Origin of the sequence: Pseudoduganella umbonata (assembly GCF_014192225.1) — a bacterium.
Classification (GTDB): Bacteria; Pseudomonadota; Gammaproteobacteria; order Burkholderiales; family Burkholderiaceae_D; genus Rugamonas; species Rugamonas umbonata.
In genome coordinates this window covers 173015-229235 of record NZ_JACHXS010000004.1, presented here as the reverse complement: position 1 = coordinate 229235, position 56221 = coordinate 173015, and the positions used below count along the sequence as shown (strand labels likewise).

54 protein-coding genes and 5 tRNA genes (2 of these 59 cut by a window edge) are annotated in these 56221 nt (G+C 64.7%); 40 read left to right on the top strand and 19 right to left on the bottom strand.

Annotation, left to right across the window (positions count from 1 at the left end; all coding sequences use genetic code 11):
- Window positions 1-744 carry the 5' portion of an MFS transporter gene (locus FHS02_RS12915; protein ID WP_137317158.1) on the bottom strand. 438 nt of this gene lie to the left of the window's left edge, so only the first 744 of its 1182 coding nucleotides appear in the window; it begins with the start codon at window positions 742-744; the stop codon falls past the left edge of the window.
- Window positions 745-830: 86 nt separating this feature from the next.
- Between FHS02_RS12915 and FHS02_RS12910 the strand changes: the two genes are divergently transcribed.
- Window positions 831-1331, top strand: a complete 501-nt coding sequence (locus tag FHS02_RS12910) for a winged helix-turn-helix transcriptional regulator (protein WP_137317159.1) — start codon at window positions 831-833, stop codon at window positions 1329-1331.
- A gap of 13 nt (window positions 1332-1344) precedes the next feature.
- Here the strand turns inward: FHS02_RS12910 and FHS02_RS12905 are convergent, their stop codons facing one another.
- Window positions 1345-1767 carry a thioredoxin family protein gene (locus FHS02_RS12905; protein ID WP_137317160.1) on the bottom strand — a complete coding sequence of 141 codons (423 nt, stop codon included), beginning with the start codon at window positions 1765-1767 and terminating at the stop codon, window positions 1345-1347.
- Between the two features lie 84 nt (window positions 1768-1851).
- Here FHS02_RS12905 and tsaB point away from each other — a divergent pair, with 84 nt between their 5' ends.
- Genes tsaB through FHS02_RS12885 form a run of 4 tightly spaced genes read left to right on the top strand, consistent with a single transcriptional unit; the run spans window position 1852 to window position 5228 of the window.
- Window positions 1852-2619 carry a tRNA (adenosine(37)-N6)-threonylcarbamoyltransferase complex dimerization subunit type 1 TsaB gene (gene tsaB / locus FHS02_RS12900; protein ID WP_137317161.1) on the top strand — a complete coding sequence of 256 codons (768 nt, stop codon included), beginning with the start codon at window positions 1852-1854 and terminating at the stop codon, window positions 2617-2619.
- Window positions 2616-3092, top strand: a complete 477-nt coding sequence (gene rimI, locus FHS02_RS12895; RefSeq protein ID WP_137317162.1) for a ribosomal protein S18-alanine N-acetyltransferase — start codon at window positions 2616-2618, stop codon at window positions 3090-3092. Before tsaB ends, rimI begins: the two co-directional genes overlap by 4 nt.
- Window positions 3089-4171, top strand: coding sequence for a uracil-DNA glycosylase (locus FHS02_RS12890; RefSeq protein ID WP_137317163.1), 1083 nt, complete (start codon window positions 3089-3091; stop codon window positions 4169-4171). Before rimI ends, FHS02_RS12890 begins: the two co-directional genes overlap by 4 nt.
- On the top strand, window positions 4155-5228 hold the full coding sequence (locus FHS02_RS12885) for a DUF1853 family protein (RefSeq protein WP_137317164.1): 1074 nt from the start codon (window positions 4155-4157) through the stop codon (window positions 5226-5228). The genes FHS02_RS12890 and FHS02_RS12885 overlap by 17 nt, the downstream gene beginning before the upstream one ends.
- Before the next feature lie 32 nt (window positions 5229-5260).
- Here the strand turns inward: FHS02_RS12885 and lplT are convergent, their stop codons facing one another.
- Window positions 5261-6508: a lysophospholipid transporter LplT gene (gene lplT, locus FHS02_RS12880; protein ID WP_137317165.1), complete on the bottom strand. Its 1248-nt coding sequence runs from the start codon at window positions 6506-6508 to the stop codon at window positions 5261-5263.
- A gap of 222 nt (window positions 6509-6730) precedes the next feature.
- On the opposite strand from lplT, the gene alr reads away from it, so the two are divergent.
- The 4 genes from alr to fliD all read left to right on the top strand — a co-directional run bounded on the left by alr (window position 6731) and on the right by fliD (window position 11127).
- A complete protein-coding gene (gene alr, locus FHS02_RS12875; RefSeq protein WP_137317166.1) occupies window positions 6731-7819 on the top strand; it encodes an alanine racemase in 1089 nt (362 codons plus the stop codon).
- Window positions 7819-9192 carry a DNA repair protein RadA gene (gene radA, locus FHS02_RS12870; RefSeq protein ID WP_137311886.1) on the top strand — a complete coding sequence of 458 codons (1374 nt, stop codon included), beginning with the start codon at window positions 7819-7821 and terminating at the stop codon, window positions 9190-9192. The genes alr and radA overlap by 1 nt, the downstream gene beginning before the upstream one ends.
- 104 nt (window positions 9193-9296) lie before the next feature.
- A complete protein-coding gene (locus FHS02_RS12865; protein ID WP_137311887.1) occupies window positions 9297-9617 on the top strand; it encodes a PilZ domain-containing protein in 321 nt (106 codons plus the stop codon).
- Window positions 9618-9723: 106 nt separating this feature from the next.
- Window positions 9724-11127, top strand: a complete 1404-nt coding sequence (gene fliD, locus FHS02_RS12860; RefSeq protein WP_137311888.1) for a flagellar filament capping protein FliD — start codon at window positions 9724-9726, stop codon at window positions 11125-11127.
- A gap of 358 nt (window positions 11128-11485) precedes the next feature.
- On the opposite strand, the gene sixA is transcribed toward fliD, so the two are convergent.
- Together sixA and ppk1 are read right to left on the bottom strand one after the other, a co-directional pair.
- Window positions 11486-11953 (bottom strand): phosphohistidine phosphatase SixA, encoded by a 468-nt coding sequence (gene sixA / locus FHS02_RS12855; RefSeq protein ID WP_137311889.1) that lies wholly within the window; start codon window positions 11951-11953, stop codon window positions 11486-11488.
- A 57-nt stretch (window positions 11954-12010) separates the two neighbouring features.
- Window positions 12011-14101, bottom strand: coding sequence for a polyphosphate kinase 1 (ppk1, locus tag FHS02_RS12850; RefSeq protein WP_137311890.1), 2091 nt, complete (start codon window positions 14099-14101; stop codon window positions 12011-12013).
- 330 nt (window positions 14102-14431) lie between these two features.
- Between ppk1 and pstS the strand changes: the two genes are divergently transcribed.
- The 14 genes from pstS (at window position 14432) to FHS02_RS12780 (ending at window position 29237) form a co-directional block, all read left to right on the top strand.
- Entirely contained in the window at window positions 14432-15457 is a 1026-nt protein-coding gene (gene pstS, locus FHS02_RS12845) for a phosphate ABC transporter substrate-binding protein PstS (RefSeq protein ID WP_371861444.1), read from the top strand.
- A 186-nt stretch (window positions 15458-15643) separates the two neighbouring features.
- Complete coding sequence (gene pstC / locus FHS02_RS12840; protein WP_371861493.1) at window positions 15644-16588, top strand: phosphate ABC transporter permease subunit PstC; 945 nt, start codon at window positions 15644-15646, stop codon at window positions 16586-16588.
- Window positions 16588-17460, top strand: a complete 873-nt coding sequence (pstA, locus tag FHS02_RS12835) for a phosphate ABC transporter permease PstA (protein WP_137311893.1) — start codon at window positions 16588-16590, stop codon at window positions 17458-17460. Before pstC ends, pstA begins: the two co-directional genes overlap by 1 nt.
- 56 nt (window positions 17461-17516) lie before the next feature.
- Window positions 17517-18305, top strand: coding sequence for a phosphate ABC transporter ATP-binding protein PstB (gene pstB / locus FHS02_RS12830; protein WP_137311894.1), 789 nt, complete (start codon window positions 17517-17519; stop codon window positions 18303-18305).
- 20 nt (window positions 18306-18325) lie between these two features.
- Window positions 18326-19036 carry a phosphate signaling complex protein PhoU gene (gene phoU / locus FHS02_RS12825; RefSeq protein ID WP_137311895.1) on the top strand — a complete coding sequence of 237 codons (711 nt, stop codon included), beginning with the start codon at window positions 18326-18328 and terminating at the stop codon, window positions 19034-19036.
- A 7-nt stretch (window positions 19037-19043) separates the two neighbouring features.
- Window positions 19044-19736 carry a response regulator gene (locus tag FHS02_RS12820; protein ID WP_137311896.1) on the top strand — a complete coding sequence of 231 codons (693 nt, stop codon included), beginning with the start codon at window positions 19044-19046 and terminating at the stop codon, window positions 19734-19736.
- Window positions 19733-21064, top strand: a complete 1332-nt coding sequence (gene phoR / locus FHS02_RS12815) for a phosphate regulon sensor histidine kinase PhoR (protein ID WP_137311897.1) — start codon at window positions 19733-19735, stop codon at window positions 21062-21064. Before FHS02_RS12820 ends, phoR begins: the two co-directional genes overlap by 4 nt.
- Window positions 21065-21150: 86 nt before the next feature.
- The gene (locus tag FHS02_RS12810; RefSeq protein ID WP_137311898.1) at window positions 21151-22170 is read left to right on the top strand and encodes a patatin-like phospholipase family protein; all 1020 of its coding nucleotides are present in this window, start codon (window positions 21151-21153) and stop codon (window positions 22168-22170) included.
- Window positions 22171-22208: 38 nt separating this feature from the next.
- The gene (locus tag FHS02_RS12805; RefSeq protein WP_137311899.1) at window positions 22209-22613 is read left to right on the top strand and encodes a GlcG/HbpS family heme-binding protein; all 405 of its coding nucleotides are present in this window, start codon (window positions 22209-22211) and stop codon (window positions 22611-22613) included.
- A 128-nt stretch (window positions 22614-22741) separates the two neighbouring features.
- Window positions 22742-23464, top strand: coding sequence for a PEP-CTERM sorting domain-containing protein (locus FHS02_RS12800; protein ID WP_137311900.1), 723 nt, complete (start codon window positions 22742-22744; stop codon window positions 23462-23464).
- 319 nt (window positions 23465-23783) lie between these two features.
- Window positions 23784-24947, top strand: a complete 1164-nt coding sequence (carA, locus tag FHS02_RS12795; protein WP_137311901.1) for a glutamine-hydrolyzing carbamoyl-phosphate synthase small subunit — start codon at window positions 23784-23786, stop codon at window positions 24945-24947.
- A gap of 2 nt (window positions 24948-24949) precedes the next feature.
- Window positions 24950-28180 carry a carbamoyl-phosphate synthase large subunit gene (gene carB / locus FHS02_RS12790; protein ID WP_137311902.1) on the top strand — a complete coding sequence of 1077 codons (3231 nt, stop codon included), beginning with the start codon at window positions 24950-24952 and terminating at the stop codon, window positions 28178-28180.
- A gap of 137 nt (window positions 28181-28317) precedes the next feature.
- Entirely contained in the window at window positions 28318-28794 is a 477-nt protein-coding gene (greA, locus tag FHS02_RS12785) for a transcription elongation factor GreA (protein ID WP_130185134.1), read from the top strand.
- Window positions 28791-29237: a DUF4149 domain-containing protein gene (locus FHS02_RS12780; protein ID WP_137311903.1), complete on the top strand. Its 447-nt coding sequence runs from the start codon at window positions 28791-28793 to the stop codon at window positions 29235-29237. The genes greA and FHS02_RS12780 overlap by 4 nt, the downstream gene beginning before the upstream one ends.
- A gap of 152 nt (window positions 29238-29389) precedes the next feature.
- Here FHS02_RS12780 and yhbY read toward each other — a convergent pair whose 3' ends face one another.
- Window positions 29390-29854, bottom strand: a complete 465-nt coding sequence (gene yhbY / locus FHS02_RS12775) for a ribosome assembly RNA-binding protein YhbY (protein WP_137311904.1) — start codon at window positions 29852-29854, stop codon at window positions 29390-29392.
- A 43-nt stretch (window positions 29855-29897) separates the two neighbouring features.
- On the opposite strand from yhbY, the gene FHS02_RS12770 reads away from it, so the two are divergent.
- The 7 genes from FHS02_RS12770 to FHS02_RS12740 all read left to right on the top strand — a co-directional run bounded on the left by FHS02_RS12770 (window position 29898) and on the right by FHS02_RS12740 (window position 36417).
- The gene (locus tag FHS02_RS12770) at window positions 29898-30548 is read left to right on the top strand and encodes an RlmE family RNA methyltransferase (protein ID WP_137311905.1); all 651 of its coding nucleotides are present in this window, start codon (window positions 29898-29900) and stop codon (window positions 30546-30548) included.
- Window positions 30549-30859: 311 nt separating this feature from the next.
- Window positions 30860-32743 carry an ATP-dependent zinc metalloprotease FtsH gene (gene ftsH, locus FHS02_RS12765; RefSeq protein ID WP_137311906.1) on the top strand — a complete coding sequence of 628 codons (1884 nt, stop codon included), beginning with the start codon at window positions 30860-30862 and terminating at the stop codon, window positions 32741-32743.
- A gap of 183 nt (window positions 32744-32926) precedes the next feature.
- Entirely contained in the window at window positions 32927-33757 is an 831-nt protein-coding gene (folP, locus tag FHS02_RS12760) for a dihydropteroate synthase (protein WP_221403853.1), read from the top strand.
- A 25-nt stretch (window positions 33758-33782) separates the two neighbouring features.
- Window positions 33783-35141 carry a phosphoglucosamine mutase gene (glmM, locus tag FHS02_RS12755; protein WP_137311907.1) on the top strand — a complete coding sequence of 453 codons (1359 nt, stop codon included), beginning with the start codon at window positions 33783-33785 and terminating at the stop codon, window positions 35139-35141.
- Between the two features lie 128 nt (window positions 35142-35269).
- A tRNA-Arg gene (locus tag FHS02_RS12750) sits at window positions 35270-35346 on the top strand.
- 144 nt (window positions 35347-35490) lie between these two features.
- Window positions 35491-35679: a hypothetical protein gene (locus FHS02_RS12745; RefSeq protein ID WP_137311908.1), complete on the top strand. Its 189-nt coding sequence runs from the start codon at window positions 35491-35493 to the stop codon at window positions 35677-35679.
- Between the two features lie 81 nt (window positions 35680-35760).
- A complete protein-coding gene (locus FHS02_RS12740; RefSeq protein ID WP_137311909.1) occupies window positions 35761-36417 on the top strand; it encodes a zinc ribbon domain-containing protein in 657 nt (218 codons plus the stop codon).
- A gap of 90 nt (window positions 36418-36507) precedes the next feature.
- On the opposite strand, the gene FHS02_RS12735 is transcribed toward FHS02_RS12740, so the two are convergent.
- On the bottom strand, window positions 36508-37131 hold the full coding sequence (locus FHS02_RS12735) for a LysE/ArgO family amino acid transporter (protein WP_229422444.1): 624 nt from the start codon (window positions 37129-37131) through the stop codon (window positions 36508-36510).
- Window positions 37132-37227: 96 nt separating this feature from the next.
- Here FHS02_RS12735 and FHS02_RS12730 point away from each other — a divergent pair, with 96 nt between their 5' ends.
- Window positions 37228-38124: a LysR family transcriptional regulator ArgP gene (locus tag FHS02_RS12730; RefSeq protein ID WP_137311910.1), complete on the top strand. Its 897-nt coding sequence runs from the start codon at window positions 37228-37230 to the stop codon at window positions 38122-38124.
- On the opposite strand, the gene FHS02_RS12725 is transcribed toward FHS02_RS12730, so the two are convergent.
- The gene (locus tag FHS02_RS12725; protein WP_137311911.1) at window positions 38118-39197 is read right to left on the bottom strand and encodes a type II asparaginase; all 1080 of its coding nucleotides are present in this window, start codon (window positions 39195-39197) and stop codon (window positions 38118-38120) included. The two genes, FHS02_RS12730 and FHS02_RS12725, sit on opposite strands and share 7 nt — an antisense overlap.
- A gap of 249 nt (window positions 39198-39446) precedes the next feature.
- Entirely contained in the window at window positions 39447-39995 is a 549-nt protein-coding gene (locus tag FHS02_RS12720) for an FxDxF family PEP-CTERM protein (RefSeq protein ID WP_137311912.1), read from the bottom strand.
- A 299-nt stretch (window positions 39996-40294) separates the two neighbouring features.
- Between FHS02_RS12720 and FHS02_RS12715 the strand changes: the two genes are divergently transcribed.
- The 7 genes from FHS02_RS12715 (at window position 40295) to FHS02_RS12685 (ending at window position 45078) form a co-directional block, all read left to right on the top strand.
- Entirely contained in the window at window positions 40295-41176 is an 882-nt protein-coding gene (locus FHS02_RS12715) for a LysR family transcriptional regulator (RefSeq protein ID WP_137311913.1), read from the top strand.
- 307 nt (window positions 41177-41483) lie between these two features.
- On the top strand, window positions 41484-41645 hold the full coding sequence (locus FHS02_RS12710; RefSeq protein WP_175424633.1) for a hypothetical protein: 162 nt from the start codon (window positions 41484-41486) through the stop codon (window positions 41643-41645).
- A 22-nt stretch (window positions 41646-41667) separates the two neighbouring features.
- On the top strand, window positions 41668-41829 hold the full coding sequence (locus FHS02_RS12705; RefSeq protein ID WP_165390736.1) for a hypothetical protein: 162 nt from the start codon (window positions 41668-41670) through the stop codon (window positions 41827-41829).
- Window positions 41830-42150: 321 nt separating this feature from the next.
- Window positions 42151-42528 (top strand): LiaF transmembrane domain-containing protein, encoded by a 378-nt coding sequence (locus FHS02_RS12700; RefSeq protein ID WP_137311914.1) that lies wholly within the window; start codon window positions 42151-42153, stop codon window positions 42526-42528.
- Window positions 42525-43229, top strand: a complete 705-nt coding sequence (locus FHS02_RS12695; protein ID WP_137311915.1) for a LiaF transmembrane domain-containing protein — start codon at window positions 42525-42527, stop codon at window positions 43227-43229. The genes FHS02_RS12700 and FHS02_RS12695 overlap by 4 nt, the downstream gene beginning before the upstream one ends.
- A 13-nt stretch (window positions 43230-43242) precedes the next feature.
- Entirely contained in the window at window positions 43243-44331 is a 1089-nt protein-coding gene (locus tag FHS02_RS12690; RefSeq protein WP_137311916.1) for a sensor histidine kinase, read from the top strand.
- A gap of 12 nt (window positions 44332-44343) precedes the next feature.
- Window positions 44344-45078 (top strand): LytR/AlgR family response regulator transcription factor, encoded by a 735-nt coding sequence (locus FHS02_RS12685; protein ID WP_137311917.1) that lies wholly within the window; start codon window positions 44344-44346, stop codon window positions 45076-45078.
- 12 nt (window positions 45079-45090) lie between these two features.
- Here the strand turns inward: FHS02_RS12685 and FHS02_RS12680 are convergent, their stop codons facing one another.
- The 9 genes from FHS02_RS12680 to FHS02_RS12640 all read right to left on the bottom strand — a co-directional run bounded on the left by FHS02_RS12680 (window position 45091) and on the right by FHS02_RS12640 (window position 54348).
- The gene (locus tag FHS02_RS12680; protein ID WP_229422445.1) at window positions 45091-47403 is read right to left on the bottom strand and encodes an ATP-dependent DNA helicase; all 2313 of its coding nucleotides are present in this window, start codon (window positions 47401-47403) and stop codon (window positions 45091-45093) included.
- On the bottom strand, window positions 47400-49049 hold the full coding sequence (locus FHS02_RS12675) for a VRR-NUC domain-containing protein (RefSeq protein ID WP_137311918.1): 1650 nt from the start codon (window positions 49047-49049) through the stop codon (window positions 47400-47402). Before FHS02_RS12675 ends, FHS02_RS12680 begins: the two co-directional genes overlap by 4 nt.
- Window positions 49050-49265: 216 nt before the next feature.
- Complete coding sequence (locus tag FHS02_RS12670) at window positions 49266-49817, bottom strand: phasin family protein (protein ID WP_137311919.1); 552 nt, start codon at window positions 49815-49817, stop codon at window positions 49266-49268.
- Between the two features lie 37 nt (window positions 49818-49854).
- Window positions 49855-50073 (bottom strand): hypothetical protein, encoded by a 219-nt coding sequence (locus FHS02_RS12665; protein ID WP_137311920.1) that lies wholly within the window; start codon window positions 50071-50073, stop codon window positions 49855-49857.
- 97 nt (window positions 50074-50170) lie between these two features.
- Window positions 50171-52354 carry an ATP-binding protein gene (locus FHS02_RS12660; RefSeq protein WP_229422446.1) on the bottom strand — a complete coding sequence of 728 codons (2184 nt, stop codon included), beginning with the start codon at window positions 52352-52354 and terminating at the stop codon, window positions 50171-50173.
- Window positions 52355-52473: 119 nt separating this feature from the next.
- Window positions 52474-52558, bottom strand: a tRNA-Leu gene (locus FHS02_RS12655).
- 84 nt (window positions 52559-52642) lie between these two features.
- A tRNA-Leu gene (locus FHS02_RS12650) sits at window positions 52643-52727 on the bottom strand.
- A 78-nt stretch (window positions 52728-52805) separates the two neighbouring features.
- Window positions 52806-53912, bottom strand: coding sequence for an NF038122 family metalloprotease (locus tag FHS02_RS12645; protein ID WP_137311922.1), 1107 nt, complete (start codon window positions 53910-53912; stop codon window positions 52806-52808).
- 351 nt (window positions 53913-54263) lie between these two features.
- A tRNA-Leu gene (locus FHS02_RS12640) sits at window positions 54264-54348 on the bottom strand.
- Between the two features lie 89 nt (window positions 54349-54437).
- Here FHS02_RS12640 and FHS02_RS12635 point away from each other — a divergent pair.
- On the top strand, window positions 54438-54662 hold the full coding sequence (locus FHS02_RS12635; protein WP_137311923.1) for a hypothetical protein: 225 nt from the start codon (window positions 54438-54440) through the stop codon (window positions 54660-54662).
- 85 nt (window positions 54663-54747) lie between these two features.
- On the opposite strand, the gene FHS02_RS12630 is transcribed toward FHS02_RS12635, so the two are convergent.
- Window positions 54748-54832: transfer RNA gene (locus FHS02_RS12630), tRNA-Leu, on the bottom strand.
- 392 nt (window positions 54833-55224) lie between these two features.
- Between FHS02_RS12630 and rnr the strand changes: the two genes are divergently transcribed.
- On the top strand, window positions 55225-56221 hold the beginning of the coding sequence (rnr, locus tag FHS02_RS12625; RefSeq protein ID WP_137311924.1) for a ribonuclease R. 1655 nt of this gene lie beyond the right edge of the window; the window shows 997 of its 2652 coding nt (coding positions 1-997); the start codon lies at window positions 55225-55227; its stop codon lies off the right edge, out of view.

Below are 56221 nucleotides of genomic sequence, written 5' to 3'. Positions count from 1 at the left end.
GCCGATCGCCGTGTGCGGCATCGCACGGGGCGGCCCGGCCAGTTCCAGCGCGAGCGCGCTCCAGAAGATGTTGAACACGGCGAACATCAGCAGCGCGATGATGCCCCGTTCGCGCAGCACGCGATCGGTGCGCAGCAGCGTCAGCATCGAACCGGTCAGCTCACGGTACGGCAGGGGCCGCGCCGGCGCCGGCAGCGGCGGAAGGGCGCGCCATAACAGTACCCCGATCGCCACCGTCAACCCGGCCGATACCGCATACACGGCACGCCAGCCGCCCAGGTCGGCGATCGTACCGGCCACCACGCGCGCCGCCAGCAAGCCGAATACCACGCCGCCCTGCACGGCCCCCACCACTCGTCCCCGCTCGCCCTCATCCGCGGCGGCTGCCACGCCGGCGATCAGACCCTGCGTCATCGCAGTGCCCAGCAGGCCGGTCAGCAGCATCGCGCCCAGCAGCGGTACGGTGGTTTGCGCCGCCCATACGCCCACCAGTGCGAGCGCCAGCGCGGCCAGTTGCGCGAGCAGCAGGCGGCGCCGGTCCAACCGGTCGCCCAGCGGTACCACGAACAGCAGCGCAAGCACGCTGCCCAGTTGCGTGGCGGTGACGATGCCGCCGGCCGCCGCGCGGTCCAGCGCCAGGTCGGCCGCGATCAGGTCGAGCAGCGGTTGTGCGTAATACACGTTAGCGACGCACAAGGCCGCGGATACGGCGAGCAGCGCAAGACGGGCGGTTGAAAAATGCATGGCTTCTCCCAACTGGTTGCAAATCGAAACTACTTGTAGCGTAGCTGTTGTAGTTTTAAAATGCAACTACTTGCAAGGAGGCTTGGATGGCGGGCAGGAAAAACAGTCGGAAAGAGCCGTGTCCGGTGGCGCGGGGCGTGGACCTGGTCGGCGAGCGCTGGGCACTGCTGATCGTGCGGGATGCGTTCGATGGCGTGCGCCGTTTCGGCGAATTCCAGCGCAGCCTCGGCGTGGCGCGCAATATCCTGGCCGACCGGCTGCGCCTGCTGGTGGAAGCCGGGATCCTGGCCAGCCAGCCGGCGTCGGACGGTTCGGCCTACCAGGAATACGTGCTGACGGCCAAGGGAGAGGACCTGTTCCCGGTGATCGTCGCGTTGCGCCGCTGGGGCGAACGCCACCTGTTCGCGCCCGGCGAGCCGCATTCGGTGCTGGTGTTGCGTGATACGGGAGGAGTGCTGACCGGAGAAGTGCTCGGGGACGAAAGACATGGTGCGCAGGCACTGGCGCTGCGCACCGCCGACGGACGGGAACTGTCGGCGGCGGATGTCTATGTGAAGAAAGTACCGGCCGATCCGGACCGGCAGTGATGCAGGCAGCGGGTCAGGCCGTGCCCATCAACTGACGCAAGTTGCATTGCTGCTGCCACTGGCGGCGTTCGGCGGTGCTGCCGGCCTGGCGGTCCAGCTCTGCCTCGCCGGTGGCGGCGATCGTGTCGATCAGGCGGCTGGCCACGTTCGGATCCGGCAGCATCGTGCCGAAGAAGGCCACGGTTTCATGCCGCTGGATCAGCAGGGTGGGAAAGTTTTCCACGTCCAGGTCGCCCACCAGGTCGGCATGGTCCTCGATGTCGACCCACAGGAAATATTTGTCCGGATGGCGCGCGGCGAGTTCCTCGAAGGCGGCGCGGTAGCTGGAACAGGTGCCGCACCAGGCTGCGCACAGGCAGGCCACGACCAGGCGGTCCTGCGCCAGCGCGGCGGCCACTTCGGCGCGGTTGTCGGCGTGTAGGGTTGTGCTGTGCATTGCCGCATTGTACAGCGTGGCGCGGCGGCCTGCGCCGCCAGCGATGGCTGGGCCGTCGCCGCCGCGCAAGGTAAAATACGGCCTATGCCTACGTATTCGCCGACCATTCTTGCCCTGGAAACATCCTCCGAACTGGCCTCCTGTGCGCTGCTGCACGCCGGCCGCCTGAGCTCGCGCAGCGCCGACGGCGTGCGCACGCATTCGGCCTCGCTGCTGCCGATGGTGCAGGAACTGCTGGCCGGGGCGGGCATCGCGCTGGCCGATTGCGACGCGATCGCCTACGGTGCCGGGCCCGGTTCGTTTACCGGCGTGCGCACGGCCTGCGGCATTGCCCAGGGGCTGGGCTTCGGCGCCGGCCTGCCACTGGTGCCGGTGGTGACGCTCGATGCGATGGCACTGGCCTGCCGCGAGCGCCATGGCGCCGCCCACGTACTGGCCGTGCTCGATGCGCGGATGAACGAGGTGTACTGGGCGCAGTACCGTTTCGATGAGGATGCAGGCGACGCTGCGGACGGGTTGCCGACGGGCTTGCCGATACCTGTGTTGCCGGCCGCGCTGTCGGCCCCGGCCGACGTGCACCCGCAAGGCGCGCCGCTTGCTTGCGGCAATGGCCTGGCGGCCTATCCGGAGGCGTTCGCGGGCAAGCCGTTCGTCGCCGGCGCGGATACGGCCGTGCTGCCGCACGCCGAGCAGATCGCCCGGCTGGGCGCCGCGGCGTTCGCGGCCGGGCAGGGCGTTCCGCCTGCCGCCGCCCAGCCGCTCTACCTGCGCAACAAGGTGGCGTATACGAAGGCCGAGCGGGCAGTGATCAACGCGGCGCAGGGCGCGCTTCAGTCCGGAGGCAAGGCATGACGCAGCGGCCCACCTGGGACCTGGCGCGCCTGGTCTACGAACCGATGCAGCTGGCCGACCTGGATGAAGTGGTGGCGGTCGAGCATGCCGTGTATCCGCATCCGTGGACGCGTACCAATTTCTCCGACTCGCTGAAAAACGGCTATCACGGCTGGGTGCTGCGCGATCCGTCGCGCGAGCTGATCGGCTACTTCCTCGTGATGGCCGTCGTCGACGAGGCGCACCTGCTGAACGTGGCGGTGGCGGCGCGCTGGCAGGGCAAGGGCCTGGGACGCTTCCTGCTGAACCAGTCCGCCGCCTGCGCGCGCGGCCTCGGCATGGAATCGATGCTGCTGGAGGTGCGCCCGTCGAACGTGCGCGCGCTCGGCATCTACCGCCGCTTCGGTTTCGCCGAGATCGGCCGGCGCAAGGGCTATTACCCGGCCGCCGGCGGCCAGCGCGAGGATGCCATCGTGATGCGGATCGTGCTATGAGCCTGACGCAGCGCAGCAGCGCATTCCTGCAGGAGATGGGCGTCGGGCCGCGGTGGCTGTTGCGCGACCGGGTGCATGCGGTCGTCGAAGAGCATGTGTCAGTCAACCAGCAGGCCGCGGTCGAAGAGCCGGTCGTGGTCGCCGAGCATGCCGTGCCCGTGCCGGCCGTCGGACGGGCGACTGCCTTCGAGCAGGCCGCAACGGTCGTGACGCTGCCGGCCCGGCCTGCGCCGGCAGTGGCCGAGCCGGCTGTACCGGTGCCGCCTCCGGCCGCATTGGTTCCACCGCCGGCCGCTGCACCGGCCCCGGCTTCCGCCGGCGAGGATACCGCCTGGTTCGACGATGCCCCGGCACCGCCGCCGAAGGCGCCCACGCTGAAGCAGCCGGCGCCGCCGCGCACCAGGGCGGAGGCGGCGCCGCCCACGGAAGACACGTCGTGGTTCGACGCCGTACCGGCCGCGCCGGTGCCGCGCGCCCCCGGACGCACCGCCGCCACCGACGAGGAAATCGCGGCAATGGACTGGCCGGAACTGCAGGCGGCGGTGCGCAGTTGCACGCGTTGCCGGCTGTGCGAAACGCGCCGTGCCGCCGTGCCGGGCGCGGGCGACGAGAAGGCGCGCTGGCTCGTGCTGGGTCTTGCGCCCACGCGCGCCGACGAGAAGGCAGAGCAGCCGTTCGCCGGCCCGCCCGGCCAGCTGCTGCAGAACATGCTTCGCGCGGTGGCTTTGTCGACGGAGCGGGGCGCCTATGTCACCACGCTGGTGAAATGCCGGCCGGCGGCGGACGATGGTGCCGATCGCCTCCCCGCGGCCGACGAACTGGCGGCCTGCCGCCCGTACCTGCAGCGCGAGCTGGCGCTGACGGGCGCCGGCCTGGGGTTGACGCTGGGCGGCGTCACCGCCAAGGGCCTGCTCGGCATGGCCGCGCGCGGCAAGGTCCTGCGCCTGGATCACGCCGGTGGCGGCCTGCCCGTCGTCGCCACGTTCCATCCGGCCGACCTGCTGAAGAAGCCCGAAGACAAGGCCAGGGCCTGGGCCGACCTGTGCCTGGCGCGCTCCGCCGATGCCGCCCGCTGCTGACACCGGCATCGAATCCACTTGCCAGGCGCGTTTCGAGCGCCGCTGGCGGCACCTGACGCGCCCCCATGTGCGGGCGCTGGCGTGGCTGCTCGACGCACCCGGCCTCCTCGACCCGAACGCGCCGTACTGGCAGGGCAGCATCGCCACCGAGGGCCCGGCCGCGCCGGATGTCGAGGCATGGCTGGCGGCACTCGAGGCCGACCCGGCGCCGCTCGACGCCGCGCTGGGCGGCCGTTTCTATTCCCGCCTCGGCCTGTATGCCGAAAAGCTGATGGCGTTCTACTACGCGCAGCAGGGCACGCTGGCCGCCCACGGTCTGCAGGTGCGCACCGCCCACCAGGGCGGCAGGGCCGGCAGGGAAACCGTGGGCGAATTCGACTTCCTGCTCGATGAACCGGGCGGCGGCCTGCGCCACATCGAATTCGCCACCAAGTTCTACCTGCTGGACAGCGGCGCCGCCACCGGCGACCACGACCTGCTGGTGGGCCCCAACCTGGGCGATACGCTGGGCCGCAAGATGCGCAAGATCTTCGAGCAGCAGCTGGTGCTGGCGGAACATCCCTCCGCCCGGGAAGTGCTGCCGCGGCCCGTGACCGCGGCCCAGGCGCTCGTCAAGGGCTGGCTGTTCCATCCGGCCGCCGGGGTGGCGGGCGCAGGAAACAATGAGGTGTCCGATGAGGTATCCAATGAGGTATCCAATGCGGTGCCGCGCATTCCCGGCATCGCGCCGGATCACTGCCGCGGGCGGTGGCTGACGCTGGCCGGCCTTGCCGGCGAGGGAGGGCACCCGGACGAACGCTTCGTGGTGATGCCGCGCTTGCAGTGGCTCGCGCCGCTGAAGGCGCGTACCGCCGATGCACCGCAGCCGTCGAGCCGTGGCGGCCTTGCGGCAATGCTGGCGGAAAAGTTCGCGGCCGATCCGTCGCCGGCGATGGTGGCCACGGTGCGGGAAGAGGATGGCTGGCTGCTGGAACAGGCGCGGGCATTCATCGTGCGCGACGACTGGCCGGCGCGGGCGGCGCTCAGGCGGGAGACGGGGCAGAAGCCGCCGGCGTAGAAAAAACCCGGTGCCTGGCACCGGGTTTTTTCTTAGTGCTTGTGCTCGCCGATCAGCGCCAGCGAATCGTGCTCGCGCTGGTTGGCCGCATGCAGCCGCTTGATGGCGATCATGGTGCCCGACAGGAACAGGCCGAACAGCACGATGATCGTGTTCAGGTCCAGGTCCATGCGCAGCATCAGCGAGTACATCGCCAGCATCGTCAGGATCGACAGGTTCTCGTTGAAGTTCTGCACGGCGATCGAGTGGCCGGCGCTCATCAGCACGTGGCCCCGGTGCTGCAGCAGGGCGTTCATCGGTACCACGAAGAAGCCGGCCAGCGCACCGATCACGATCAGCATCGGATAGGCGATCACCGGCGTGTTGATGAAGGCCATCGTCATCACCATGAAGCCCATGGCGACGCCGAGCGGGATCACGGTGAGCGACTTGCGCAGCGTGATCATCCTGGCCGACATGATCGCGCCGACGGTCACGCCCAGGCCCACCAGCCCCACCATCGTGGTGGCCTTTTCATAGCTCATGCCCAGCGCCTGCTTGGCCCACTCCAGAACGATGAACTGCAAGGTGGCGCCGGTGCCCCAGAACAGCGTGGTGACGGCCAGCGAAATCTGGCCCAGCTTGTCGCGCCACAGGATCATGCAGCAGTTGGCGAAGTCCTCGATCAGGCGCACCGGATTGCGCTCCTGGTGCGGATATACGCAGCCGGTCAGCGGAATACGCAGGTTGAACAGCGCGGCGCAGACATACAGGACGCCGACGATCATCAGCGCGCCGTAGGCGGGGTTGGCGATGCCGATGTCCCAACTCAGGATGATCGTTTCGGCGCGGTCGCTGACCAGGGCGCCGCCCATCACGGTGCCCAGGATGATCGACGAAATGGTCAGGCCTTCGATCCAGCCGTTGGCGGCCACCAGCTTTTCCGGCGGCAGCAGTTCGGTCAGGATGCCGTACTTGGCCGGCGAATAGATGGCCGCGCCGATGCCCACGATCGCATACGCGGCAAGCGGATGCACTTCGTAGAACAGCAATGCGCAGCCGAAGATCTTGACCAGGTTCGCGATGAACATCACCCGGCCTTTCGGCAACGCGTCGGCAAAGGCTCCCACGAATGCGGCCAGCAGCACATAGAACAGCACGAAGAGGAATTTCAGCAGCGGCGTGATCCATGCCGGCGACTTCATCGTGATCAGCAGGTCGATCGCGACGAACAGCAACGCATTGTCCGCCAGCGACGAAAAGAACTGCGCCGCCATGATGGTGTAGAAACCACGATTCATTGTGGAAGGGCCTTAAAACCGATATCGGCTTGCTTTATACCATGAAAGATATGCTTTCCAAAGAAAACGGCAGGGCAAACCGAATGGTCGTTCGATTGACAGTAAGCCGCGCCCGCAGTGGCCATCGTGGCCGCCGCACACGCTCGCTTAAGCTCCGCCTAAGAGTGCGTGTGCGGTAAAATGCCCGCTTCCCATTTCGCGCGTATTTCGCCTAATCCTGCCATGCCAAGGCCGATCGTAGCCACCATCCACGTCGCTGCAATGCAGCATAACCTGGCACGCGCGCGCGCCTGCGCGCCTGGCGCGAAGGCATGGGCCGTCGTCAAGGCCAACGCCTATGGCCATGGGCTGCAGCGCGCGCTGCGCGGCTTCGCCGACGCCGACGGGCTTGCGCTGATCGAATTCGACAACGCGGTGCGCCTGCGCGAGATGGGCTGGAGCAAGCCGATCCTGCTGCTCGAGGGCTGGTTCGACGCCGCCGACCTGCACGCGATGGCGGAGCACGGCCTGGCCGGCACGGCCCACTGCGCGGAGCAGATCGCGCTGCTGGAGCGCACGCCGCTGGCCCGGCCGGTCGACGTGCACCTGAAAATGAACACCGGCATGAACCGCCTCGGCTTCAAGCCCGCCGACTATGCCGCGGCGCATGCAAGGCTGCGCGCCATTCCGCACGTGGGGTACATCACGCTGATGACGCACTTTGCCAATGCCGACGAGGCGGCGCACGAGTGCCTGCCGATCCGCGAGCAGATCCGGCGCTTCGATGCCGGCGCGGCGGGGCTGGATGCGCCGCGCAGCCTGGCCAATTCGGCCGGCGTGCTGCGCATGCAGGAACTGGGCGGGGAACTGGTCAGCGACTGGATCCGGCCCGGCATCATGCTGTATGGCGGCACGCCGGGCGGCGGCAGCGCGGCCGACTACGGGTTACGGCCGGCGATGACACTGGAAAGTGAACTGATCGGCATCCAGGAAATCGCGGCCGGCGATTTCGTCGGCTACGGCAGCCGCTTCGAAGCCGACCGCGCGATGCGCATCGGTACCGTCGCCTGCGGTTATGCCGATGGCTACCCGCGCCACGCGCCGACCGGCACACCGGTGATGGTGGATGGCTGCCGCACCCGTACCGTGGGCCGCGTATCGATGGACATGATGGCGGTGGACCTTACCGGCATCGATTCGGCGCGCGTGGGCAGCCGCGTGGTGCTGTGGGGCGAGGACCTGGCCGTAGACGACGTCGCCGCGTCCGCCGACACGATCGGCTATGAACTGATGTGCGCGGTGGCGCAGCGCGTGCAGGTGAGGGAAGACTGATGGCCAAGGCAAAGACCCAGTATGTGTGCAGCGAATGCGGCGGCACCAGCAGCAAGTGGACCGGCCAGTGCCCGGCCTGCCGGCAGTGGAACACGATGGTGGAATCGGTGATCGAGACCGGCGGCGTGAACCGCATGTCGCAATCGCACCAGGCGCTGGCGCAGACCGCGCCGGTGCTGTCGCTGAGCGAGATCGAGGCGCTCGACGTGCCGCGCTTCGGCACCGGCATCGAGGAATTCGACCGCGTGCTGGGCGGCGGCCTGGTGGCCGGCGGCGTGGTGCTGATCGGCGGCGATCCCGGCATCGGCAAGTCGACATTGCTATTGCAGGCGCTGGCCAACCTGTCGCTGTTGAAGAGCGTGCTGTACGTATCGGGCGAGGAGTCCGGCGCGCAGATCGCCTTGCGCGCCAAGCGGCTGGCGATCGACGCGAAGGACTTCAAGCTGCAGGCCGAGATCCAGCTGGAAAAGATCCTGCAGACGCTGGACACCGTCAAGCCGCAGGTGGCCGTGATCGACTCGATCCAGACGCTGTATTCGGATGCGCTCACGTCCGCGCCCGGTTCGGTGGCGCAGGTGCGCGAATGCGCGGCCCAGCTGACGCGCGTGGCCAAGCAGACCGGCGTGACGATCATCCTGGTGGGCCACGTGACGAAGGAAGGTGCGCTGGCCGGCCCACGCGTGCTCGAACACATCGTCGATTCGGTACTGTATTTCGAGGGCGACACCCATTCCAGTTTCCGGCTGGTGCGGGCGATCAAGAACCGCTTTGGCGCCGTCAACGAGCTGGGCGTGTTCGCGATGACGGAAAAGGGCCTGAAAGGGGTGTCGAATCCTTCCGCGCTGTTCCTGTCGCAGCACGACAACCAGGTGCCCGGTTCGTGCGTGATGGTGACGCAGGAAGGCACGCGGCCGCTGCTGGTGGAAATCCAGGCGCTGGTCGATGCGAGCCACCTGCCCAATGCGCGCCGCCTGTCGGTGGGCCTGGAACAGAACCGCCTGGCCATGCTGCTGGCGGTGCTGCACCGGCATGCCGGCATTGCCGCGTTCGACCAGGACGTGTTCATCAACGCGGTCGGCGGTGTGAAGATCACCGAACCGGCGGCCGACCTGGCCGTGCTGCTGGCGATTAATTCGTCGATGCGCAACAAGCCGCTGCCGCGCGGTTTCGTGGTGTTCGGCGAAGTGGGCCTGGCCGGCGAGATCCGTCCCGCGCCGCGCGGGCAGGAGCGCTTGCGCGAAGCGGCCAAGCTGGGCTTTTCGATCGCCATGATCCCCAAGGCCAACGCGCCGAAACAGCCGATCGAGGGCATGACGATCATCGGCGTGGACCGCATCGACGATGCGTTTACGCGCCTGCGCGAGCTGCAGTGAACGTGGGCGCCCGTGCGCGGTGACGCCGATGCAAGATTGCTCGTTGCGCAGTAGAATAACGGTCGGCCTTGCCGGCCGTTGTCATTTTTAACGAGGATTCACAAGTGTTAGTCGATCAAAGGCAGGGCGTTCGCAAGATCTTGCGCGTGAGGGCAATGGTGGTCATCGATGGCGCGGCGCCCACTCCCGCGCGCACCTTCGATCTTGGCCTGGCGGGCATGTCGGTGACGAGCGGTACCAAGGTGGAGCCTGGCCAGGCGGGGCAGGTGGTATTCGAAATGCTGGTCGATGGCAAGCCGCAGATCATCACGTGCCGCGCCAAGGTCAGCCATTGCATCTTTTCCGGCGACGAGTTCAAGGTGGGCTTCGTGTTCCAGCCGCTGAATCCGGAAGCCACGGCGGCCATCACCAAGTTCATGCGCTGACTTGCCGAAGTCGTAACGGGAAGACAACGGGGCATGTCCCGCTCTGTTCGCTTCTTTTGATTCCTGGCCCCGATGGGACCATAATAATCCGACATCGGAGGTCACCATGGTTACAAACGCCAGCGCCATCCTTGCCGCGCAATACGGCACCAACCCGTTTGCCACGGTGTTCGGTACGAATTCCACCCCCTCGCTGAACGGCAATGCCTCGCTGTCGCCGACGGTCGCGGCGCGCGTGCAGCAGGCGCTGGCGGGCCAGCGCGGCAATATCGACCTGCTGAACGCCAGCCTGGCGAGCACGCAGACCCGCCTGTCCGGCCTGGGCCGGTTGCAGAGCGCGCTGGACGCATTCGAGGCGCTGGCCGAAGGCCTGGCGGGCGCGGGATTGTCGACTTCCGCTTCGACGTCCACCAGCGGGGTGCTGAGTGCCGCCACGACCGCTTCGGCCAAGCCGGGCCAGTACGAGGTCGATGTCCGGCAGCTTGCCCAGGGGCAGGTGCTCAACAGCGGGGTGCAGCCGACGGCGACTGCCACGCTCGGCAGCGGCATTGCTTCCACCGTCAAGCTGGAGTGGGGCAGCATGGGCGCGGACGGGTTCCAGGCTACGGCCGGCACCGCCCGTACCATCACGATCGACAGCGGCAACAACACGCTGGAAGGCGTTGCCGCGGCGCTGAAGGAAGCCGGCGTGAACGCCACGGTGGTGCGCTCGAATGGCGGCTATGCGCTGCAGGTCAATGGCAAGGAAGGTGCCACGCAGACGCTGTCGATCAGCGTCACCGGCGATGCGGCCCTGAAGGCCGCGATCGGCTTCGATCCCGACCAGCCGCGCGCGGGCGGCATGACGCAGGCGCAGGCCGCCCAGGATGCGATCGTGTCCGTCGCCGGCAAGGAATACCGCAGCGGCACCAACACGGTGGCCGGCGCCATCGAGGGCGTGACGCTGACGCTGGCGGGCAAGGGGACGACCCAGCTGGCAGTCAGCCAGGACAGCAGCCAGATCGCCAGGAACGTGGCCGCGTTCGTCGAGGGCTACAACGACATGGCCGACACGCTGGCCGCCCTGCAGGGCGGGGCGCTGCGCGGCGATAACGCGCTGTCCCGCGTCTCCGCGCAAATGACGGGACTGATGCGGATCGGCGGCGCCGGTTCGTCGTCGCGGGGCCTGGCGGACGTGGGCCTGTCGCGCGACGCCGATGGCAGGCTGGTGCTGGACGAAGTCAAGCTGAAGGCGGCCATCGCCGACGATCCCGAAGCCGTCAGCCGGCTGTTCACCAATGAAGGCAGCGGCCTGGCGGACCGCCTCGACGAACGTCTGGGCACGCTGACGGCCGAGAACGGCCTGGTGCGCCGCGCCCAGGACCGCACCACGCGCGACCTCGACGTGCTGACCGACCGGCGCGAGCGGCTGGCGCAGTCGCTGACCGCACAGGCCCAGGCACTGGCGCAGATGTACACGATGCAGGAACAGATGGGCGGGACGGGTTCGCTGCTGGATCTGCTGGGGTAGCCCGCGCCGGTCGGATCCCGAAGGGGCTGCACAAAACGAAGGCCCCGGCCGCAGACCGTATCGCTACGGGCTGCCACGGGGCCTTGCTGTCAGCTAGCGCTGCATTCGCTATTCGTCGTGATAGCGGTCGGTGAGTCTGCCGTTGCCACCTCGGCCTTCTGCAATGATTTCGTAGGCGATCAGTCCCACGGTGGCGATAAAGATGCCGATCGTCAGTAGAGTTGGCATGATAAATCAGCCATCCTTTCGGAGGGCTGCTCCTTGGTGAAGCACTAAGAACAACTTCCCGGTACTACATTTCTAATGTAGCAGACGGTTTGGTCATTGCAAGGTGCCTCTTGGTGGCTTTCCCGGTGGCTTATTTGACGACCAGGTCGGCCGCCATTACGGCCTTCAGGTACAGGCTGGCGGGGTCTTCCGGATCGCGTTGCACGAACCACCAGGCCGACGCCTTCTTCATCTCGACGTCCAGCGCCTCGCCTGTCAGCAGCAGTGCGGCGACCTGGCCCAGCGTCGGCTGGTGGCCGACGATCACCACGGTTTCCCTGGCCGCCGGCCAGTTGGCTGCCTGCAGGATCGCTTCCGGTGCCGCGCCCGGCACCAGTTCGGCGTGCGTCTTGTATTTGCGGCCCAGGCCTTCGGCTGTCTGCACCGTGCGCACAGCCGGGCTGGCGAGGATGCGGCAATTTTCCGGCAGTTGCGAATCGAGCCACTTGCCCATGCGCCGGGCCTGCTTCACGCCTTTCGGCGTCAGCGCGCGTTCCAGGTCGGGCAAGCCTTCATGGCCCGGCTCGGCCTCGGCATGACGCCACAAGATCAAATCCATCGGGTTCTCCGTCTTTCTGCAAACTGTTCGGCGGTAACGCTCTTCGCTGCCGCGGGCTCATTCGGCCGAGGTGCCGAGCGTTTTCATCAGGTATTGCTGGGCGCCGAACGGCTGCTGCTTGCCGCGCGGCTTGCGACGCTGGTAGTGGCCGTCCGGTTCCAGTTCCCACGCGTTCGTATTGTCCTTCAAATACGGATTCAGGCCCTCGGCCATCACGCGCCGCTTCATCGCACGGTCGAGCACGGGGAAGGCCACCTCGATACGGCGGAACAGGTTGCGGCTCATCCAGTCGGCACTGGCAAGATACACGTCGTGCGCCAGGTCGTTGCGGAAGTAATAGATACGGCTGTGCTCGAGGAAGCGGCCGATGATCGAGCGGACCTTGATGTTTTCCGACAGCCCCGGCACGCCCGGCCGCAGCGTGCACGCGCCGCGCACGATCAGGTCGATCTTCACGCCATCCTGCGATGCCGCGTACAGCGCGCGGATCACCGATTCGTCCACCATCGCGTTGACCTTGACGATGATGCGGCCCGGCTTGCCGGACTTGGCGATCTTGGCTTCGTTGCGGATCGCCTTGATGATTTCGCTCTGCAGCGCGAACGGCGCCAGCCACACGTGATGCAGCTTGTGCGGCTTGGCCAGGCTGGTCAGGTGCATGAACACTTCGTTCACGTCGCGCCCCAGGTTCGGTTCGCACGTCAGCAAGCCGAAGTCGGTGTAGAACTTGGTGGTGGTCGGATGGTAGTTGCCGGTGCCCAGGTGGGCGTAGTAGCGCAGCTCCGAATTGTCGGCGCTGCCTTCGCGGCGGATCACCAGCGCGATCTTCGCATGGGTCTTCAGGCCCACCACGCCGTACACGACCTGGGCACCGGCCTGCTCCAGCTTGTCCGCCCAGTTGATGTTCGCTTCCTCGTCGAAGCGCGCCATCAGTTCCACGATGACCGTCACTTCCTTGCCCAGCCGGGAGGCCAGGATCAGCGCTTCCATCAGGTCGGAATTCATCCCGGTGCGGTAGACGGTCTGCTTGATCGCCACCACGCACGGGTCGCTGGCCGCCTGCCGGATGAAGTCGATCACGGTCTGGAACGACTGGAACGGGTGATGCAGCAGGATATCCTGCTTGCGCAGCGTGGCGAAGATGTCGCCGCCGGTCGGATGCACGCCCGGCACGAACGGCGTGAAGCGCAGTTCGGGCATCTTCGTGTGTTCGATCATCTCGTTCAGCCGCACCATGTTGACCGGGCCGTCCACCTGGTACAGGCGGGAACGGTCCAGGTCGAACTGGTCGAGCAGGAACTGGGACAGCTCCGGCGGGCAGTTCTTGGCCACCTCCAGGCGCACCGAGCGGCCGAACTGGCGGCCCTGCAGTTCGCCCTTCAGCGCCTGGCGCAGGTTCTTCACCTCATCCTCGTCGACCCACAGGTCGGAATCGCGCGTGACGCGGAACTGCGAATAAGCCATCACCTCGCGGCCGGCGAACAGCTCGGAGATGTGCGCATGGATGATCGACGACAGCAGGCAGAAGCAGGTGCCCGGCTTGTCCGACAGCTCGTCCGGCAGCTTGATCACGCGCGGCAGCACGCGCGGCGCCTTGATGATGGCGATCGCCGTGCCGCGGCCGAAGGCATCCTTGCCGGACAGCGCGACGATGAAATTGAGACTCTTGTTGACGACCTGCGGGAACGGGTGGGCCGGATCGAGGCCGATCGGCGTCAGCAGCGGGCGCACTTCGCGCTCGAAATAATCCTTGATCCACGCGCGCTGGGCTTCCGTGCGTTCGGTGTTGCGCAGCAGGTGCACGCCATGTTCCTTCAGCAGCGGCAGAATCTGGCTGTTCAGGATGTCATATTGCCGGGCCACCAGCGCATGGCACTCGGACGACACACGGTTCAGGTTGGCGGTCAGGGCAGGGTGTTCGGACAGTTTGCCGTCGACGGTGGCCGCGGCCAGCAGGCTGGCAACGCGCACCTCGAAGAACTCGTCGAGGTTGCTGGAGGTGATGCACAGGTAACGCAACCGCTCGAGCACGGGAATCGATGGATCCTCAGCCTGCGCCATGACGCGGCGGTTGAACGCCAGTTGGGAAAGCTCGCGATCGAGGAACTGGCTGTGACGCGTGATTTCCGCGCGGATCTCGGGTTTCATGGTTTTATCGGTTTTTCTATTCATTATGACAAGATTTTAGCGCTACCCATGGCAGCGCTGGCGCTTGTGACAGTGTAGATAAGAAATATGACAACAACATGACATCGAAAAGCGGTATCGGGGGATTTATGACACGTGGTTTATTCCTTTGTTTTCAAGGGCTTGCGAGATTTGTGACAAGGCGTGCGGAGACTTATGACAAGCTTCCCGGGCAAATATTTCAACCTGCGTCAAATATGTCATAAAGCCGTCATATTCGACTACTACACTGCGCAGCATTCAACACCCCAACCCCGAAAGAGGAACTTTGATATGCGTATGAAACAGTTGATGGCCTCCCTCATCGTAGGCGCTTCCGCAGCAGTGGCCTTCACTACCGCCGCCGCAGCGGACATGACCGGCGCCGGTGCTACCTTCCCTTACCCGATCTATGCCAAGTGGGCCGAGCAGTACAAGGCTTCCACCGGCAACGGTCTGAACTATGCTTCCGTGGGGTCCGGGGCAGGTATCAAGCAAATCAAGGCAAAGACGGTCGATTTCGGCGCGTCCGACATGCCGCTGAAGGCGGAAGATCTGGATGAAGCCGGCCTGATGCAGTTCCCGGCCATCATGGGCGGCGTGGTCACGGTGGTCAACCTGCCTGGCATCACCCCGGGCCAGCTGAAGCTGACCGGCCAGGTCGTCGGCGACATCTTCCTGGGCAAGATCACCAAGTGGAACGATCCGGCGATCGCCACGCTGAACGCGGGCGTCAAGCTGCCTGACGACGACATCACCGTCGTGCACCGCGCCGACAGCTCGGGCACGTCGTTCCTGTTCACCGACTTCCTGTCCAAGACCAATCCGGAATTCAAGTCGAAAGTGGGCGCCAACAGTGCCGTGAAATGGCCGACCGGCGTGGGTGGCAAGGGCAACGAAGGCGTGGCCGCCAACGTGCAGCGCATCAAGGGCGCGATCGGCTACGTCGAATGGGCGTACGCGAAGAAGAGCAAGATGCAGCACACCCAGCTGCGCAACAAGGATGGCGTGTTCCTGCAGCCGGACGACGAGAACTTCAAGGCCGCCGCCGCCAATGCCGAGTGGACCAAGACCCCGGGCTTCGGCGTGGTGCTGACCGACCAGGCCGGCAAGCAGTCGTGGCCGATCACGGGCGTGTCGTTCATCCTGATGTACAAGCAGCAGGCTGACGCGGCCAAGGGCAAGGAAGTCGTCAAGTTCTTCGACTGGGCCTTCACCAACGGCGACAAGGCCGCGGTGGAACTGGACTACGTGCCGCTGCCGGATACGGTGGTCAAGCAAGTCCAGGCCGCATGGAAGCAGAACCTGAAGGACGCTTCCGGCAAGGCGCTGTACTGATCGAACGATCCTGCTCCCTCGGTTGACCCCGAGGGGGTTAACCGGGGGAACTCGGCTGGTAACCCAGCGGGGATCTCCCGGCTAGCCATTTTGAGAAAAACATCTAAAACTATGTCCATGAGTGCTGAAATGACTTCCGTCCCAGCGGCGGAGACGCAGGCGGTATCCACCGTGTCGCAGGCGGCCATGCAATCCGTGATGCGCCGCCAGCGGATGCAGGACTGGATCTTCCACAAGGTAACGATGACGTTTGCCTTGTCGGTGCTGTTCGTGCTGATCGGTATCATCATCTCGCTGGCCATGGGTGCCTGGCCGGCGCTGAAGGAATTCGGTCCCGGCTTCGTGACCCGCGTCGAGTGGGATCCGATCAATGACCAGTACGGGGCGCTGATCGCCATCGTCGGCACGCTGGCCACCGCCGGCATCGCCCTGCTGATCGCCTTCCCCATCAGCTTCGGCATCGCGCTGTTCCTGACGGAGATCTGCCCGGTGTGGCTGAAGCGCCCGCTGGGCACGGCCATCGAACTGCTGGCCGGCGTGCCGTCGATCATCTACGGTATGTGGGGCCTGTTCGTGTTCGTGCCGCTGTTCGGCGACTACGTGCAGCCGCTGCTGAAGTCCACGCTGGGCCAGCTGCCGTTCATCGGCGTGCTGTTCTCCGGCCCGACGATGGGCATCGGCATCCTGACCGCCGCGCTGATCCTGGCGATCATGATCATCCCGTTCATCTCTTCCGTGATGCGCGACGTGTTCGAGATCGTGCCGGCCGTGCTGAAGGAATCGGCGTACGGCCTGGGCTGCACGCGCTGGGAAGTGGTGCGCAAGATCGTGCTGCCATACACCAAGACCGGTGTCGTCGGCGGCGTGATGCTGGGCCTGGGCCGCGCGCTGGGCGAAACGATGGCCGTCACGTTCGTGATCGGTAACGCCAACAAGCTGTCCGCGTCGCTGTTTGCGCCGGGTAACAGTATCGCTTCCACGCTGGCCAACGAATTCGGCGAAGCCGCCACGACGCTGCATGTGTCGTCGCTGTTCGCCCTGGCGCTGATCCTGTTCGTGATCACGTTCATCGTCCTGACCGCCGCCAAGCTGATGCTGGCCGGCATGTCCCGTAAAGAAGGTGTCAAATAATGTCGACCGCCGCCGTCAAATCCCCCATGAATCCCGTCTACCGGAGGCGCCTGTGGACGCACCGCATCGGCATCGCCATGTCGATCGGCGCCATGTCGATCGGCGTCATCGTGCTGCTGTGGATCCTGGCCACGCTGCTGATCAACGGCCTCGCCGCACTGACACCGGCGCTGTTTACCGAAACCACGCCGGCTCCCGGCAGTGAAGGTGGCGGCCTGATGAACGCGATCGTCGGCAGCCTGCTGATGGTCGGCCTGTCGACGCTGGTGTCCACCCCGATCGGCATCCTGGCCGGCATCTACCTGGCCGAATACGGCGAGGAAAACAAGGTGGCTGCCGTGACCCGCTTCGTCACCGACATCATGCTGTCCGCGCCATCGATCGTGATCGGCCTGTTCGTCTACGCGCTGTATGTCGCCAACGTGAATCACTTCTCCGGTTATGCCGGTTCGCTGGCGCTGACGCTGATCGCCGTGCCGGTGGTCGTGCGCACCACCGACAACATGCTGCGCCTGGTGCCGAACAGCCTGCTCGAAGCGGCCTTCGCACTGGGTGCGCCGCGCTGGAAAGTGGCGACGCTGGTGCGCCTGCGCGCCGTCAAGGCCGGCGTGGTGACTGGCGTGCTGCTGGCCGTGGCCCGCGTCACCGGCGAAACGGCACCGCTGCTGTTTACCGCGCTGTCGAACCAGTTCTTCAACGCCGACATGAACAAGCCGATGGCCAACCTGCCGTACGTGATCTACCAGTTCGCGATGAGCCCTTATGACAACTGGCGCGACCTGGCCTGGGCCGGCGCGCTGCTGGTCACCTTCAGCGTGCTGGCACTGAACATCCTGTCGCGCACGGTCTTCTCGCAGAAGATCCCGAACTGACGATCGGCGCAGCATCCGGCGAATCCATCATCGAATTCTATACAAGAGAACAGCACATGAACGCGCAAGCGACCGCAGCCGCAAAATCGGCATCGAAGATCATCGAGATCAAGAACCTCAATTTTTTCTATGGCAAGACCCGCAGCCTGCACAACGTCAACCTGGATATCCATGAGCGCCAGGTGACGGCCTTCATCGGCCCGTCGGGCTGCGGCAAGTCGACGCTGCTGCGCACGCTGAACCGCATGTACGACCTGTATCCCGGCCAGCGCGCGGAGGGCACGATCGCCTACCGCGGCACCAATATTCTCGAAGGCAGCCAGGACGTGAACATGCTGCGCGCCAAGGTCGGCATGGTGTTCCAGAAGCCGACGCCGTTCCCGATGTCGATCTACGACAACATCGCTTTCGGCGTGCGCCTGTATGAAAACCTGTCGAAAGGCGAAATGGACGAGCGCGTCGAATGGGCGCTGAAGAAGGCCGCGCTGTGGACCGAGGTCAAGGACAAGCTGGGCAAGAGCGGCTTGTCGCTGTCCGGCGGCCAGCAGCAGCGCCTGTGCATCGCCCGCGGCGTGGCCGTGAAGCCGGACGTGCTGCTGCTCGATGAGCCGACCTCGGCACTGGACCCGATTTCCACGTCGAAAGTGGAAGAACTGATCAGCGAGCTGAAGCAGGATTACACGATCGCCATCGTGACCCACAACATGCAGCAGGCCGCCCGCTGCTCCGACTTCACCGCCTACATGTACCTGGGCGAACTGGTCGAGTTCGGCGAAACGGACCAGATCTTCATGAACCCGGCCCGCAAGGAAACCCAGGACTACATCACCGGCCGCTTCGGCTAATCGGAAGGGAAAATACAATAATGATTGGCGAACATTCCTCGAAGGCCTACGACCACGACCTGGAAGCGATCCGCTCGAAGGTGCTGCTGATGGGCGGCATGGTCGAAACGCAATTCCTCGACGCGATGACCTGTTTCCGCATCGGCAACCAGGAGCGCGCCGAGCGCGTGATCCGCGAAGACGATGCCGTCAACCAGCTCGAAGTGCAGCTGGACGACCAGTGCAGCCACCTGATCGTTCGTCGCCAGCCGGCCGCGAACGACCTGCGCACGATCATGGCCACGATCAAGGTCATCACCGACCTGGAGCGCATCGGCGACGAAGCCTCGAAGATCGCGCGCACCGCGAAAAGCCTGCACAGCCGCGGTGCCGTCACGGTCAACCATTATGAAATGGTGCGCAACATCGCCACCGCCACCAGCGACATGCTGCACGACGCGCTGGATGCGTTCGCCCGCAACGACCACAGCCAGGCCGCCCAGCTGATCGCCCAGGATGCGGTGATCGACCATGAGTTCCGCACGATCATGCGCAACCTGATTACGTTCATGATGGAAGATCCGCGTACAATTTCGGCTGCGCTGGACACGATGTGGGTTGCCAAGGCGATCGAGCGCATCGGCGACCATGCCAAGAACATTGCCGAGTACGTGATCTACGTGGTGGAAGGCGTCGACATCCGTCACAGCAGCCGCCCGGTAGCGGCCGGCGAAGGAACCAGGGAAGACTGAACGACAGATGGCAGCGGATAAAACGACAGTACTGATTGTTGAAGATGAACCGGCGATTGTCGAGCTGGTCACGTTCTCGTTACGCGAGTCGGGCTGGAACGTCAGCTCGGTGCAGAGCACGCAGGAAGCATGGGATTTCATCCATGAGCGCAAGCCGCAGCTGATCCTGCTCGACTGGATGCTGCCGGACCAGACCGGCCTGCGCCTGCTGGCGCGCATCCGCGGCGACCGGCATTTCGCCGACATCCCGATCATCATGCTCACGGCGAAGAGCATGGAGGAAGACAAGCTGGCGGGCCTGAACAATGGCGCCGACGACTACATCACGAAGCCGTTTTCGCCGCGCGAACTGCTGGCCCGTTCGCGTGCGCTGCTGCGCCGCAAGAGCCCGGAACATGCCGATACGGCCATGCGCGCCGGCCCGATCACGCTCGACCCGGTCAGCTGCACCGTATCGCTGGGGCAGGGCAAGATCGATATCGGCCATGCCGAATACAAGCTGCTGAAGTTCTTCCTGGCGCACCCGGAACGGGTCTTCTCGCGCAGCCAGCTGCTCGACAAGGTGTGGGGCGACCACGTGGTGATCGAGGAACGCACGGTCGACGTGCACGTGCTGCGCCTGCGCAAGGCGCTGAAGGAAGCGGAACACCTGATCAAGACGGTGCGCAGCGTCGGCTACATGCTGTCCGAGAAAACATGAACCCCAAGTTCGTGTTCTGGGTACCGGTCGCCATCCAGATGACGGCCGGCGCGTTCGGCATCGGCCTGTTGTGGTGGTGGTTCGGCATGCTGCCGGCGCTGTTGACCGCGCTGGCCGCCCTGGGCACGATGGTGCTGGTGCAGTTGCATTACCTGTACCAGCTGTCCGGCTGGCTCGACGAACCGAACAGCGCCAAGCTGCCCGATGGCTGGGGCGAATGGACGCCGGTGTTTTCCCGGCTGTACCGGCTGCGCCGCGACGACGAGAAAAACCAGGCCGAGCTGACCGAGTGGCTGGCCCGCTTCCGCCAGGCGATGCACCTGCTGCCGGACGGCGTGGTGATCATGGACGACGTGCTGTTCCTCGAATGGTGCAACCCGGCCGCCGAAGAACACCTGGGCCTGCGGCACGACCGCGACAAGGGCATGCGCGTGACGAACCTGGTGCGCAGCCCCGATTTCATGGACTACCTGATCCTGGGCCGCTACGACCAGCCGCTGGTGCTGTCGTTCCGCGGGCGCAAGCTGATCACGCACATCATTCCGTTCGAGAACCGCCGGCAGATCCTCGTCACGCACGACGTCACGGAAAGCGAGCGTACCGACATGATGCGCCGCGATTTCGTCGCCAACGCCTCGCACGAACTGCGCACGCCGCTGACGGTGGTGCTGGGCTTCCTGGAAATCGCCGCCGCCGAGCAGCTCGACGAGACCACGCGCCAGGCCCACCTGAAGCTGATGATGGACCAGGCCTACCGGATGCAGCACCTGATCGAGGACATGCTGACGCTGTCGCGCCTGGAATCGATCGACCATCCGGTGCGCGCCGAGCGCGTCGATATCGGCAACCTGCTGGACAAGGTGCGCCGCGATGCGCTGGCGCTGTCCGCCGGCAAGCACGAGATCGTGCTCGAGATGGACGGCGGCGACGTGATGGGCAGCACGGATGAGCTGTACAGCGCGTTCGGCAACCTGGCCGCGAACGCGGTACGCTACACCCCCGCCGGCGGTACCGTGTCCCTGAAGTGGGAGGATACGGCGGCCGGCGTGCGGTTCACCGTGCGCGATACCGGCATCGGCATCAGCCCCGAGCACATTTCCCGGCTGACCGAGCGCTTCTACCGGGTCGACAAGAGCCGGTCGCGCGAGACCCAGGGCACCGGCCTGGGCCTGGCGATCGTCAAGCACGTGCTGCTGCGCCATAACGGCACGCTGTCGATCAGCTCGGAGCCGGGCAAGGGCAGCACCTTCACCGTGAACCTGCCGAAGTCGCTGTCGGCAGCGCCCCATCCGGCGCCGGCGCCTGCCGCGGCGCTGTCCGTGAACTGATACAATCTGCCGTTTGAGCGCGCGCCGATGCGCGCGTTTCCGGCGCGCCGCTGTTCCTGCGCCCCAACCGAAGCAGATTGACACCGATGTTCCTGAAACGATTGACCGCGTACGCGCTGGCCGCGGCCTTCCTGGCCGGCTGTGGCAGCGCTCCCATTGCGCCGGGCGCCGGTCCGGCCGTTGTGCCGCCGGTTCCCGGCGCCGCCGCGCCGGGAGCAGCCGGGACGCTGCCGCCGGTGATTCCGCCCGCGCTCGGCGATCCAACCCCCACGCTCCACAATCCCGCGCCGCCGCAGCGCAAGGTGAAGATCGGCCTGGCGCTGGGCGGCGGGGCCGCGCGCGGTTTCGCGCATATCGGCGTGATCAAGGCGCTGGAGGCCAACGGCATCATGGCCGACGTCGTCGTCGGCACCAGTGCCGGCAGTGTCGTCGGCGCGCTGTATGCCGCCGGCAACAACGCGGGCGCCCTGCAGAAGATGGCATATGCGATGGACGAGGCGGCGATCTCGGACTGGGCACTGCCGCTGTTCGGCACCAAGTCCGGCGTGCTGAAGGGCGTCGCGCTGCAAAGCTACGTCAACAAGGCCGTCAACCAGCGCCCGATCGAAAAACTCAAGCTGCCGTTCGGCGCCGTCGCGTCCGACCTGAAGACGGGCCAGCCGATCCTGTTCACGCGTGGCAATACGGGGCAGGCGGTGCGCGCCAGCTCGGCCGTGCCGGGCGTGTTCCAGCCAGTCACCATCGGCCAGCGCACCTACGTGGACGGCGGCCTGGTCGCGCCCGTGCCGGTGCGCTTCGCCAAGGAGATGGGCGCCGAGTTCATCATCGCCGTCAACATCAGCACGCAGACCGAGGCGCAGGCCGCCGTCTCGTCGCTCGAAGTGATCATGCAGACGTTCTCGATCATGGGCCAGCGCATCAACCAGTACGAATTGCGCGATGCCGACGTGGTGATCCAGCCGCCGCTGGGCAATATGGCCAGCAACGACTTCGCCAGCCGCGCGCGGGCGATGCAGGCCGGCGAAAAGGCCACGCTGGCACTGATGCCGCAGATCAAGCAGAAACTGAAGGCGCGGCGCGAATCGCCTGCCGTGGCCGTGAAGTGATTGACCGTAGTAAGTTCATCAACCGAAGGAAGAATCCCATGCAAAGCAAGCCTTACCTGACACTGGCCGATGTGAAGAAGATCGCCGCCGCCGCCGAAGCCGAAGCGCTGTCCAACGGCTGGGCAGTGTCGATCGCGATCGTCGACGACGGCGGCCACCTGCTGTGGCAGCAGCGCCTCGACGGCGCCGCGCCGCTGAGCGCGCACATCGCCCCGGCCAAGGCCAAGACGTCGGCACTGGGCCGCCGCGAAACCAAGGTCTACGAAGACGTGATCAACAAAGGCCGCTATGCGTTCCTGACGGCGCCGGAAGTGGAAGGCCTGCTGGAAGGCGGCGTGAACATCGTCGTCGACGGCCATACCGTGGGTGCGGTGGGTGTGTCGGGCGTGGCTTCCGACCAGGATGCGCAGATCGCCAAGGCCGGCATCGCCGCGCTGGGCTGATTTTCCGCCAACCTCCGTCTGGACTCTTCGGCGCCGGCTGCTAATCTGTAAGCCGGCACAGCTGAAGCGGCGGCGCCCGCCGCCGCATCCACGAAGTTCCATGCTTCTCCAACGGACGGAGGTTTCCCATGAAACGTGCATTGGCCGGGCTCGCGCTCGGCGTGCTGTTGTGTTCTCCCGCCATCGCCGCGACCAGTATCGACACGGCGGCATTCACGATCACCTACGTCGACGGCCCGGTGCCGGAAGACTGGAGCATCACGCAGGTCGACGTGTTTCCCGACACGTACAGCTTTTCGCTCGATACGCTGAACCAGCACCTGGCCGTGGAAGCCCACGACATCGCCGGCGCCGGGGCCACTGCCGACCAGAACTTCTGGAGTGCGCTGCGGCTCGACATCGATGCCGGTTACCGCGTATCGCGCATCATGCTGACCGGTGTCGCCTTCGGCCAGATGGCGCCGGGGCAGCTGCCGGATTTCCCGCCGGGCATCGTCCACAACGAAGCAAACGCCCACCTGACCGTCGGATCGACGACGTGGAGCGCGCTGCACACCGACATCGGGGCGGAAAACCCGATCGACGTGTCGACGCCGGTGCTGGACCTGACCGGCATGGCCGATGTCGGCATCTCCGGCATGCTGCTGGCGCAGGCCTGGGGTGTCGAGGGCGGCGGCGCGTTTGCCGAGTCGATCGCGTCGGCATCGCTGTACAGCCTGGTGCTGCACGTGGAAGTGTCGCCGATTCCCGAGCCGCACGCGTTCCTGATGCTGGCGGCGGGCCTTGGCATCGTCGGCTGGGCCGCGCGGCGGCGCGACCGGCTTCCTGGGCAAAGCAAGCGGGACGGTTAGCGGCACGGTAGTGGCATGGTAGTGGCATGGCAGTGGCATGATAAGCGGCGCGGCAGATCGCCGGCGGGGCGGGCGGACGGTCGCCATGGCGGCGCCGCCCATGCGCGTTACGGCCTAGAATGGGCCGGTCGATTAGCTGCCCGCCATTGCCGAGTGGACTTCTTTGAGTTATAATTCAAAGGTTTAGCCAATACTTATCTACCGTAGCGCCTACCACATCATCCCATTCTCATCCGACTCGCAGCCTGGCCTAGCCCGGCTAATTTTTTATGCGGGTCGCTGACGTGGCGCGGCTACGGTAACTTTACAGGAGTTGCCCTTGCCGCCATTTTTTTCTGGCCCATCCGTTCCAGCCATCCTGGCTCTTGCCGATGGTACCGTCTTCAAAGGTTATTCGATCGGCGCCGCCGGTCACACCACCGGTGAAGTCGTCTTCAACACGTCCATCACCGGGTATCAGGAAATCCTGACCGACCCCAGCTATTCGCGCCAGATCGTCACGCTGACGTATCCGCACATCGGCAACTACGGTATCAACACCGAGGACGTCGAGGCATCGAAAGTCCACGCCGCCGGCCTGATCATCCGCGACCTGCCGCTGCTGGCATCGAACTTCCGTTCCACGCAGTCGCTGGGCGACTACCTGAAAGCCGAGAACGTGGTGGCCATCGCCGGCATCGATACCCGCAAGCTGACGCGCCTGCTGCGCGAAAAAGGCGCGCAGGCCGGTGCCATCCTGACCGGCACGCAGGGCAACGAACCTTCGGTGGCGCAGGCTGTCGAACTGGCCCGCTCGTTCCCGGGCCTGGCCGGCATGGACCTGGCCAAGGTCGTGACCACCCAGGCCGCCTACGAATTCACCGAGACCGAATGGACGCTGGGCGAAGGCTACGGCAAGTCGGAAAACCCGCGCTTCCACGTGGTGGCGTTCGACTATGGCGTGAAGCGCAACATCCTGCGCATGCTGGCGCAGCGCGGCTGCAAGGTTACCGTGCTGCCGGCGCAATCGACCGCGGCCGATGCGCTGGCGCTGAACCCGGACGGCATCTTCCTGGCCAACGGTCCCGGCGATCCGGAACCGTGCGACTACGCCATCCGCGCCACGCGCGAACTGATGGAAAAGAAGATCCCCACGTTCGGCATCTGCCTGGGCCACCAGATCATGGCGCTGGCCTCCGGCGCCAAGACGCTGAAGATGAAGTTCGGCCACCACGGCGCCAACCACCCGGTGCAGGACCTGGATTCGAAGCAGGTGCTGATCACGTCGCAGAACCACGGTTTCGCCGTGGATGCCGCGACCCTGCCCGACAACTGCCGCGTCACCCACGTGTCGCTGTTCGACGGTTCGCTGCAGGGCTTTGCCCGCACCGACACCCCCGCGTTCTGCTTCCAGGGCCACCCCGAAGCATCGCCTGGCCCCACCGACGTATCGTATCTGTTTGACCGCTTCATCTCGATGATGGAAGCAGCGGAGAAGAAATAAAAATGCCAAAACGTTCAGACATTAAAAGCATCCTGATTATCGGCTCCGGCCCGATCGTGATCGGCCAGGCCTGCGAATTCGACTACTCCGGCGCGCAAGCCTGCAAGGCGCTGCGCGAGGAGGGCTATAAAGTCATCCTGGTGAACAGCAACCCGGCGACGATCATGACCGACCCGGAAATGGCCGACGTCACCTACATCGAGCCGATTACCTGGCAGGTAGTGGAACGCATCCTGGCCAAGGAACGGCCCGACGCGATCCTGCCGACGATGGGCGGCCAGACCGCGCTGAACTGCGCGCTGGACCTGCACAACAACGGCGTGCTGGCCAAGTACAACGTGGAGCTGATCGGCGCCACGCCGGAAGCGATCGACAAGGCCGAGGACCGTTCCAAGTTCAAGGACGCGATGACCAAGATCGGCCTGGGTTCGGCCCGTTCCGGCATCGCCCACTCGATGGAAGAAGCCTGGAAAGTGCAGCGCGAGATGGGCTTCCCGACCATCATCCGGCCATCGTTCACGATGGGCGGCAGCGGCGGCGGCATCGCCTACAACGAGGAAGAGTTCGAGCAGATCTGCAAGCGCGGCCTGGAAGCCTCGCCCACCAGCGAGCTGCTGATCGAAGAGTCGCTGCTGGGCTGGAAAGAGTACGAGATGGAAGTGGTGCGCGACAAGGCGGACAACTGCATCATCATCTGCTCGATCGAGAACCTCGACCCGATGGGCGTGCACACCGGCGACTCGATCACCGTGGCACCGGCGCAGACGCTGACCGACAAGGAATACCAGATCATGCGCAACGCCTCGCTGGCGGTGCTGCGCGAGATCGGCGTGGATACGGGCGGCTCGAACGTGCAGTTCTCGATCAACCCGAAGGACGGCCGCATGATCGTCATCGAGATGAACCCGCGCGTGTCGCGTTCGTCGGCGCTGGCGTCGAAGGCCACCGGCTTCCCGATCGCCAAGGTCGCCGCGAAGCTGGCCGTGGGCTTCACGCTCGACGAGCTGCGCAACGAGATCACCGGCGGCGCGACCCCGGCGTCGTTCGAACCGTCGATCGACTACGTCGTCACGAAGATCCCGCGCTTTGCATTTGAAAAATTCCCGACCGCCGACGACCACCTCACCACGCAGATGAAGTCGGTGGGCGAGGTGATGGCGATGGGCCGCACGTTCCAGGAATCGTTCCAGAAGGCGCTGCGCGGCCTGGAAGTGGGCGTCGATGGCCTGAACCAGAAGACCGTGGACCGCGAGAAGCTGGAAGAGGAACTGGGCGAGCCGGGTCCGGAGCGCATCTGGTACGTGGGCGATGCGTTCGCCCAGGGCTTCACCATGGAAGAAGTGCACAACCTGACCAAGATCGATCCGTGGTTCCTCGTGCAGATCAAGGAAATCGTCGACCTGGAACTGTGGCTGGATACGCAGAAGCTCGACAACCTGGACAAGAACACGCTGTACCGCCTGAAGCAGAAGGGCTTCTCGGACCGCCGCCTGGCCTACCTGCTGCAGACCACCGACACGGCCGTGCGTGAAAAGCGCCGCGAACTGGGCATCCGCCCGGTGTACAAGCGCGTCGACACCTGCGCCGCCGAATTCGCCACCAACACCGCATACATGTACTCCACGTACGACGAGGAGTGCGAATCGAACCCGACCGACAAGAAGAAGATCATGGTGCTGGGCGGCGGCCCGAACCGGATCGGCCAGGGCATCGAGTTCGACTACTGCTGCGTGCACGCGGCGCTGGCGATGCGCGAGGACGGCTACGAGACCATCATGGTCAACTGCAACCCGGAAACCGTGTCGACCGACTACGACACGTCGGACCGCCTGTACTTCGAATCGCTGACGCTGGAAGACGTGCTGGAAATCGTCGACCTGGAAAAACCGGTCGGCGTGATCGTGCAGTACGGCGGCCAGACGCCGCTGAAGCTGGCACTCGACCTGGAAAAGAACGGCGTGCCGATCGTCGGCACGTCGCCGGACATGATCGATGCGGCCGAAGACCGCGAGCGTTTCCAGAAGCTGCTGCAGGACCTGGAACTGCGCCAGCCGCCTAACCGCACTGCGCGCACGGAAGAAGAAGCCCTCAAGCTGGCCCAGGAAATCGGCTACCCGCTGGTGGTGCGTCCTTCGTACGTGCTGGGCGGCCGCGCGATGGAAATCGTGCACGAGCAGCGCGACCTGGAGCGCTACATGCGCGAAGCGGTGAAGGTGTCGAACGATTCGCCGGTGCTGCTGGACCGCTTCCTGAACGATGCGATCGAGTGCGACGTGGATTGCATCTCCGATGGCGAGACCACCTTCATCGGCGGCGTGATGGAGCACATCGAGCAGGCCGGCGTGCACTCGGGCGACTCGGCGTGCTCGCTGCCGCCGTACTCGCTGTCGCAGGAAACCATCGACGAACTGAAGCGCCAGACCGCGCTGATGGCCAAGGGCCTGAACGTGGTCGGCCTGATGAACGTGCAGTTCGCGATCCAGAAGCAGGAAATCGACGGCGTCGAAAAAGACGTGGTGTTCGTGCTGGAAGTGAACCCGCGCGCGTCGCGCACGGTGCCGTTCGTGTCGAAGGCCACCGGCCTGCAGCTGGCCAAGATCGCCGCGCGCTGCATGGTGGGCCAGACGCTGGCGTCGCAGGGCATCACGCAGGAAGTCGTGCCGCCTTACTACAGTGTCAAGGAAGCCGTGTTCCCGTTCGTGAAATTCCCGGGCGTGGACACCATCCTCGGCCCTGAAATGAAGTCGACCGGCGAAGTGATGGGCGTGGGCCAGACGTTCGCCGAAGCGTTCGTGAAATCGCAGCTGGGCGCCGGCGTGAAACTGCCGAAGTCCGGCAAGGTGTTCCTGTCCGTGAAGGCTTCCGACAAGCCGCGCGCCGTGAAGGTGGCGCGTGACCTGGTCGAGGCTGGCTTCACGCTGGTCGCCACGAAGGGCACGGCGGCCGTGATCTCGGCGGCGGGCATTCCCGTAACGCCCGTCAACAAGGTCGTCGAAGGGCGTCCGCACGTGGTCGACATGATCAAGAACCACGAGATCGCGCTGGTCATCAACACGGTCGAGGAAAAGCGCAGCGCCATCGTCGATTCGCGGGCGATCCGCACGTCGGCCCTGCAATCGCGCGTGACGACGTACACGACGATCGCGGGCGCCGAGGCCGCGGTGGCCGGTATCCGTCACCTGGACGAGTTGCAGGTGTACGATTTACAAGGACTGCATAAGTCTTTACACTAAGCCTCATTGCGGGTCGTTGCAGGCTCGCTCCAAGGCTGTAGTCGGAACCGAGCCAGACTCGGTCCCGACCCAATACAGAGCCCGCGCCGAAGCATGGCGCGGGCTCTGTGCTTTTTCAATTACCCAAGAGACGACACATGAATTCTGTTCCCCTCACTAAATACGGCGCCGAACTCCTGAAGGAAGAACTGCACCAGCTGAAGACCAAGGAACGCCGTATCGTCATCGATGCGATCGCCGAAGCGCGGTCGCATGGCGACCTGTCGGAAAACGCCGAATACGATGCCGCGAAAGAGCGCCAGGCTTTCGTCGAGGGTCGCATCGCCGAGCTCGAAGGCAAGCTGTCGAGCGCGCAGATCATCGATCCGGCCACGCTGGACGCGGAAGGGCGCGTGGTGTTTGGCGCCACCGTCGACCTGGAAGACCTGGAATCGGGCCAGAAAGTCAGCTACCAGATCGTCGGCACCGATGAGGCCGACATCAAGGTCAACAAGGTTTCCGTCACGTCGCCGATCGCCCGCGCGCTGATCGGCAAATCGGCCGGCGACGTCGTCGAGGTGCAGGCCCCGAGCGGCCCGCGCGAATACGAAATCCTCGAAGTGCACTACGTCTGATGCTGGCGAAGGTGCGGCTCCTGGTCGCGGTGGCATGGGCCGGCAGCCTGTGGACCGTCGGCTACCTGGTGGCGCCGACGCTGTTCGCGACGCTGTCCGACCGCGTGCTGGCCGGCACGATCGCCGGCGCGATGTTCCACTCCGAGGCGATGCTGTCCCTGGGCTGCGCGCTGGCGCTGCTGGTGCTGCTGAAGTTCGCGACGCCGGACTGGACGCCTGCGCGGCGCCGCACCGTGCTGGCGCTGGTGGCGGCGATAGCGCTGTGCACCGTCGTCAGCCATTTCGGCCTGCAGCCGATGATGGCCGAACTGCGCGCCGCGGCGGGCCCGGGCGGCGTGATGGAATCGGCCGCCAAGTCGCGCTTCGGCATGCTGCACGGGATTTCCAGCGTGATCTACCTGGTGCAGAGCTTCCTGGCCGGCTGGCTGATCCTGAAGCAGTAGTTTCCTGAAAAGTGGGGACGGAGGAGGGCGGGCTCGCATGCCCGCATCGCGCCGCAGGCGAGGAGCGGTGCTCCTCGAAACCCCTGCCGTGCCCCGTTTTCAGGCAATAAAAAAGCGGGCAATGCCCGCTTCGGTCGTGCTGGTCAGGCAGCTCAGCCGACGTTTTTCTTGGTGCTGGTCTGGCGCTTTTTCGCGCGCTTGATCGTGCCGCCTTCGGTGACGCGCTCGTTGCCTTTCAGCATGACCTTGCTGACGGACGGCTTCTTGGTGCCGCTGGCGCTGGGCTTGACGATGGTGACCATGCGCATGCCCTTGCCGGTTTTGCCGGTACGGGCTTTCTCGGCTTCCTTCTTCGGACGGTACAGCACCAGCAGCTTGCCGATGTGCTGGACGGGAGCGGCGTCGAGTTGCGCGCAGATGGTTTCGTACATTTCGATGCGGGCTTCGCGATCGTCGCCGAACACGCGGACCTTGATCAGGCCGTGGGAATCCAGTCCCAGTTCGATTTCCTTCATCACGGCCTCGGAAAGGCCGGCTTCCCCAATGAGGACGATGGGCTTGAGCGCGTGGGCTTCTGCGCGCAGGGCGCTGCGCTCAACAGGGGTCAGATTCAACATAATGGTTTATAGGTAGTTCTCTTAAAGGCAGTATTCTACGCGAATGGCAAAGAACAAATTAAACAAAAACTGGTTACACGACCATATTAACGACCCTTACGTGAAGGCTGCGCAGAAGGATGGCTACCGGGCCCGGGCCGCATACAAGCTCAAGGAGATCGACGAAGACGAGAAGCTGGTCCGGTCGGGCCAGGTGATCGTCGACCTGGGCTGCACGCCCGGCAGCTGGGGCCAGTATGTGCGGCGCAAGCTGGCCGGCAAGGAAGGCGGCGGCATCAATGGCACGATCATCGGTCTCGATATCCTGCCGATGGAGCCGATCGCCGACATGCATTTCATTCAAGGCGATTTCCGCGAGCAGGAAAGCGTCGACCAGCTGGCCGCGCTGCTGCAGGGCCGCAAGGTCGACCTGGTGTTGTCGGACATGGCGCCCAACCTGTCCGGCATTGCCAGTGCGGATGCGGCCAGGATGGAAGACCTGATCGACCTGGCGCTCGAATTCTCGCAATTGCACCTGAAACCTGGCGGCGCGCTGCTGGTCAAATGTTTCAAGGACATGGGCTTTTCGCAGATCGTGGAAAAGTTTCGCCATGAATTCAAGACCGTCACGCAAAAGAAGCCGAAGGCGAGCCGTGATAAATCCTCGGAAATCTTCCTGCTCGGACGCGGCCTGAAGCAGCCGGCCGAAAACTGACTTTCCGGCTATGCGGCCATGCGGCTTTCCGGTTTTCCGGCTTTCCGTCGTCCGTCGGGCGACAAATCCCTCAAATGCTGGAAATATTGCGCGGCGGGCTTGTAATTCGCGCGGAAAGCCGCACATCGAGCGCGTGCAGCATGTTTTGTGTGCCACCGGCGCCCGTTTTCAAGCGGGCGGTTTGGTGTTTTGACACGTGCGCGACCGCTTTCGCGCACCTTTAGGCCGCTTTGTAGCGCGCTTTGGCCTAATGCGGGTAAAATCGAATTTCTGCTACAGGTAACAGGTGCGCCAGCATCCAAGGAGTTTTCGTGAATAACATGTTTTCCAAATCCGCCATCTGGGTTGTCGTAGCCCTGTTGTTGTTCATGCTGTTCAAGCAATTCGACAACCACAGCATCTCCGGCGGCAGCAAGACCATCGCGTATTCCGACCTGCTGGATGAGATCAAGGCGAAGCGCATCAAGGACCTCGTCATCGAGGGCAGCACCATCACCGCGACGAAGACGGACGACACGCGCGTCCGTACCACGTCCACCTACCTGGATCGCGGCCTGATCGGCGACCTGCGCGACAACGGCGTGCGTTTCGACGTGCGCCCGCCGGAAGAACCGTCGTTCCTCCAGCAGGTGTTCGTCTCGTGGTTCCCGATGCTGCTGCTGATCGGCGTCTGGATCTTCTTCATGCGCCAGATGCAGGGCGGCGGCAAGGGCGGGGCATTCTCGTTCGGCAAGTCGAAGGCCCGCATGCTGGATGAAACCAACAACACCGTCACGTTCTCCGACGTGGCCGGCTGCGACGAAGCCAAGGAAGAAGTGACGGAGATCGTCGACTTCCTGCGCGATCCGACCAAGTTCCAGAAACTGGGCGGCCGCATTCCCCGCGGCGTGCTGATGGTCGGTCCTCCGGGTACCGGCAAGACGCTGCTGGCACGGGCGATCGCCGGCGAAGCGAAAGTACCGTTCTTCTCGATTTCCGGTTCGGACTTCGTTGAAATGTTCGTCGGCGTGGGTGCGTCCCGCGTGCGCGACATGTTTGAAAACGCCAAGAAGCATTCGCCGTGCATCATCTTCATCGACGAGATCGACGCGGTCGGCCGTCACCGCGGCGCCGGCATGGGCGGCGGTAACGACGAGCGCGAGCAGACGCTGAACCAGTTGCTGGTCGAGATGGATGGCTTCGAAGCATCCTCCGGCGTCATCGTGATCGCCGCCACCAACCGTGCCGACGTGCTCGATAAAGCGCTGCTGCGTCCGGGCCGTTTCGACCGCCAGGTCTCCGTGGGCTTGCCGGACATCCGCGGCCGCGAGCAGATCCTGAACGTGCACATGCGCAAGGTGCCGATCAGCACCGACGTGAAGGCCGATATCCTGGCCCGCGGCACCCCGGGCTTCTCCGGCGCCGACCTGGCCAACCTGGTCAACGAGGCAGCCCTGTTCGCCGCACGCCGCAGCAAGCGCCTGGTGGACATGGCCGATTTCGAGGATGCCAAGGACAAGATCTTCATGGGCCCGGAACGCAAGTCGATGGTGATCCGCGAAGAGGAACGCCGCAACACGGCGTACCACGAATCCGGCCATGCCGTCGTGGCGAAGCTGCTGCCGAAGGCCGACCCGGTGCACAAGGTCACGATCATGCCGCGCGGCTGGGCCCTGGGCCTGACCTGGCAGCTGCCCGAGCACGACCGGATTTCGGGCTACAAGGACAAGATGCTGGAAGAAATCTCGATCCTGTTCGGCGGCCGTATCGCCGAGGAACTGTTCGTCGGCCAGATGTCCACCGGCGCATCGAACGACTTCCAGCGCGCCACGAAACTGGCCCGCTCGATGGTCACCAAGTTCGGCATGTCCGATTCGTTGGGCGTGATGGTCTACGAAGACGAGGCAAACGAAGGCTTCCTGGGCGGCAGCAACAAGACCATCTCGGAAGCCACGCAGCAGAAGGTCGATGCCGAGATCCGCAGTATTCTCGACACGCAGTATGCGCTGGCTCGCAAGCTGCTGGATGAAAACCGCGACAAGGTCGAGGCGATGACGAAGGCGCTGCTCGACTGGGAAACCATCGACGCGGACCAGATCAACGACATCATGGCCGGCAACGAGCCGCGTCCGCCGAAGGCCGGCGTCACGCTGCGCAAGCAGCCGAACGGCGACGGTCCGTCGTCCGCTTCGCCGAACGCCACCGCGCCGGCGTAATACAACTGCCGATGCCGTGTACCTGAAAGGGTGAGGAGCGATCCTCGCCCTTTTTATTTGCGAATTTACTTTCCGAACGCATTTGGCGGCGCATTTGTCCAATTTGTTTGTCGAACTTGCCCGTCAAACTTCTTCATCAAATTATCCGTTCAAGTCATTCATCGCAGTCATCCTGTAGAAATCATGTCCCGCATTCCTTTCGGCCGCCACCTCCTGGCGGCCAACCGTGCCCTCGTGATGGGCATCCTGAACGTCACTCCCGATTCGTTTTCCGATGGCGGCAAGTTCGCCGCGCTGGATTACGCGCTGTCCCATGCCGAGCAGATGATCCGCGACGGCGCCGACATCATCGATGTCGGCGGCGAGTCCACGCGTCCCGGCGCGCCGCTGGTACCGGCCGAGGAAGAGCTGCGCCGCGTGCTGCCGGTGCTCTACGCGCTGCGCGAATGCGGCACCCCGGTCTCGCTCGATACCTACAAGCCCGCACTGATGAAGGAAGCCGTGCTGGCCGGCGTGGACATGATCAACGATATCAACGCCTTCCGTGCGCCGGGTGCGATCGAGGCCGTGCGCGACAGCGACTGCGCGCTCTGCATCATGCATATGCTTGACAAACCTGCAACAATGCAGGATAAACCTGCCTATGACGATGTCGTACTGGAAGTGACCGCATTCCTGCGTGAACGGATCGACACACTGGCGGCAGCAGGCATTGACCGGCGTCGCCTGTGGATCGATCCGGGGTTTGGTTTCGGCAAGACCGTCGAGCATAATTACGCTCTGCTCAAGGCTGGCAGGCGCATGGTCGACGAGCTCGGGGTGCCGCTGCTGGCCGGCGTGTCCCGTAAATCGATGATCGGCGCCGTGACCGGCAAGCCTGTCGAAGGGCGGCTGGCCGGCAGCATCGGCGGTGCGCTGGCCGCCGTCGCCAATGGTGCCCGCATCGTTCGCGTGCATGACGTCGGCGAAACGGTCGACGCATTGAAGGTATGGCACGCAGCAACTGGCAACTAAGTGAACACTAACTGAAGAGAACAACATGGCACGTAAATATTTCGGAACCGATGGTATCCGTGGACTGGTTGGCGAAGCACCGATCACGCCGGATTTCGTGATGCGCCTGGGTTACGCCGCCGGCAAGGTGCTGGCGCGCACGGTCACGGCCGGCGCCGTCCGGCCTACCGTACTGATCGGCAAGGACACGCGCATTTCCGGCTACATGCTGGAAGCGGCGCTGGAAGCGGGCTTCGCGGCCGCGGGCGTGGACGTGATGCTGGCGGGCCCGATGCCGACGCCCGCCATCGCCTACCTGACGCGTGCCTTGCGCCTGTCGGCCGGCGTCGTGATTTCGGCGTCGCACAACCCGTTCCAGGATAACGGTATCAAGTTCTTCTCCGAGCAGGGCACCAAGCTGCCGGACTCCGTCGAACTGGCCATCGAGGCGCAGATCGACCAGCCGATGGGGTGCGTGCCGTCCGAAAAACTGGGCCGCGCCAAGCGCCTGGAAGACGCGCGGGGCCGTTACATCGAATTCTGCAAGAGCACGTTCCCGAACGAGCTGGACCTGCGTGGCCTGAAGATCGTCGTCGACAGCGCCCACGGCGCCGCCTTCAACATCGCACCGCACGTCTTCCATGAACTGGGCGCCGAAGTGGTGTCGATCGGTAACAAGCCGGACGGTTTCAACATCAACGAAGGCCATGGCGCCACCGCGCCGAAAGCCATGGCTGCCGCCGTGCTGGCGCACGATGCCGACCTCGGCATCGCGCTGGACGGGGATGCGGATCGCCTGATCATGTGCGACGCGAACGGCCGCCTGTACAACGGCGACGAGCTGCTGTACGTGATGGTGATGGACCGCCTGGCAACGGGCGAAGTGAAAGGCGCGGTCGGCACGCTGATGACGAACATGGCCCTGGAAGTCACGTTCAAGGAAAAAGGCATCGGCTTCGCGCGCGCCAAGGTGGGCGACCGCTACGTGCTCGAGGTGATGAAGGAGAAGGGCTGGATCCTGGGCGGCGAGGGCAGTGGCCATCTGCTGGCGCTGGACAAGCACACCACGGGCGACGGCATCGTTTCCGCGCTGCAGGTGCTGTCGGCACTGAAGCGCAGTGGCCAGACGCTGGCACAGATCGCCGGCCAGCTGGAACTGTTCCCGCAAACGCTGATCAACGTGCGCGTGCCGGCCGGCTTCGACTGGCAGCAGAATGCCGCGATGGTGGCCGAGAAGGAAGCCGTCGAGCGCGAACTGGGCGACAGCGGCCGCGTGCTGATCCGCGCTTCCGGTACCGAACCGCTGATCCGCGTGATGGTCGAAGCGCGCGATGAGAGCCTTGCGCAGAAGTGCGCCCGCCGCATCGCCGACAAGGTCGAAGTGCCCCAGGCCGACGCCGCCTGATGACTGGCGCACTACGGGCGTCGATTGACGCCCGTAGTGCCGAGCGGTTATCATTTTGCTCCGACAGCGGGCGCCAGCCCGCTTTTCAATTGCCGGCAAAGCTGCCGCGCTCCCCGCGTCATTCTTTTCTGCCCATAGCTCAGCTGGATAGAGCAACGGCCTTCTAAGCCGTAGGTCGCTGGTTCGAACCCAGCTGGGCAGGCCAGTCACCGCCGCACCGCCTTGCCGCCTTGATTTCCCGGCCGTTCGGTCACATTTGCTTACCATCGAAACACCGCCGTTGCGCGTGCGAAGTGCGCCCGGCGCTATGCTGAACTTGCCGGTGCGCCGGCCATCAGCGAGGTCATCCATGCACGAAGAACACATCACATCGGACCAGGCACTGCGCAGCGATGCCGCCACTGCCGCCGTTATCGAGGAAGCGCTGCGCCTGTGCGCCAGCGAAGGCATCGATGGCGCGATACGCTATATGGAAGAGCACCATCTCGACCGCAAGACAATCTTGCGGGTATTGTGCTCGCCGAAGTTTCACCGCTGATTCAGTGTCATTGCAACAACAATCTTTACCCACAAATAGTTGTCGTCGTTATAATGACACGCTTCTGATTCGGAGAGTGTCATGTCGGAGATCCGGTTTTCCAGCAATTACCAGGACCTGAGCCAGTCGTCCGGCGTCGATGCCGGCTTCCAGTTCGAGTTCTATTGCGAGCGCTGCAGCGATCGCTGGCGCACCCACTACAAGCCGTATCGCAGCGGCCAGGCATCCGGCTGGATCCAGAAGGGCGCCAGCATTTTCGGCGGCCTGCTGGGCAATGCCAGCACGGTGGTGAGCGGCATGGCCCAGGCGGGCTGGCACAGTGCCCGCGACGATGCTTTCAAGGAAGCGATTGCCGACGCCAAGGAGCACTTCAACCGTTGCGGCAACTGCCACGACTACGTGTGCGAACCGTGCTTTGACGGCGCCAATGGCCTGTGCTTCAACTGCGCGCCGAATGTGCAGGTGAAGATCACCCAGGCCCGCGCCCAGGGCGAAGTGCGCAGCGCGGCCGATCGCGCGGCAACGGAAGGCGAAAGCCGCGGCACCCGTCACGACGTCAGGCAGGACATGCAGCTTGTTTGCCCCCAGTGCCGCGCCGAAACGCACGGCGCCAAGTTCTGCCCCGAATGCGGCTACAAGATGGCGCAGCAGGTAGCGTGCACCGCGTGCTCCACGCTGCTGCAGCCCGGCACGAAATTCTGTACCGAATGCGGCCACCGGCAAAGCGGAGCCGCCTGAGCGCTCATGAAGGCCCGGTGATGAAGGCCCGGTGATGAAGGCCGGTGATTAAAGCCGGGTGATTAGCGCCGAGCCATCAAAGCCGTGCCTTCACAGCGCGGCCAGGCCGTCGATGACGAGGTTCGCCGCCAGCAGCAGCATCACCGCGCCGGTCAGCGCTTCGATGCACTTCCATGCCACGGGACGCGCCAGCACGCCGGCAAAGCGGGCGGCACCGAAACCAAGCAAGCTGAACCAGAGCAGCGATGCCGTCATCGCGCCGGCCGAAAACGCGCCGCGGTCGGGCGCCGGATAGCGCCCGCCGATCGAACCGAGCAGCACGACGGTATCCAGGTAAACATGGGGATTGAGCAGGGACATCGCCAGCACGCTGGCCAGTGCTGCGGTGGCGGTGCGCGGCGTTGCGGCGCCTGCGATGTCCAGCCGGTTGCTTGCCAGCAGTCCCCGCCAGCTGCGCAAGCCATACCAGATCAGGAACGCAGCGCCACCCCAGCGCGCCAGCGCCATCAATAGCGGCGAGCGCTCGATGAGTGCGCCTGCGCCAGCCACACCCGCCCAGATCAATGCCATATCGATCGCGATGCACGCGATGACTGTCAGCGCAACATGGCTGCGCTGCACGCCCATCCGCAGTACATGCGCATTCTGCGCACCGATTGCCATGATCAGGCTGGCCCCCAGACCCAAGCCGCTCAGGAATACCTGTGTCGTCATCTCGCTCTCCGTGAAAAATGCATTGTCACGAAAGTCCGACAAAAAATGAAGCAGGGTTAATATAATTCAGCTTTCATTAAAATCTCTAAGGAAGTGATGGACACTCGTCATTGCGAAGCGTTCCTGGCAGCCGCCGAGACGGGCAGTTTCGAGGCGGCGGCAGCCGAACTGAACGTGACGCCGTCCGCCGTATCGCAGCGCATCGCGGCGCTGGAGACGGCACTGGGTTCACCACTGCTGATCCGCAGCCGGCCGTGCCGCACCACGGCGACCGGCCAGCGCCTGCTGGTGCATTTGCGCCGCACGCGGCTGATGGAGGAAGAGTTCTTCGCCGGCTTGCACGAGCAGTCGCCGGCAGCGCTGCGGATTCCCATCGCCGTCAACAACGATACGCTGGCGACATGGTTATTGCCCGGAGTTGCCGATTTCCTGCAGCGCGAGCACGTAACGCTCGATATCGTGCTGGACGAGCAGAACTACACGTATGCGCTGCTGGAAAAAGGCCAAGCGGTCGCTGGGGTTTCCAGCGAGCCGAAAGCCATGCGTGGCTGTATTGTCCAGCCGCTGGGTACGATCCGTTACCGGATGCTGGCCTCGCCGGCATTCGCGGCGCGCTGGTTTCCGGCCGGACTGGAACGAGCCGGCGCCCGGCAGGCGCCGGTCGTGGTGTTTTCCCGCAAGGATCGGTTGCAGGCCGATTTCATCCAGACGGAGCTCGGCCTGATGCCCGGCAGCTATCCGGTGCACTATGTGCCGGCCAGCGATCCGTTCCTGGACGCCGTCCGGCTCGGTCTCGGCTACGGCATGCTGCCGTCCCAGCAGGCAGGCGGTGCGGTGGCAGCGGGGGAACTGATCGATCTCGCACCGGGAAAGTTCACCGACGTACCGCTGTACTGGCACGCCTGGCGCGTCCAGTCGCCCGCCCTCGAACGCCTGGGCCAGGCGGTGGTGGAGGCGGCCCGGGCCACGCTCCACCAGCCGGAACGTCAATAGGTGTAGAACATGCGCTGGATTTCCGCCGTATTGGACGTTTTCGTCAGCGCCAGCATCAGCAGGATGCGCGCCTTTTGCGGATTGAGCGTATCGGCGGCAACGAAATCGAGTTCGTCGTCGTTCGCTTCGCCGTTCCTTGCCAGGATGCCCTGGCCGACGCGGCTGGCGCGCACGATGATGGTCCCTTTCTTGCGCGCGGCAATCAGCGCAGGCTTGACGCGGGCCGCCAGGCTGCCGTCGCCGACACCCGCGTGGATGATCCCCTTCGCGCCCGCGGCAACGAATGCATCCAGTGCCACCGGATTCATGTTGGCATAGCCGTACACGATATCGACCTGGGGCAGGCTGGCGATGCCGGAAATGTCGAACTCGGTGTCGGCCGTATGCTTGCGCGTGGAAGTGCGGTAGAAGAATGCCTTGCCGCCCTGCAGATAACCGATCAGTCCCAGTTCCGGCGTCTTGAAGCTGTCGGGGGTCGAGGTATTCGTCTTGGTCACGTCGCGCGCCGAGTGGATCTGGTCGTTCAGTGCCACCAGCACGCCTTTGCCGGCCGCTTCGCGGCTGCCGGCAACGAGCACGGCGTTATAAAGGTTCAGCGGTCCGTCGGCCGACAGCGCCGTCGAAGGCCGCATCGCGCCGACCAGCACGACCGGCTTGCGGCTCTTCACGACCAGGTCGAGGAAATAGGCGGTTTCTTCCAGCGTATCCGTGCCATGCGTGATGACGATGCCATCGACGTCGGCCTGGGCCAGCAGCGTGTTGACGCGCTTGCCCAGCGTCAGCCAATGCTCGTTGGTCATGCTCTCGCTGGCGATCTGGAACACCTGTTCGCCCTTGACGTTGGCCACCTTTGCCAGCTCCGGCACGGCGGCGATCAACTGCTGCACGCCGACGGTGGCGGCGGTGTAGCCGACTGTCGTGGTGCTGGTCGCACCGGTGCCGGCAATCGTGCCGCCGGTAGCCAGGATCGTCACGTTCGGCCGTGTCTGCGCGTGGACACCGGTGAGAACGAACAGCAGGGCGGCCAGCGCAACGAAGAGTTGCGGGTAATGCACGGTCTTCTGTCTCGACATGCGAGTTCCTTTCAGGACTTGTTGGATTATCCGCATCATAACAAGGCATCCAGGCAACTCAAACGAGTTTCCTGGCCAGCAATCCGGGCCCCGCAGCCTGGACGAACGACCCGGATGACCCATCAAGATGAACGAGCTCGACGCACGGCCGGGGGACGGCAGGATGACCGGCCGGATCACATCGTCCAGTCAGGTGCCCTGGGCGCAAAAAAACCCGCCGCAGCGGGTCCTTGCCGGGGCGGTTGACGATCAGCCCAGCTTGTTGTCGATCTTGCGGCGTGCAGTGAAGGCCAGCAGGCCGATGCCGATGCCCAGCATCGCATAGGTAGTAGGCTCCGGTACCGGCGCCAGGTTCAGGGTGCCGGCATAGGCGCCACCCAGGTTGGTGGCCAGCGTATTGCCGGTGACCGTGAATCCGTAGGCGCCGGCATTGAGCGAGTCGACCGGATAGAATTCGATGCCTCCGTCGGTAGTGAAAACAGTGTCCAGGTCCGTACGGGTTCCATCGTCGGCTTCCCAGAAGAACTGGATGTCGGTGATGGCGTAGTTTGCCTGGCGGGCACCATTGATCGCCGTACGTCCCACGACGGCGGTACCGGAAGCCCAGGAAGTCGTGTCGACTTCGAACAGATACGTGTCGATATTGCTGGCGGCGGACCAGTCGTGCAATGCAGAGAAGGTCGCGTTGCCATCGGCATTGAAAGTAAGCGTGGTTTGAGCGGACGCAGCGCCAGAGGCAAGCAGACCTGCGGAGAGCAGCAGGGAACCCGCCACTTTGCTGAATAAGGCTTTCTTCATTTCGATATACCCCTTGACTCGTTTGTTGTTGCGAAGTAATAGCGCTTAGTCGGCGAACTTGTAAACTCCCCATTCCTGAAAAAAATATAAGCTTACAATGTTGCCAACATTGTTAATATAATCCCATGCCTTTCCCACTTACTTCACTGATGAAATGTGCAGGTAACGGCGGGCCACGTAGCGTTGCCGTTACCAAGGGCAGAGCTGACGCTGGATCAAAGGTCAAGGAAAATCTTTTATTGCCGAGTTGTTTCGGCGGCACGGCCGGTGGCACACCGCCGATCCGTATAATCCGCTCCATGGACATCAATTCGGACGACCTGCTGACCTTCGTGACGGTAGTCGACAGCGGCTCGATGAGCGCCGCCGCCGTGCACCTGGGGCAGACGACCTCCGGCGTCAGCCGCGCGCTGGCCCGGCTCGAGGAAAAGCTGCAGACATCGCTTCTCACACGCACCACGCGCCGCATGGAGCTGACCGAGGAAGGCCAGCTGTTCCTCGACCGCGCGCGCCGCATCCTGGCCTCGCTGGAAGAAGTGGAGGAATGCATCAGGATGCGCCGCCAGCAGCCGGCCGGACGCCTGTCCGTCGATGCCGCATCGCCGTTCATGCTGCACTGTATCGTTCCGCACGTGGCCGAGTTCCGCGCACTGTACCCGGAAATCCGGCTGGAGCTCACGTCGAACGACCGTATCGCCGACCTGATCGAACACCGCACCGACATTGCCATCCGTATCGGTACCCTGAACGATTCCACGCTGCATGCACGGCCATTGACGTCCAGCCCGCTGCACGTGCTTGCCAGCCCGGCCTACCTGGCACGGCATGGCGTGCCGGCAACGCCCGAGGAACTGGCCGGCCACGCGCTGCTCGGCTTTGCGCAATACGAGCAGGGCAATGTCTGGCCCTTGCGGCACGCGGCCGGCGACAGCATGGCGATCGCACCGGCGCTGGCGGCATCTTCCGGCGAAACGCTGCGCCAGCTTGCGCTGGCCGGCGAGGGCATCACGTGCCTGGCCGATTTCATGACGCGCGCGGACATCGCCGGCGGCCGCCTCGTGCCTGTCCTGGCGGCCTGCAACACCGGCTACCGCCAGCAGATTCACGCTGTCTATTACCGCAACACGCAGCTGGCCCGCCGCATCGGCTGCTTCCTCGAATTCCTCCAGCAAAAGCTGTAGGCACGTCGCCACTGCATCGATGCAATGCTGTAGGCGCGCTCCCACATGTACACGCGCGAAAGCGCCAGCATCATTGTTCGTTGGCGCACTGTCGTTCCAAGGGAGCGTTAATAAGATGGAGTTGCGTGACTAAGTTACGTAACCGAGTTGGGTAACAGAGCGCGATGCAACGAACAGCATAACGAAGCAGGCCGCTCGTCCGCAGGCAAGCCGGTCGCCTCAAGCGCCGGCACCAGAATTTCAAACCAGGCAGCGACGCACCCGACACAGCGACAGGGCAGCGAACGCGAACTTAAAGGAGGTCATCATGATGACGACGCAGAGCGGCCACCCGTCGAAAGAAGCGGTGCGTGAATACCTGGAACGCAGGACGAACGAGGCGGAACCACCACCGACGCCGGAAGAAATCCGGCGCCAGCTTGGTTGGGGCCTCGTGATGTCCGAACAGAAGTTCGACGGCAGATCTTGAAATTTGATAACAAGGAGAAGACATGACGCACCGTATCGGCAACAAGGACATCGCGCAAATGCGCGGCAAGGAAGAAAAGAAGCGTACGCGCGCCTTCAACAAGGCAATGGAGGCCGAGAAGCAGGCCATCGCCCGCGCGAAATACCGCAACCAGGTCAAGGGCCAGGCCGCGCCTGCCGCATAGCCGGCCGCTCTCCCGGGATACCACACCCCATGCCCACGGCTTGCCGTGGGTTTTTTTACCGTTGGTTGTTCAACCCGCGCAGCACCCGTTTCGTCCTGGCAGATTGATGTCATCAGCGCGTCGATCAACGCCGCAAGCAAAACGGCTTCCCGCCACCTTCCACGCTTTCACCATCGTGCGCCGCCCCGGCATTCGCGCACGCCACCGCCGTCCACCGATTCTTTCGTCATTCACCGGCGGCCAGCCGCCGTTCGCCGAAAAGCGGTGTCCGTTGCCGCCGGCGTGGCGTATCGTTCCGTCATCGATCCGATGGAGGAACCCATGCAAACCGAAATGGACAGGGCGCGGCTGAAACTGCGCCGGCAAGTGATCTGGGGCCTGACGCTGGTGGCGTTCGGCGTGGCTTACCTGGTCAATCGCGACGACCATGAAGCCGTGATCGGCCTGTGGACTTACTGGCCGCTGGTGCTGATCGCCTTCGGCGTCGGCAACATGCTGCCGCCGGTCGATGGACGGCGCTTCGTCGACGGCCTGTCGCAGGTGCTGTTCGGCGCCTGGTTCTATGCCACCTACGAAGGCCTGTGGGGCCTGACCTTCCGTAACAGCTGGCCTTTGCTTATCATCGTGGCCGGTGCCGGCATGGTGTTGCAGCCGCTGGCGACACGTTATTTCGATCGAAAACTGGGAGAAGAAGCATGAGCACGGAACGCCAGCACAATCCGGCCGCGCAGATCGTGGTCGGCCTCGCCGTCATCGCGGCGGGCCTGCTTTTCCTGCTCGATAACCTGGGCTGGCTCGAGCTGGACATGAGCGTGCAGTTCTGGCCGATCGTGCTGATCGTGGCCGGCGTGCTGAAAATCATGGGAGCACGCTCCACCAACGGCAACATCATCGGCGGCGCGCTGCTGCTGTTCGGCGTGGTATTGCTGCTGAAGGGGATCGGCCTCCTGGCGGTCGGCTGGAACGTGCTGGCACCGCTGGTGATGATCGGCGTGGGGATCTTCGTGGTGGCCCGCTCGGCGCTGCACCGCCGCCTCGATACCCGCTTCGCGGCGCCGCTGAAAGGCGGCAGCGACGATGCCGTCTTCGCCACCGCCATCCTCGGTGCCTACAAGCGCCGCATCACGTCGCAGCAGTTCGCCGGCGGCGAAATCACCGCGATCATGGGCGGCTGCGAACTCGATCTGCGCGAAGCTTCACTGGCCGGCGACGCGGTGGTGAACATCTTCGCGCTGATGGGCGGCATCACGATCCAGGTGCCGGTCGACTGGGCCGTGCAGCTGGAAGGCGCGCCGATCCTGGGCGGCATCGAGGAATCGACGCTGCGGCCGAAGGACGGTGCCAAGCGCCTGGTCGTGCGCGGCTACGCGATCATGGGCGGCGTGGAAATCCGCAACTGATGGCATGGTGGCCGTGAGCTGGCTGACCCGGGCGCGGCGCGGCGCGCTGCTGTACCTGCTGGCGTGGCTGATCGTCGGCGCGGTGCTGGGCGGCGTGTGCGCCGTGCTGGCGCCGGCGCCGCCCGTCAACGCGCTGCTGTTCGCCATTCCCGGCACGCTGGTGTACGGCGTGGCGGCCGGTTTTTCCGCGTATTACCTGTGCCGCGCCAATCCGCTGGGCGCGCGCCCCGTGGCGCTGGTGGTGCTGATGCTGTGCACGGCCGCCGTGGTGGCCGCGTTCATGTGGCTCGCGGTGCTGGGTGGCTGGAACGAGCTGTGCCTCGCAGCCGGCGTGCGCTGGGCCGGCATCGTGCAGACGCCGCTGCTGTCGGCGTTCCTGTTCGCGCTGGGTGCGCTGCTCTACGGCCTGCTGGCGGCGATCAACTACCTGGCGACCGAATCGGGCCGCGCCCGCAACGCCGAACGGCGCGAACTGGAATCGAAGCTGATGGCGCAGGATGCGGAATTGCGGATGCTGCGCACGCAGGTCGACCCGCACTTCCTGTTCAACAGCCTGAATTCGGTCAGCGCGCTGACCTCGCACGATCCGAAGGGCGCGCGCGAAATGACGCTGCGGCTGGCCGGTTTCTTCCGCCGCAGCCAGGGCCTGGCCGGCCAGCAGCGCATCACGCTGGCGCAGGAAATGGAGCTGGTGCGCGACTTCCTCGCCATCGAGAAGGTGCGCTTCGGCGACCGGCTGGTGACCGAGGAAGCGCTGGAGAAGGGCGCGCTCGATTGCCTGGTGCCGCCGATGATCATCCAGCCGCTGGTGGAGAACGCGATCAAGCACGGCATCGGCCAGCTGACCGAAGGCGGCCTGGTGCTGGTGGCGGCCTGGCGCGACGGCACGCGGCTGTCGATCACGGTCAGCAATGCGATCGACCCGGAGGTGGCGCAAGGCCGCGGCGGGGGTATCGGCCTGGCCAATGTGCGACGGCGGCTGGCCTGTGCCTATCCGAACGGGTCGGCGCTCGAATGGAAGCGCGAAGGTGACACCTTCAGTGTGCAAATCAGTCTGCCGGCGCAGACTTCCGAAACGACCGGCAGCGATGCCGGAACATGACGCGAGAATACGATGAGGCTGATCCTGGTCGACGACGAACCCCTGGCGCGCGGCATGGCGCGGGAATACCTGGCCACGCATCCGGATATCGAGATCGTGGCCGAATGCGCGAATGGCTTCGAGGCCGTGAAGGCGGTCACCGAACTGGCGCCGGACCTGGTGCTGCTCGATATCCAGATGCCGAAACTCGACGGCTTCGAGGTGGCCGAACTGGTCGGCAACAAGACGCGCATCATCTTCGCCACCGCGTTCGACCAGTACGCGATCCGCGCCTTCGAGATCCATGCGCTCGACTACCTGCTCAAGCCGTTCAGCCAGGAACGCTTCGACGGCGCGCTGGCCCACGCCCGCGCCAGCCTGGCCAGTGCGCTGCCGCGTCAGCAAGCCGCCGTGCGCGAGGCGTCCGCCACCCGCGACAGGCCGCTCGGTCGCGTGCTGATCCGCGATGGCGCCAGGGTGCACGTCGTCGCCGCCGACAAGATCGCCTGGATCGAAGCGCAGGACGACTATGTGCAGATCCACGCCGACGGCAAGGCTTACCTGAAGAACGGCACGCTGGGCGAACTGGAAGCCCAGCTCGACGCCGGCCGCTTCCTGCGCATCCACCGCTCCTGTCTCGTCAACGTGGAACACGTGGCGCGCATCGAACCGGCCGGCAGGGACAGCCACGCCGCCATTTTGGCCGACGGCACGAAGCTGCCCATCAGCCGTAGCGGCTACCAGAAAATCCGCGCGGTCATGCAGTAAGCCGCACCGCAATCATCCCGGCACATGCCACCACGCCGGCAGCAGGGCGCGGATGTCGGGCCGGGCGAAGCGGTCGTCGATCAGGTGCACGGTGCCGGTGTCGCTGGTGGTGCGGATCACGCGGCCGGCGGCCTGCACCACCTTCTGCAGGCCCGGGTACAGGTAGGTGTAATCGTAGCCGGCGCCGAAGATCGCCTGCATCCGTTCGCGGATCCGCTCGTTGACGGGATTCAGCTGCGGTAGTCCCAGCGTGGCGATGAAGGCTCCGATCAGCCGCGCGCCGGGCAGGTCGATGCCCTCGCCGAAGGCACCACCCAGCACGGCAAAGCCGATGCCCTGGCCGGTTTCGGTGAAGCGTGCCAGGAAGGCGTCGCGCTCGGCTTCGCCCATCCGCCGCGGCTGGCGCCATACGGTCACGTGCGGGTGCTCGCGCTCGAACAGCGCTGCGGCCTTGTCCAGGTAGTCGAAGCTGCTGAAGAAGGCCAGGTAGTTGCCGGGCTGGCGCTGGTACTGCTCGCCCATCAGCGCGGCGATCGGTGCCAGCGAGCGGTCGCGGTGCTGGTAGCGGGTCGAGATGTGGCCGGCGATGTGCACCGTCAGCTGCGCGGCCTGGAACGGCGAGGCCACGTCGACCCACGCGGTGCCGGCCGGCATGCCCAGCGTGTCGCTGTAATAGTTCCAGGGGCTGAGCGTGGCCGAGAACAGCGCCGTCGTGCGCGCCGCGGCGAAGCGCGGTTGCAGGAACGGCGCCGGCACGATGTTGCGCAGGCATAGCACGGAATCGGCACGCGTGCCGCCGCCGGCGCCCCGGTTCGCGATCGTGACATCGAAGACAGAGTGATCGCCGAAGCTCTCGGCCAGGCGCGTGAAATGCAGCACGGAGAAATAAAAGTCGAGGATGTCGGCATCGAACCAGGCAGGATTTTCCGCCATGTAGTCGCCGATGTCGGTGGCGGCGGTCTGCAATGCGTTGACGAGTTTTTCCGGCAGCGCGTCGTAGGCATGGTAGTCGTCCTGCTGCTCTTTTTCGAGCGCCGACCATTGCCGGTGCACGCGGTCCAGCGCCTTCTTCAAGGCCGCCGGGGCGGTCTTGCGCAGCAGCCGCAGGCCGGCGTGTTCCAGCTCCGCCGAATACATCTTGCGGGCGCGCGACACCATGTTGTGCGCCTCGTCGGCCAATACCGCGATGCGCCAGTCGTTCATCACGGTCAGCGAATGCAGCATCGCCGTCACGTCGAAATAATAGTTGTAGTCGCCGACGACCACGTCGGCCCAGCGTACCAGTTCGCTTTGCAGGTAGTACGGGCACACACCATGCGCCAGCGCCACCTCGCGCACGCCGGCGCGATCGAGCATCGGCTGCCGCACCGCCGCGGCGCGGGCCGCCGGCAAGCGGTCATAAAACCCTTTCGCCAGCGGGCAGGATTCGCCATGGCAGGCCTTGTCCGGATGTTCGCAGGCCGTGCTGCGGGCCGCCAGTTCCAGCGTGCGCAGCGGCAGCAGCGGGGCGCTGGCCCGGATGTTTTCCACGGCATCGAGTGCCATGCGCCGGCCGGACGTTTTCGCAGCCAGGAAGAAGATCTTGTCGTGGCCATGCGCCGCGGCCGCCTTCAGCAGCGGGAACAGGCTGCCCACGCTCTTGCCGATGCCGGTCGGCGCCTGCGCCAGCAGCGCGCACGAACGGGCGCTGGCCTTGTACATCGCTTCGGCCAGTTCGCGCTGGCCGGGCCGGAAATCGGCATGCGGAAAGCGCAGCGCCTGCAGTTGCTCGTCGCGCGCGGCGCGGTGCGCCAGTTCGGCTTCGGCCCAGGCCAGGAACAGGCCGCACTGCGCCTCGAAATACGCCTGCAGCGCCGCGGCGCTGTGCTCCTCGACGAGGTGGGTTTCCTTCTGCGAGCCGATATCGTAGTAGACCAGCGCCAGCCGCAGCGACGGCAGCGCGCGCGCCGCGCACAGCAGGTGTCCGTACACCTTGACCTGCGCCCAGTGCAGCGCCCGATGGTTGCCGGGCATGCGCTCCAGCTCGCCCCTGAAAGTCTTGATTTCCTCGAGCTGGTTGCGCTTCGGGTCGTAGCCGTCGGCGCGGCCGCGCACGTGCAGCGGACCGAATTCGCCGGACAGCGCGATCTCGCGCTCGTAATCGTCGTCGCGCCGGGAGGTGACCACGCCGTGGCCGGCAATGCCTTCCTGCGCGGTGGGCGAGGGCGTGAAGCGCAGGTCCAGGTCGCCGGCCTTGGCGGTGAATTCGCACAGCGCCCGCACAGCCACCGTGTACTTTGTCGCCATCTCGTGCGCTTCCATCGGCCGCGGCGAGGCTTGCGTCATTGGGGCGCCCACTGCAGGTAGCAGACTGTGACCGGCATGCGGTGCTGCGCGCAGTAGTCGATCCAGCGCAGCTGGTTGTCCTGCAGGCGGTCGCCGGGCCCCTTCACTTCGATCATGTTGTAGCGGCGCTCGGCCGGCCAGAACTGGATCAGGTCGGGGAAGCCCGTGCGGTTGGCCTTGATGTCCTGCAGGATGCGCAGGAACGCCTGCTTCAGGTGCGCCGGCGGAATGCAGTGCAGCGCCAGGTCGAGCAGCGTTTCATCGAGCGCGCCCCAGAACACGAACGGCGACGAGATGCCCCGCTTGGCGTCCAGGTTGCGGCGGATCGTGGCGTGGTAGCTGCCGTCGTCCAGCTGCGCCAGGCAGGCGTCGAACTGGGCGGCGCGGCGCCGGTGGAAATCGGCGCTGTGCAGGTCCGCCGGGCCGTGGTGGAACGGGTGGAAGAACGCGCCGGGGATGGCGGCAAACACCGCATCCCAGCACAACAGGCCGAACAGAGAATTGATCAGCGCATTCTCGACATAGAACACCGGCGCCTCGTCGCGGTTCAGGTGGTCGCGCACCACGCCTTCGACCCACCACTGGCCGTCCGGCCGGGGCAGCGCGAGATCGAGGCGCGCCGGCGGCACCGGCTTGCCGGCCGCGCTGCGCGGGTGGCCGAGGCGGCGCGCCAGCCGCGGCGCCATGCGCAGCAGGTGCTGGCGTTCGGCGTCGCTTTCCGGCGCCGCCATCGCCACCCGCAGCCGCTCCCAGGCGGCGCCGAACTGTTCATCCTTTTCCAGCACGCGAATGGCCCTGGCGCGCGCGCCCGGATACGCGCAATCGTCGTAGACGGCGCATGCGCCGGCCCACTCGCGCAGTTTTTCCAGGTGCTGGCCCATCTGGAACAGCAGCTTGTGGCGGCGGCTGGCCAGCCATTCGTTGCCGGTGCCGGGTGGCGGCACGTCGCGCAGCACGTCGAGCGGCGCTTCGCCGTTGCCGAAGCGTTCGCGGCACGCATGCAGCTGCAGGTAATCGTCGATGTCGCGGCGCGTCCGAAAACCCCGCGCCGCTTCCGAGATCTCCACCTGTTCGAAGCGGAACACGCCGAGGTCGGACAGCACGAACTCCGTCCAGTCCTGGTGATAGTTGCCGAAGAAGATCAGCCGCAGCCGGTCGCACAGCGGTTTCGCGACGATGCGATAGGCTTCGTCGCGCGCGGCGATGTCCTGCCACCACGCGGAAAACGCCCGTTCGCCGCCATGGTCGGCACGCAGCGCCTCCAGTTGCGCTTCCTTGCGCGCCGCGCGTAGCGCGCCGGCCAGGCCGAACGCCTGGCACAGTTCCGGTTTTTGCAGCAGGTCGAACAGTTCGTCGAGCGACACGGCGGGATCGACGACGATCCAGCCCGCCTCGGCCAGCGGCCCGGCAGCGGCACGGGCGCAGCCGATCTCTTCATAGACGAGCTTGGAGGCGCGGAACAGTTGCCCCTTGCGCATCACCATTCGCACGAACAGTGCCCGGGAAGCCCGGGGCAGTGCGGGGAAGCGATCGATGAAACCGCGTTCTTCGCTGTCGAGCAGGTCGGCATAGCGTTCGCCGATCCATTCCAGTACGCGGTGGAAATTATCCAGGTAATAAAAAAGGTTTTCCAGGACGGGTTTCATGCGAACAGCGGGAGGGCGGGAAGGGATGGCGGGAGCGAAAACGGAAAGGGCTAGCGCAATAATGCTGGCAAAAGCGGTGTCGAAAGCGGTGTCGAAAGTGGTGTCAAAAAGCGCTGGCAGAAAAAAAGCGGGAGAGGCAATGAACTGTATTTATATACAGTCTATCGCTTCTCCCGCCGCTTGCACAGCGTTTTATTCTATGCAGGCAATATGGCGTCAGTGCTTGGTCTGGCTCTCGCGCTGCTGTTCGGCGATCGCCGCGGCCTTCGCCAACTGTTCTTCGAACGTCGTCACGGCCTGGCGCGTGGCCTTGGTGACCTGCTCGTAGCCGGCAAAGGCGTTGTCGATCGCCGTCTTGACGATCTGCACCGCGTTCTCGGAGCCGGGCCGCACGTTTTTCGTCACGTCGTAGATCAGGGCCGTCAGGTTGCTGCGCGCTTCGGCCAGGTGGGCTTCCGCGGCGCTGGTGAATTCGCCATGGATCTCGGCCAGGATCTGGCCCAGCTGGTGGTTGTATTCGGCGACATTGGTGAGGTTCTGCATCCGGGCGCTGGCCGCCGCCATGGCCGCCTTGGGATCCGGGGCCTGGCTCATCTCGCGGCCTGCCGCCAGGTTCTTCTCGACGCCACTGCGGGCGGTATCGATATTGAGCTGCAGTACCTGCTCGAGGCCTTGCACCGCCTTGCTGGTCAGCGTGTTGAAGGTTTCGAGCTGGAACTCGAACAGGGTTTTCGTCGCTTGGGCGAACTGCTCGGGATTCTGAAACATGTCTCCTCCGTCGGTGTGAAAATGCTTTGTGGGCCCATTATTGAACACGAATCAACTTCTCGCAACGAGAATCCTTGTAGGGGCCAAGCAACTTTCGCCAGCCGGGTCCGAGCGGCGTTTGCGAACAGACCTTGGCACCGTTGCCGGTCACGCTTTCCCACAGCCACCAGGGCGCGGGCGCGGCGGCGGCCGCCGTGGCAAGCAGCACAGCGCCAGTGGCCAGGGATCGTTTCAGGAGGGTGGGGAGCGAATTCATCGGGAGCAGGTTCCAGGGTAGCTCCGGCGCTGTACAGGTTCGGCGTGGTACAGGTCCGGCGGGGTTCGGCAAGGCCAGGGTTCGGCGAACGGCGGATTCAGCCAGGGGCGATGGCGGGCAGCGTCATCGTGAACGTGGTGCCGGCGCCCGGCGTGCTGCGCACGGCGATCCGCCCGCCCAGCACGCCGGTGACGATATTGTGCGTGACATGCAGGCCCAGGCCGGAACCGCCGGCCCCGGGCCGGGTGGTGAAGAACGGATCGTAGACCCGCGAAAGGTTGCCCTCGGCGATGCCGGCACCGTTGTCGGCCACCGACAACGCAATCATGCCGTCTTCGAGTGCATGCGCGGACAGCGTGACGATGCCGTCGCCGCGCCCGTCCAGTCCGTGGATTACGGCGTTTTCGAACAGCGCCGAGACGGCCTGGCCGAGAGGCCCCGGATAACTGTCCATCGCCAGCCCCGCGGCGATTTCCTGCACCACGCGCGGACGGGGCGCCACGGTGGCGGCCATCAGCGGCAGCACCAGCTCGGCGATGAACTCGTCCAGCCGGAACTGGCGGCGCTGCGAGCTGGCCGTGTCGACGGCCACCTGGCGGAAGCTGGTGATCAGCGCGGCGGCCCTTCGCAGGTTGCGCACCACCACCTCATCGGCCTCGCCGGCCTCGGCCAGGTACTGCTCCAGGTCGGAGCGGCGCAGCCCGCTAGCGAGGCCGGCGCGCAGGCTGCCCAGCCGTTCGCTCATCGCGCCGGCGATCGTCAGCGAATTGCCGATCGGCGTATTCAATTCATGGGCAACGCCTGCCACGAGGGCGCCCAGCGCGGCAAGCTTGTCGCGCCGCACCAGTTCCTCCTGGGTCTTGCGCAGGTCATCCAGCGCGGCGGCCAGTTCGGTGCTGGCCAGTTCGGCGCGTTCCTTGGCGCTGCGCAATTCGGCGGTGCGCGCCGCGACCAGGTCTTCCAGGTGGTTGCGGTGCCGTGCCAGCTCGGCCTCGCGCCGGGTGCGCTCGATGGCGATGCCGGCCAGGTGCACGGCCACGCCGATCAGCCGCTCGTCGTCCGCGCGGGGCAGGCGCACGTCGCGGTAATAGATCGCGAACGACCCCAGCACCGTGTGCCGGTCGGTCATGATCGGCATGGCCCAGCACGCGTGCAAGCCGTGCCGCGCGGCCAGTGCATGCCAGCCGTTCCAGCGCGCATCGTGGCGGATGTCGGCCACCACCACGGGTTCGCGGCGGAACATCGCGCTGCCGCAGGAGCCGACTTCCGGGCCGATCTGCAGGCCGTCGAACGCGCGCAGGAATTCCGGCGGCATGCTGGGCGCGGCGCCGCCGCGCACGGTGACGCCATCTTCCTCCAGCAGCAGCACGGTGCAGACGAGGCCGGGTGCCTGGCCTTCGATCAGGCGCAGCAGGCTGGCCAGGATGTCGGGCAGGGGCGCGCCGCGCGCGATCATTTCCAGCAGCCGGTTCTGTCCCGTGCGCAGCGCCTCGGCGATGCGCTGGCCCGTCACGTCCGCCACGCGCATGTGCAGCAGGCGCAAGCCGTTCTTTTGCAGCACGACGAGGCGCAGTTCGCCGTCGATCTGGCGTCCGCTGCTGTGCTGGAATGTCAGCGGAAAGATGCGGATGTCGCCGGACAGGCCGCGCGCCACCAGGGCATCGACCGCATCGGAGGACGGTGTGCCGTCCGGCTGCGCGGCCGGGCACAGGTCCGCCAGCCGCATGTGCATCAGTTCCGCGCCGCTGCGCCCGAACATCCGCTCGGCGTTGCGGTTGACGTCCACCGGCAGGCCGAGCGAGGCGTCGAACAGGATGATCGCATCCGGCGAGCCGGCCAGCAGCGCGTGGTAGTTGACTTCGAGGTTGCCGGTATCGAGCGGCCCGCCCACCGGCAGCCAGGCCTGGCGCGCAGTCAGTTCGACCGCGATTTTTTCCACCAAATCGTCCGTTTCCGCGGGAAGCCGCAGGTAGCCTGCGGCGCCGGCCTGCAGCGCCTGTTCCTGTTCCTCGTCCGTTGGCGCGGCCGACATGACCAGTACCGGTACCGTACCGGCAAGCCGTGTGCACAGTTCCATCCGGGCGCTGCCAGCCAGGGCGACATCGAGCAGCACGAGCGCCACGTGCTCGTCTGGCGCCGCGGCACGCATGGCGGCGAGCGCGCTGTCGCCGCGGTTGGCGACGGCCACCTGGAAACCGGCGCGCGCCAGCGCACGCTCCAGCATCGGATAAGCGGTGGCGCTGGCGATCAGGATCCTGTTTGGCGTCGGGGACGGAGGCATGCTGGACATGGGCAAAGTGTAGACCATGTAGGCGGATGATAGTGACCAATGAAAAACGCCGCCGATTCTCGCGAATCGGCGGCGTTTCAGGGTTTTTTCAAACCCGGCATCCGGTAGAGTGGTGCCCACGGAGGGACTCGAACCCCCACACCTTGCGGCACATGGACCTGAACCATGCGCGTCTACCAATTCCGCCACGTGGGCACTGGTGCTTCTCAGCGTTACTTCTCACTGTTGCTTCTCAGCGTTACTTCTCGCTGCTACTTCTCATGTATCGAAAACAGGACTTGGTGCCCACGGAGGGACTCGAACCCCCACACCTTGCGGCACATGGACCTGAACCATGCGCGTCTACCAATTCCGCCACGTGGGCCCTGTTTTCTTTACTTCGTTGCGGTGTTCAGCAACAGAAGGCACGCATCTTAAAGGGCACAACCGGATCCGTCAACCATCATTTTTGTTTTTGCGAAATATTTTTCGATTTCCGGGCCGATTTGCGCGCGCGGCCACCCAGCAGCAGCAGGCCGGCGCCCAGCATCGCGTACGTCGACGGTTCGGGGACCGGCGACACGTTCCAGCCGATCACGTCCATCGCCAGCAGGTCTGTCTGCGAAATCGCCAGCGCTTCGCCCCGGCCACCGGTAGGGTCCATCAGGCCGATGTAGAGGTCGTCTTTCCAATGGCTGGCCTGGCGCCCGTCGCCATGCTCGACGCCATTAGAGAACAGGGCGATTTCCGTGGCGCCGCCATCGATCGAGAAGTACTTTTCGCGGTTGTCGGCGGTCCAGTCGGTCACGCCCGATGCCGCGCTTTGCGCGGAATAGCGGAACATGTCCAGGCCGGTGACGTACGTGAACGCATCGTCCGGGAATACCTGGGGCGGCGTGGAGTTGTAGTCCAGTACGTCGACACCGCTGATGAAGCCCAGCGTATGGCCGATCTCGTGTGCCGCCACGCCGACGAAGTCGTAGGCATTCGCGCTGACGCCGTCGTTCGGGTTGAAGTCGAACGCAAACTGGCTGTTGAACTGGATGAAGCCATCACAGGTGCCGATGCAGCCGCTGAGCGTCTGCTGCTGCGTCGCCAGGCCGATCGCCTTGGCCTCGGCCGTGGTGATGTTCACGTAGGCGTTGTTGTCGTCGCCATCGGTGTCGAGAAAGGGCGTGGCGCTGCCCGAACCGTTCGGGCTGTTGGACGTGCGGTTCAGCAGCATGCCGAACGTGTTGCCGGCGGCAAGGCTTGCCGTCGCCGTGGCATCGGCGCCGGACGAGATGTCGCCGACCAATCCCTGCCGGAACGCCGAATACGAATACATTTCGGTGGCCGACTGCGCCTGCCCGAGGATGCTGCCGCCCAGCGGGTTGAAGCCGACCGTGAGGTTGATCGTCACGTCGTCGGTAAGCAGGCTGGACCAGCGCGAGGCGGCGGCGATGAATCCCTGCTGCGCCTGCAGCGAAGTGCCGGCGGTGAACTGGAAGTTGAAGGCCGGTGCGGCGGCGGCCGAGCCGGTGGCAAGCACGGCGCTGGCCAGCGCAATGATCGAGACGAGAGTTTTCATGACGTGATCCCTGTGTTTTTGGATAAAACTATCTACGCAAAAAGCATGCAAAACCTGGGTGCCAGGCGGGAAAATCTGCCGCAGCCGGTGCGGCCACGCCGGATCGTAAAAAAGGCCGACGCGATAAGAAAAGAGCCGCGACCTGGCGATCCGCGGCTCCCTCGTTGCAATGTACCGCAATGCTCGGCAGTACTAAAAACATCATATCGACGCCAGGCGAACTCAGCAATAAAAAGTTATTTATTTTATAAAGGTGCCAGTCGCGGCAGGGTACTGCGCGTGAAGATCGGGATACCAATGAAAAAAGCCGTGAATCTCGCGATTCACGGCTTTTTATCGTATCCGGTAGAGTGGTGCCCACGGAGGGACTCGAACCCCCACACCTTGCGGCACATGGACCTGAACCATGCGCGTCTACCAATTCCGCCACGTGGGCACAGTCTCAAGCTACTGCGCTTCGTTGCAATGTTCTGCAACGAGGCACGCATCATATCGGCCAAAAGCTAACTCGGCAATAGGATTTTTATGCTTCCGCGTAAATATTTCCGACTGCCGGGGAAAGTGTCCGGTTATCTGCCGGCGATCGGCGCATTGGCAAAGCAGGACGGACGCGGAAATGGCGCGAGGGTGGAACGCATCAGTGAGATAAAGCAGGCACAAGCAGCAGGCACAAGCGGCAACGATAAGCGGGCTCTCCCGGCGCGCAAAGAAAGCATCGATAACGAAGGTAAGCGCGATGAGGGAGTGTGAATCGATGGGGGAGTGCGAATGACGGCGCGCAATGGAAAAAGCCGCGAATCTCGCGATTCACGGCTTTTCATCGTATCCGGTAGAGTGGTGCCCACGGAGGGACTCGAACCCCCACACCTTGCGGCACATGGACCTGAACCATGCGCGTCTACCAATTCCGCCACGTGGGCACTGCATTACAGCGAAGGGCTCATTCATGCAGAACTGCATCAAAAATGCAATGCTGTCCGCGAATGCGTTTGCAGCTGCGTTTGCAATCGTGTTCCAACCGTGTTGCAACTGCGTTCCCAACTACTGTTATGATATCGCCTTGGAGAGTTTTGCGCCAGATGAACTTGCATTCCACACTGCACATCAACCCTTTACAACGCCTTGCTGCGATCTGCATCGCTGCAAGAGCCAGAATTATAGAGCAATCTTTTCGATTGTCAAAGCCCCCTGGAAAGTCTCCCGGGCGCACGTTCCGATTGGCGCATGTTAGGCAAACCGGCCAGCCTCCGGTACACTACGCTGCCACCTTTCCTAGATCATTCCAATACCCTAATAAGATTAAAGAACAGTTTTGAACCAGACGATCCATACCATTCCCAGCCGCGAGGAAATCCTCGGCATTTTCCGCAGCGCCAACGCGCCGCTCGACCTGCGCACGCTGTCCATGTCGCTCGGGGTGAAATCCGAATCCCAGGATGTGCTGACGCGCCGCCTGAACGCGATGGAGCGTGACGGCCAGATTCGGTCCGATGGCAGCGGTTTTTATGTACTGGCCGACCATTCCGGTTTCGTTTCGGGCCGCGTCAGCGCGCACCGCGATGGCTTCGGTTTCGTGATTCCGGATGAGCCGGGCGACGACCTGTTCCTGACCGAACGCGAAATGCAGAAGGTGCTGCATGGCGACAAGGTGCTGGCGAAAGTCACCGGTTTCGACCGCCGTGGCCGCCCGGAAGGCACGATCGTCGAAGTGGTCGAGCGTGGCAACACGCACATCATCGGGCGACTGCTGAAGGATAACGGCGTGTGGATCGTGGCGCCGGAAGACAAGCGTATCGGCCAGGATATCCTGCTGGCCGGCTCGCCTGGCAATGCCAAGAGCGGCCAGATCGTCAGCGTCGAGCTGACCGAGCAGCCGGGCCGCTTCAAGCAGCCGGTCGGTCGCATCGTCGAGGTGCTGGGCGACATGGACGACCCCGGCATGGAAATCGAGATCGCCGTGCGCAAGTTCGGCGTGCCGCACGTGTTTTCCGATGCGGCCCTGAAGCAGGCCGCCAAGCTGCCCGACGTGGTGCATGAAAAGGACTGGGGCGACCGCGTCGACCTGCGCGACGTGCCGCTGGTGACGATCGATGGCGAGGATGCGCGCGATTTCGACGACGCCGTGTACTGCGAGCCGGTGAAAGTGGGGCGCGCCAACGCCTTCCGCCTGATCGTGGCCATCGCCGACGTTTCCCATTACGTGAAGCCGAACGATGCGCTCGATACCGATGCGATCGAGCGCAGCACGTCGGTGTACTTCCCGCGCCGGGTGATCCCGATGCTGCCGGAAAAACTGTCGAACGGCCTGT

Coding starts and splice junctions, on each gene's coding strand:
- greA (WP_130185134.1), top strand. CDS start 28,318: ATGAATTCTGTTCCCCTCACTAAATACGGCGCCGAACTCCTGAAGGAA.
- FHS02_RS12890 (WP_137317163.1), top strand. CDS start 3,089: ATGAGCCTGACGCAGCGCAGCAGCGCATTCCTGCAGGAGATGGGCGTC.
- pstB (WP_137311894.1), top strand. CDS start 17,517: ATGAACGCGCAAGCGACCGCAGCCGCAAAATCGGCATCGAAGATCATC.
- FHS02_RS12660 (WP_229422446.1), bottom strand. CDS start 52,354: ATGCCTCCGTCCCCGACGCCAAACAGGATCCTGATCGCCAGCGCCACC.
- FHS02_RS12730 (WP_137311910.1), top strand. CDS start 37,228: ATGGACACTCGTCATTGCGAAGCGTTCCTGGCAGCCGCCGAGACGGGC.
- folP (WP_221403853.1), top strand. CDS start 32,927: ATGTCCCGCATTCCTTTCGGCCGCCACCTCCTGGCGGCCAACCGTGCC.
- fliD (WP_137311888.1), top strand. CDS start 9,724: ATGGTTACAAACGCCAGCGCCATCCTTGCCGCGCAATACGGCACCAAC.
- phoU (WP_137311895.1), top strand. CDS start 18,326: ATGATTGGCGAACATTCCTCGAAGGCCTACGACCACGACCTGGAAGCG.
- FHS02_RS12635 (WP_137311923.1), top strand. CDS start 54,438: ATGCTTCCGCGTAAATATTTCCGACTGCCGGGGAAAGTGTCCGGTTAT.
- FHS02_RS12700 (WP_137311914.1), top strand. CDS start 42,151: ATGCAAACCGAAATGGACAGGGCGCGGCTGAAACTGCGCCGGCAAGTG.
- FHS02_RS12910 (WP_137317159.1), top strand. CDS start 831: ATGGCGGGCAGGAAAAACAGTCGGAAAGAGCCGTGTCCGGTGGCGCGG.
- alr (WP_137317166.1), top strand. CDS start 6,731: ATGCCAAGGCCGATCGTAGCCACCATCCACGTCGCTGCAATGCAGCAT.
- FHS02_RS12740 (WP_137311909.1), top strand. CDS start 35,761: ATGTCGGAGATCCGGTTTTCCAGCAATTACCAGGACCTGAGCCAGTCG.
- FHS02_RS12720 (WP_137311912.1), bottom strand. CDS start 39,995: ATGAAGAAAGCCTTATTCAGCAAAGTGGCGGGTTCCCTGCTGCTCTCC.
- yhbY (WP_137311904.1), bottom strand. CDS start 29,854: ATGTTGAATCTGACCCCTGTTGAGCGCAGCGCCCTGCGCGCAGAAGCC.
- tsaB (WP_137317161.1), top strand. CDS start 1,852: ATGCCTACGTATTCGCCGACCATTCTTGCCCTGGAAACATCCTCCGAA.
- FHS02_RS12905 (WP_137317160.1), bottom strand. CDS start 1,767: ATGCACAGCACAACCCTACACGCCGACAACCGCGCCGAAGTGGCCGCC.
- rimI (WP_137317162.1), top strand. CDS start 2,616: ATGACGCAGCGGCCCACCTGGGACCTGGCGCGCCTGGTCTACGAACCG.
- FHS02_RS12810 (WP_137311898.1), top strand. CDS start 21,151: ATGTTCCTGAAACGATTGACCGCGTACGCGCTGGCCGCGGCCTTCCTG.
- FHS02_RS12800 (WP_137311900.1), top strand. CDS start 22,742: ATGAAACGTGCATTGGCCGGGCTCGCGCTCGGCGTGCTGTTGTGTTCT.
- FHS02_RS12710 (WP_175424633.1), top strand. CDS start 41,484: ATGATGACGACGCAGAGCGGCCACCCGTCGAAAGAAGCGGTGCGTGAA.
- phoR (WP_137311897.1), top strand. CDS start 19,733: ATGAACCCCAAGTTCGTGTTCTGGGTACCGGTCGCCATCCAGATGACG.
- FHS02_RS12805 (WP_137311899.1), top strand. CDS start 22,209: ATGCAAAGCAAGCCTTACCTGACACTGGCCGATGTGAAGAAGATCGCC.
- FHS02_RS12685 (WP_137311917.1), top strand. CDS start 44,344: ATGAGGCTGATCCTGGTCGACGACGAACCCCTGGCGCGCGGCATGGCG.
- FHS02_RS12820 (WP_137311896.1), top strand. CDS start 19,044: ATGGCAGCGGATAAAACGACAGTACTGATTGTTGAAGATGAACCGGCG.
- FHS02_RS12725 (WP_137311911.1), bottom strand. CDS start 39,197: ATGTCGAGACAGAAGACCGTGCATTACCCGCAACTCTTCGTTGCGCTG.
- radA (WP_137311886.1), top strand. CDS start 7,819: ATGGCCAAGGCAAAGACCCAGTATGTGTGCAGCGAATGCGGCGGCACC.
- FHS02_RS12770 (WP_137311905.1), top strand. CDS start 29,898: ATGGCAAAGAACAAATTAAACAAAAACTGGTTACACGACCATATTAAC.
- FHS02_RS12705 (WP_165390736.1), top strand. CDS start 41,668: ATGACGCACCGTATCGGCAACAAGGACATCGCGCAAATGCGCGGCAAG.
- pstA (WP_137311893.1), top strand. CDS start 16,588: ATGTCGACCGCCGCCGTCAAATCCCCCATGAATCCCGTCTACCGGAGG.
- FHS02_RS12885 (WP_137317164.1), top strand. CDS start 4,155: ATGCCGCCCGCTGCTGACACCGGCATCGAATCCACTTGCCAGGCGCGT.
- pstS (WP_371861444.1), top strand. CDS start 14,432: ATGGCCTCCCTCATCGTAGGCGCTTCCGCAGCAGTGGCCTTCACTACC.
- FHS02_RS12675 (WP_137311918.1), bottom strand. CDS start 49,049: ATGAAACCCGTCCTGGAAAACCTTTTTTATTACCTGGATAATTTCCAC.
- pstC (WP_371861493.1), top strand. CDS start 15,644: ATGCAATCCGTGATGCGCCGCCAGCGGATGCAGGACTGGATCTTCCAC.
- ppk1 (WP_137311890.1), bottom strand. CDS start 14,101: ATGAAACCCGAGATCCGCGCGGAAATCACGCGTCACAGCCAGTTCCTC.
- FHS02_RS12645 (WP_137311922.1), bottom strand. CDS start 53,912: ATGAAAACTCTCGTCTCGATCATTGCGCTGGCCAGCGCCGTGCTTGCC.
- carB (WP_137311902.1), top strand. CDS start 24,950: ATGCCAAAACGTTCAGACATTAAAAGCATCCTGATTATCGGCTCCGGC.
- FHS02_RS12680 (WP_229422445.1), bottom strand. CDS start 47,403: ATGACGCAAGCCTCGCCGCGGCCGATGGAAGCGCACGAGATGGCGACA.
- lplT (WP_137317165.1), bottom strand. CDS start 6,508: ATGAATCGTGGTTTCTACACCATCATGGCGGCGCAGTTCTTTTCGTCG.
- FHS02_RS12695 (WP_137311915.1), top strand. CDS start 42,525: ATGAGCACGGAACGCCAGCACAATCCGGCCGCGCAGATCGTGGTCGGC.
- FHS02_RS12715 (WP_137311913.1), top strand. CDS start 40,295: ATGGACATCAATTCGGACGACCTGCTGACCTTCGTGACGGTAGTCGAC.
- FHS02_RS12670 (WP_137311919.1), bottom strand. CDS start 49,817: ATGTTTCAGAATCCCGAGCAGTTCGCCCAAGCGACGAAAACCCTGTTC.
- FHS02_RS12735 (WP_229422444.1), bottom strand. CDS start 37,131: ATGACGACACAGGTATTCCTGAGCGGCTTGGGTCTGGGGGCCAGCCTG.
- FHS02_RS12665 (WP_137311920.1), bottom strand. CDS start 50,073: ATGAATTCGCTCCCCACCCTCCTGAAACGATCCCTGGCCACTGGCGCT.
- glmM (WP_137311907.1), top strand. CDS start 33,783: ATGGCACGTAAATATTTCGGAACCGATGGTATCCGTGGACTGGTTGGC.
- FHS02_RS12745 (WP_137311908.1), top strand. CDS start 35,491: ATGCACGAAGAACACATCACATCGGACCAGGCACTGCGCAGCGATGCC.
- sixA (WP_137311889.1), bottom strand. CDS start 11,953: ATGGATTTGATCTTGTGGCGTCATGCCGAGGCCGAGCCGGGCCATGAA.